This window comes from Sphingopyxis sp., from assembly GCF_050725615.1.
Taxonomy (GTDB): domain Bacteria; phylum Pseudomonadota; class Alphaproteobacteria; order Sphingomonadales; family Sphingomonadaceae; genus Sphingopyxis.
In genome coordinates, this window is sequence record NZ_JBOHHU010000004.1 from 1 (window position 1) to 57,494 (window position 57,494).

The 57,494-nt window shown below is 65.8% G+C and carries 52 protein-coding genes and 1 tRNA gene (1 of these 53 running past the window's edge); 27 read left to right on the forward strand and 26 right to left on the reverse strand.

Translation table 11 applies throughout. The features are described from left to right. From ACREB7_RS01495 to hflX, 3 genes are all read left to right on the forward strand, one after another. On the forward strand, window positions 1-1,096 hold a 1,096-nt coding region (locus tag ACREB7_RS01495), incomplete at its 5' end, for a sigma-54-dependent transcriptional regulator (RefSeq protein WP_431590540.1). Window positions 1,097-1,217: 121 nt separating this feature from the next. Further along, window positions 1,218-1,709: an RNA chaperone Hfq gene (gene hfq / locus ACREB7_RS01500; RefSeq protein ID WP_431590541.1), complete on the forward strand. Its 492-nt coding sequence runs from the start codon at window positions 1,218-1,220 to the stop codon at window positions 1,707-1,709. Window positions 1,710-1,717: 8 nt separating this feature from the next. After that, the gene (gene hflX / locus ACREB7_RS01505) at window positions 1,718-3,055 is read left to right on the forward strand and encodes a GTPase HflX (protein ID WP_431590542.1); all 1,338 of its coding nucleotides are present in this window, start codon (window positions 1,718-1,720) and stop codon (window positions 3,053-3,055) included. Window positions 3,056-3,152: 97 nt separating this feature from the next. On the opposite strand, the gene mazG is transcribed toward hflX, so the two are convergent. From mazG to ACREB7_RS01560, 11 genes are read right to left on the reverse strand one after another with little or no spacing between them, the layout of a single operon-like run. Then, window positions 3,153-3,950 carry a nucleoside triphosphate pyrophosphohydrolase gene (gene mazG / locus ACREB7_RS01510; RefSeq protein WP_431590543.1) on the reverse strand — a complete coding sequence of 266 codons (798 nt, stop codon included), beginning with the start codon at window positions 3,948-3,950 and terminating at the stop codon, window positions 3,153-3,155. A gap of 59 nt (window positions 3,951-4,009) precedes the next feature. Next, entirely contained in the window at window positions 4,010-4,495 is a 486-nt protein-coding gene (locus ACREB7_RS01515; RefSeq protein WP_431590544.1) for a dual specificity protein phosphatase family protein, read from the reverse strand. Between the two features lie 22 nt (window positions 4,496-4,517). Continuing rightward, entirely contained in the window at window positions 4,518-4,691 is a 174-nt protein-coding gene (locus tag ACREB7_RS01520) for a hypothetical protein (protein ID WP_431590545.1), read from the reverse strand. After that, window positions 4,688-5,452 carry an MBL fold metallo-hydrolase gene (locus ACREB7_RS01525; protein WP_431590546.1) on the reverse strand — a complete coding sequence of 255 codons (765 nt, stop codon included), beginning with the start codon at window positions 5,450-5,452 and terminating at the stop codon, window positions 4,688-4,690. Before ACREB7_RS01525 ends, ACREB7_RS01520 begins: the two co-directional genes overlap by 4 nt. Window positions 5,453-5,479: 27 nt before the next feature. Continuing rightward, window positions 5,480-6,256: a TatD family hydrolase gene (locus ACREB7_RS01530; RefSeq protein ID WP_431590547.1), complete on the reverse strand. Its 777-nt coding sequence runs from the start codon at window positions 6,254-6,256 to the stop codon at window positions 5,480-5,482. Then, a complete protein-coding gene (metG, locus tag ACREB7_RS01535) occupies window positions 6,256-7,839 on the reverse strand; it encodes a methionine--tRNA ligase (protein WP_431590548.1) in 1,584 nt (527 codons plus the stop codon). The genes ACREB7_RS01530 and metG overlap by 1 nt, the downstream gene beginning before the upstream one ends. Before the next feature lie 51 nt (window positions 7,840-7,890). Then, window positions 7,891-8,874: a DNA polymerase III subunit delta' gene (locus tag ACREB7_RS01540; RefSeq protein ID WP_431590549.1), complete on the reverse strand. Its 984-nt coding sequence runs from the start codon at window positions 8,872-8,874 to the stop codon at window positions 7,891-7,893. Then, window positions 8,865-9,488, reverse strand: a complete 624-nt coding sequence (gene tmk / locus ACREB7_RS01545) for a dTMP kinase (RefSeq protein WP_431590550.1) — start codon at window positions 9,486-9,488, stop codon at window positions 8,865-8,867. Before tmk ends, ACREB7_RS01540 begins: the two co-directional genes overlap by 10 nt. Further along, the gene (locus ACREB7_RS01550; protein ID WP_431590551.1) at window positions 9,485-10,711 is read right to left on the reverse strand and encodes a D-alanyl-D-alanine carboxypeptidase family protein; all 1,227 of its coding nucleotides are present in this window, start codon (window positions 10,709-10,711) and stop codon (window positions 9,485-9,487) included. Before ACREB7_RS01550 ends, tmk begins: the two co-directional genes overlap by 4 nt. 27 nt (window positions 10,712-10,738) lie before the next feature. Then, the gene (locus ACREB7_RS01555) at window positions 10,739-11,752 is read right to left on the reverse strand and encodes a septal ring lytic transglycosylase RlpA family protein (RefSeq protein WP_431590552.1); all 1,014 of its coding nucleotides are present in this window, start codon (window positions 11,750-11,752) and stop codon (window positions 10,739-10,741) included. Next, the gene (locus tag ACREB7_RS01560) at window positions 11,736-12,797 is read right to left on the reverse strand and encodes a lytic murein transglycosylase (protein ID WP_431590621.1); all 1,062 of its coding nucleotides are present in this window, start codon (window positions 12,795-12,797) and stop codon (window positions 11,736-11,738) included. Before ACREB7_RS01560 ends, ACREB7_RS01555 begins: the two co-directional genes overlap by 17 nt. A gap of 167 nt (window positions 12,798-12,964) precedes the next feature. Between ACREB7_RS01560 and ACREB7_RS01565 the strand changes: the two genes are divergently transcribed. Next, window positions 12,965-13,054: transfer RNA gene (locus ACREB7_RS01565), tRNA-Ser, on the forward strand. A gap of 81 nt (window positions 13,055-13,135) precedes the next feature. Continuing rightward, on the forward strand, window positions 13,136-14,296 hold the full coding sequence (locus tag ACREB7_RS01570) for a DNA cytosine methyltransferase (protein ID WP_431590553.1): 1,161 nt from the start codon (window positions 13,136-13,138) through the stop codon (window positions 14,294-14,296). Here ACREB7_RS01570 and ACREB7_RS01575 read toward each other — a convergent pair. From ACREB7_RS01575 to gmd, 15 genes are all read right to left on the reverse strand, one after another. After that, entirely contained in the window at window positions 14,283-14,930 is a 648-nt protein-coding gene (locus ACREB7_RS01575) for an Eco29kI family restriction endonuclease (protein ID WP_431590554.1), read from the reverse strand. The genes ACREB7_RS01570 and ACREB7_RS01575 overlap by 14 nt on opposite strands. Before the next feature lie 62 nt (window positions 14,931-14,992). Continuing rightward, entirely contained in the window at window positions 14,993-16,774 is a 1,782-nt protein-coding gene (locus ACREB7_RS01580) for a hypothetical protein (protein ID WP_431590555.1), read from the reverse strand. A 77-nt stretch (window positions 16,775-16,851) separates the two neighbouring features. After that, the gene (gene dmeF / locus ACREB7_RS01585) at window positions 16,852-17,820 is read right to left on the reverse strand and encodes a CDF family Co(II)/Ni(II) efflux transporter DmeF (RefSeq protein ID WP_431590556.1); all 969 of its coding nucleotides are present in this window, start codon (window positions 17,818-17,820) and stop codon (window positions 16,852-16,854) included. Between the two features lie 31 nt (window positions 17,821-17,851). Continuing rightward, window positions 17,852-18,421 carry a TMEM165/GDT1 family protein gene (locus ACREB7_RS01590; protein WP_431590557.1) on the reverse strand — a complete coding sequence of 190 codons (570 nt, stop codon included), beginning with the start codon at window positions 18,419-18,421 and terminating at the stop codon, window positions 17,852-17,854. Window positions 18,422-18,598: 177 nt separating this feature from the next. After that, a complete protein-coding gene (locus ACREB7_RS01595; protein WP_431590558.1) occupies window positions 18,599-18,829 on the reverse strand; it encodes a hypothetical protein in 231 nt (76 codons plus the stop codon). Further along, on the reverse strand, window positions 18,829-23,058 hold the full coding sequence (locus ACREB7_RS01600; RefSeq protein WP_431590559.1) for a translocation/assembly module TamB domain-containing protein: 4,230 nt from the start codon (window positions 23,056-23,058) through the stop codon (window positions 18,829-18,831). Before ACREB7_RS01600 ends, ACREB7_RS01595 begins: the two co-directional genes overlap by 1 nt. Continuing rightward, window positions 23,058-25,445 (reverse strand): BamA/TamA family outer membrane protein, encoded by a 2,388-nt coding sequence (locus ACREB7_RS01605; protein WP_431590560.1) that lies wholly within the window; start codon window positions 25,443-25,445, stop codon window positions 23,058-23,060. Before ACREB7_RS01605 ends, ACREB7_RS01600 begins: the two co-directional genes overlap by 1 nt. Window positions 25,446-25,597: 152 nt before the next feature. After that, window positions 25,598-26,761: a glycosyltransferase gene (locus tag ACREB7_RS01610; protein WP_431590561.1), complete on the reverse strand. Its 1,164-nt coding sequence runs from the start codon at window positions 26,759-26,761 to the stop codon at window positions 25,598-25,600. Beyond that, on the reverse strand, window positions 26,758-27,675 hold the full coding sequence (locus ACREB7_RS01615; RefSeq protein WP_431590562.1) for an NAD-dependent epimerase/dehydratase family protein: 918 nt from the start codon (window positions 27,673-27,675) through the stop codon (window positions 26,758-26,760). The genes ACREB7_RS01610 and ACREB7_RS01615 overlap by 4 nt, the downstream gene beginning before the upstream one ends. Beyond that, a complete protein-coding gene (locus ACREB7_RS01620; protein ID WP_431590563.1) occupies window positions 27,668-28,117 on the reverse strand; it encodes a dTDP-4-dehydrorhamnose 3,5-epimerase family protein in 450 nt (149 codons plus the stop codon). Before ACREB7_RS01620 ends, ACREB7_RS01615 begins: the two co-directional genes overlap by 8 nt. Before the next feature lie 20 nt (window positions 28,118-28,137). After that, a complete protein-coding gene (rfbG, locus tag ACREB7_RS01625; protein WP_431590564.1) occupies window positions 28,138-29,250 on the reverse strand; it encodes a CDP-glucose 4,6-dehydratase in 1,113 nt (370 codons plus the stop codon). 8 nt (window positions 29,251-29,258) lie between these two features. Then, a complete protein-coding gene (rfbF, locus tag ACREB7_RS01630) occupies window positions 29,259-30,044 on the reverse strand; it encodes a glucose-1-phosphate cytidylyltransferase (protein ID WP_431590565.1) in 786 nt (261 codons plus the stop codon). Between the two features lie 121 nt (window positions 30,045-30,165). Further along, on the reverse strand, window positions 30,166-31,629 hold the full coding sequence (locus tag ACREB7_RS01635) for a protein adenylyltransferase SelO (RefSeq protein WP_431590566.1): 1,464 nt from the start codon (window positions 31,627-31,629) through the stop codon (window positions 30,166-30,168). 56 nt (window positions 31,630-31,685) lie between these two features. Then, the gene (gene fcl / locus ACREB7_RS01640; protein WP_431590567.1) at window positions 31,686-32,627 is read right to left on the reverse strand and encodes a GDP-L-fucose synthase; all 942 of its coding nucleotides are present in this window, start codon (window positions 32,625-32,627) and stop codon (window positions 31,686-31,688) included. Continuing rightward, window positions 32,620-33,690, reverse strand: a complete 1,071-nt coding sequence (gene gmd, locus ACREB7_RS01645) for a GDP-mannose 4,6-dehydratase (RefSeq protein ID WP_431590568.1) — start codon at window positions 33,688-33,690, stop codon at window positions 32,620-32,622. Before gmd ends, fcl begins: the two co-directional genes overlap by 8 nt. Window positions 33,691-33,890: 200 nt before the next feature. Here gmd and ACREB7_RS01650 point away from each other — a divergent pair, with 200 nt between their 5' ends. The 22 genes from ACREB7_RS01650 to ACREB7_RS01755 form a co-directional block, all read left to right on the forward strand. After that, a complete protein-coding gene (locus ACREB7_RS01650; RefSeq protein WP_431590569.1) occupies window positions 33,891-34,886 on the forward strand; it encodes an SDR family NAD(P)-dependent oxidoreductase in 996 nt (331 codons plus the stop codon). Window positions 34,887-34,918: 32 nt separating this feature from the next. Then, on the forward strand, window positions 34,919-36,187 hold the full coding sequence (locus tag ACREB7_RS01655) for a nucleotide sugar dehydrogenase (RefSeq protein ID WP_431590570.1): 1,269 nt from the start codon (window positions 34,919-34,921) through the stop codon (window positions 36,185-36,187). A gap of 68 nt (window positions 36,188-36,255) precedes the next feature. Continuing rightward, window positions 36,256-37,662 carry an O-antigen ligase family protein gene (locus ACREB7_RS01660; protein WP_431590571.1) on the forward strand — a complete coding sequence of 469 codons (1,407 nt, stop codon included), beginning with the start codon at window positions 36,256-36,258 and terminating at the stop codon, window positions 37,660-37,662. Window positions 37,663-37,768: 106 nt separating this feature from the next. After that, window positions 37,769-38,479, forward strand: a complete 711-nt coding sequence (locus ACREB7_RS01665; protein ID WP_431590572.1) for a polysaccharide biosynthesis/export family protein — start codon at window positions 37,769-37,771, stop codon at window positions 38,477-38,479. 27 nt (window positions 38,480-38,506) lie between these two features. After that, window positions 38,507-40,729 (forward strand): GumC family protein, encoded by a 2,223-nt coding sequence (locus ACREB7_RS01670; protein ID WP_431590573.1) that lies wholly within the window; start codon window positions 38,507-38,509, stop codon window positions 40,727-40,729. A gap of 91 nt (window positions 40,730-40,820) precedes the next feature. After that, complete coding sequence (locus ACREB7_RS01675) at window positions 40,821-41,978, forward strand: hypothetical protein (RefSeq protein WP_431590574.1); 1,158 nt, start codon at window positions 40,821-40,823, stop codon at window positions 41,976-41,978. Between the two features lie 31 nt (window positions 41,979-42,009). Continuing rightward, complete coding sequence (locus tag ACREB7_RS01680) at window positions 42,010-42,870, forward strand: FkbM family methyltransferase (RefSeq protein WP_431590575.1); 861 nt, start codon at window positions 42,010-42,012, stop codon at window positions 42,868-42,870. A 29-nt stretch (window positions 42,871-42,899) separates the two neighbouring features. After that, window positions 42,900-43,859, forward strand: coding sequence for a UDP-glucuronic acid decarboxylase family protein (locus tag ACREB7_RS01685; protein ID WP_431590576.1), 960 nt, complete (start codon window positions 42,900-42,902; stop codon window positions 43,857-43,859). 35 nt (window positions 43,860-43,894) lie between these two features. Continuing rightward, on the forward strand, window positions 43,895-45,019 hold the full coding sequence (locus ACREB7_RS01690) for a glycosyltransferase (RefSeq protein WP_431590577.1): 1,125 nt from the start codon (window positions 43,895-43,897) through the stop codon (window positions 45,017-45,019). After that, window positions 45,016-46,068: a CgeB family protein gene (locus ACREB7_RS01695; protein WP_431590578.1), complete on the forward strand. Its 1,053-nt coding sequence runs from the start codon at window positions 45,016-45,018 to the stop codon at window positions 46,066-46,068. Before ACREB7_RS01690 ends, ACREB7_RS01695 begins: the two co-directional genes overlap by 4 nt. Continuing rightward, entirely contained in the window at window positions 46,065-47,159 is a 1,095-nt protein-coding gene (locus ACREB7_RS01700) for a glycosyltransferase family 4 protein (protein WP_431590579.1), read from the forward strand. The genes ACREB7_RS01695 and ACREB7_RS01700 overlap by 4 nt, the downstream gene beginning before the upstream one ends. A 4-nt stretch (window positions 47,160-47,163) precedes the next feature. Then, a complete protein-coding gene (locus ACREB7_RS01705) occupies window positions 47,164-48,162 on the forward strand; it encodes a GDP-mannose 4,6-dehydratase (protein WP_431590580.1) in 999 nt (332 codons plus the stop codon). A gap of 8 nt (window positions 48,163-48,170) precedes the next feature. Continuing rightward, window positions 48,171-49,574, forward strand: coding sequence for a hypothetical protein (locus tag ACREB7_RS01710; RefSeq protein WP_431590581.1), 1,404 nt, complete (start codon window positions 48,171-48,173; stop codon window positions 49,572-49,574). After that, complete coding sequence (locus ACREB7_RS01715) at window positions 49,571-50,665, forward strand: glycosyltransferase (RefSeq protein WP_431590582.1); 1,095 nt, start codon at window positions 49,571-49,573, stop codon at window positions 50,663-50,665. The genes ACREB7_RS01710 and ACREB7_RS01715 overlap by 4 nt, the downstream gene beginning before the upstream one ends. A gap of 14 nt (window positions 50,666-50,679) precedes the next feature. Further along, window positions 50,680-51,453 (forward strand): glycosyltransferase family 2 protein, encoded by a 774-nt coding sequence (locus tag ACREB7_RS01720; RefSeq protein ID WP_431590583.1) that lies wholly within the window; start codon window positions 50,680-50,682, stop codon window positions 51,451-51,453. A 26-nt stretch (window positions 51,454-51,479) separates the two neighbouring features. Next, window positions 51,480-52,415 carry an NAD-dependent epimerase/dehydratase family protein gene (locus ACREB7_RS01725; protein ID WP_431590584.1) on the forward strand — a complete coding sequence of 312 codons (936 nt, stop codon included), beginning with the start codon at window positions 51,480-51,482 and terminating at the stop codon, window positions 52,413-52,415. Beyond that, window positions 52,412-53,398 carry a hypothetical protein gene (locus tag ACREB7_RS01730; RefSeq protein ID WP_431590585.1) on the forward strand — a complete coding sequence of 329 codons (987 nt, stop codon included), beginning with the start codon at window positions 52,412-52,414 and terminating at the stop codon, window positions 53,396-53,398. The genes ACREB7_RS01725 and ACREB7_RS01730 overlap by 4 nt, the downstream gene beginning before the upstream one ends. Window positions 53,399-53,477: 79 nt before the next feature. Beyond that, window positions 53,478-54,539 carry a Gfo/Idh/MocA family protein gene (locus tag ACREB7_RS01735; protein WP_431590586.1) on the forward strand — a complete coding sequence of 354 codons (1,062 nt, stop codon included), beginning with the start codon at window positions 53,478-53,480 and terminating at the stop codon, window positions 54,537-54,539. Next, window positions 54,539-55,102 (forward strand): DapH/DapD/GlmU-related protein, encoded by a 564-nt coding sequence (locus ACREB7_RS01740; protein WP_431590587.1) that lies wholly within the window; start codon window positions 54,539-54,541, stop codon window positions 55,100-55,102. Before ACREB7_RS01735 ends, ACREB7_RS01740 begins: the two co-directional genes overlap by 1 nt. Continuing rightward, window positions 55,099-56,214 carry a DegT/DnrJ/EryC1/StrS family aminotransferase gene (locus tag ACREB7_RS01745; protein ID WP_431590588.1) on the forward strand — a complete coding sequence of 372 codons (1,116 nt, stop codon included), beginning with the start codon at window positions 55,099-55,101 and terminating at the stop codon, window positions 56,212-56,214. The genes ACREB7_RS01740 and ACREB7_RS01745 overlap by 4 nt, the downstream gene beginning before the upstream one ends. An 11-nt stretch (window positions 56,215-56,225) precedes the next feature. After that, a complete protein-coding gene (locus ACREB7_RS01750; RefSeq protein ID WP_431590589.1) occupies window positions 56,226-56,918 on the forward strand; it encodes an acyltransferase in 693 nt (230 codons plus the stop codon). Continuing rightward, on the forward strand, window positions 56,915-57,494 hold the 5' portion of the coding sequence (locus ACREB7_RS01755) for an acyltransferase (RefSeq protein WP_431590590.1). Its footprint extends 11 nt past the window's final position; only the first 580 of its 591 coding nucleotides appear in the window; the start codon lies at window positions 56,915-56,917; its stop codon lies beyond the right edge, outside the window. Before ACREB7_RS01750 ends, ACREB7_RS01755 begins: the two co-directional genes overlap by 4 nt.

A 57,494-nucleotide genomic window follows, 5' to 3' on the forward strand; every position in this document is an offset into this window, starting at 1 on the left:
CCGCCGCGGCGCCTTTGACTTCATTGAAAAGCCGTTCGAAGCGGAACGCTTGCTCCATCTCGTCGCCCGCGCGACCGAGAGCGAGCGGTTGAAATTCGAATATGAACGGTTGCGCGAGCGCGCTGGCCCCGCCGATGAACTCACCGGCTCCAGCGCCGCGATCAACAATGTCCGTGCGACGCTGAAACGCGTCGCCGGTACCGGCAGCCGCGTGCTGATTACAGGCGCGGCGGGTGTCGGCAAGGAGGTCGCCGCGCGGGTTCTTCACGGCTGGAGTGGTCGCCACACCGCGCCATTCCGGGTCATTTCGTCGGCGCGCATGGAGCCCGAGACCGTCGAGGCCGAATTGTTCGGGTCCGAAGGTGAAGACGGCGCGATCCGCGTCGGCCTGCTCGAACAAGCGCATGGGGGGACAGTATTCCTCGACGAAGTCGCCGACATGCCGCTGACGACGCAAGGCAAGATCCTCCGCGTCCTGACCGATCAGAGCTTCACCCGTGTCGGCGGACGGACGATGATCCGCGTCGATGTCCGGATCATTTCGGGGTCGGCGCGCGACTTGATGACGGAAATTGCCGAGGGGCGTTTCCGCGAAGATCTTTATTATCGCCTCAATGTCGTGCCGGTGCATATCCCGTCGCTGCGCGAACGCCGCGACGACATCGCGTCGTTGTGCGAACATTTCGTCGGCCGCTACGCCGCCGATCGCCGCGCGCCGCCGCCCGAAATCAGCGCCGAAGCGATGGCGGCGCTCCAGGCGCACGACTGGCCCGGCAACGTCCGCGAACTGCGCAATGTCGTCGAACGCGTCATGATCCTCGCACCGAGCGATCGGTTGGGGCGGATCGATGCCGACATGCTGCCTGCCGAACTCGTACGCGGCGGCACCGATATCCTGCCCAATGCTGAGTCGATCACCGCGATTCCGCTCAAGGAAGCGCGCGAGAATTTTGAGCGCGAGTATCTGCGGATTCAGATCAACCGCTTCTCGGGCAATATCTCGCGCACCGCGACATTCATCGGTATGGAGCGGTCGGCGCTGCACCGGAAGCTGAAGCTTTTGGGTTTGACCGACAATTCGGACGGCGACGCCTGACCTCGGACGGCTTTGCGCTAGACCTGTGCGCCGCTTTGCCGCATATTGGACACGCCACAACGACAATCGCGGCCCATCAAGGGCCGAATAGCGGTTTGACCGCCAAGAACAGGAGGCCAATGTGTCCGATAAAAACCAGAATCTCCAGGATCTCTTCCTCAACGCCCTTCGTCGCAGCAAGACACCGGTGACGATGTTCCTCGTCAAGGGCGTCAAGCTTCAGGGGATCATCACCTGGTTCGACAATTTCTCGCTGCTTCTGCGCCGTGATGGCCAGTCGCAGCTCGTCTACAAGCACGCGATTTCGACCGTCATGCCCTCGCATGATTTCGACCTGTCGCTGCTCGGCGACGGTATCCGCGACGCGCCCGCCAGCAAGGGCAAGGCGCTGCAGGACGTGTTCCTCAACGCGGTGCGTAAATCCGACGAATCGGTGACGATGTTCCTCGTCAACGGCGTGATGCTGCAGGGCGACATCGTGGCGTTCGACCTGTTCTGCATGCTGCTCGAGCGTGAGCGGCAGGTGCAGCTCGTCTACAAGCACGCCATTTCGACGGTGCAGCCGAACGGTCCGATCAATCTGACCGACAGCGAGCCCGAAAGCGACGCCTGATCGACCCGATGTCCGACAATGAAGACGAGGTGACGCGCGGCGCCACGGCGGTGCTGATCGTCCCCGAATGGCATAGCCAGCGCCTGTCGCGCGACCTTGATGCGCGCGCCGAGGAAGCGAAGGGGCTCGCGCTGGCGATCGGGCTGGAGGTCGTGGCGGTGTATCCGCTACGGCTGCGGCAGACGCGCGCGGCGACGTTGATCGGCGTTGGCCAGATTGATGCGATCAAGGCGGAAGTTGGCGAAGGTGCCGCGCAGCTCGTCATTGTCGATGCGGCGCTGACCGCGATCCAGCAGCGGAACCTGGAGACAGCTTTCGGGACCAAGGTCATTGATCGGACGGGATTAATCCTCGAAATCTTTGGCGAGCGCGCCGCGACGGCGGAGGGACGCTTGCAGGTCGAGCTGGCGCATCTCGATTATCAGGCTGGCCGGCTCGTGCGCAGCTGGACCCACCTCGAGCGCCAGCGCGGCGGCTTCGGTTTTCTCGGCGGCCCGGGCGAAACGCAGATCGAGGCCGACCGCCGGATGATCCGCAACCGCATGGCGCGCATCCGCAAACAGCTGGAGGAAGCGCGGCGGACACGGCAGCTCCAGCGGTCGAAGCGCCAGCGCGCACCCTGGCCCGTCGTTGCGCTGGTGGGCTATACTAACGCCGGAAAATCCACATTTTTCAACCGCTTGACGGGAAGTGACGTCATGGCGGAAGATATGTTGTTCGCGACGCTCGACCCGACGATGCGCGAGATAAGGCTGCCCGGCATCGACAAGGCGATATTGTCCGACACGGTTGGTTTCGTGTCCGACCTGCCGACCGAACTGGTCGCGGCGTTCCGCGCGACGCTGGAGGAGGTCACCACCGCCGACCTGATCGTCCATGTCCGCGACATCGTGCATCCCGATAGTGAGGCGCAATATGCCGATGTTGTCGCCATCCTCAATTCGCTGGGGGTGAACGGGCCGCAGGATGGCAGGGAAGGGGCCGAGGAGGCGGGTTCCACCGTCATCCCGCAAGTCGAAATCTGGAACAAGATCGACACCGCCGACCCCGACACGCGCGCGGTGATCGAGGAAATGGCGGCGCGGCGGTCTGACGTCGCGATCATCTCGGCGGTCAGCGGCGAGGGCGTCGAGGCGGCGCGCGAACTGATGGCGGCACAACTGACCGCGCAGCACGAATTGCAGCGGATTTTCCTGGGCTATGAACAGGGCGAGGCGGCGGCGTGGCTTCACGCGCGCGGCGAGGTGCTGGGCGACGAGCCGCAGGATGACGGGCATGTCCTCACGGTACGGCTCGATCCCGCCGACATGGCTCGGTTCGAGCGGTTGTTTCCGGGCAAGGGCTGACTAAGACTTTCGCAAGTCCACAACCGTAGCCTGAGCTTGTCGAAGGGCGCCTGTCAGAGAAACGCCCTTCGACAAGCTCAGGGCTTCGGTGTTTGTTTCAGCCGCGCTCGGACGCCTTGACCACCTGCCAATGGGCTTCCTGCGCGTCGAGCGACAAGCCGGCGAGGCTGCCGCCCGCATTGGTTTCCATGGCGGCAAAGCGCCGCGCGAATTTCATATTGGCGTCGCGCAGCGCGGCTTCGGGATCGACACCGAGCTTGCGGGCGTAGTTCGCGACCGCGAAGAGCAGGTCACCGATTTCTTCATGGCGGTGCGCTTCGTCAGTCGCGGCGGCCACTTCTGCCAGCTCCTCGGCGATCTTGTCGAGCGGGCCGTCGACATCGGGCCAGTCGAACCCGACACGCGCCGCGCGCGACTGAAGCTTTTCCGCGCGCAGCAGCGCGGGCAGCGACAGCGCGACGCCATCAAGCGCGCCCTTGGGGCCGTCGGCGGCGCGCTCGTTCGCCTTGATCTGCTCCCATTGCAGCCGCACCTCGGGCGTCGTGACGTCGCGAGGCTTGTCCGGGCCGAAGATGTGCGGATGGCGACGCTCCATCTTGTCGGAGATCGCGGTCGCGACGTCGCCGAAGGTGAAGAGCCCGTCGTCGGCCGCGATCTGGCTGTGGAAGACGACCTGGAGCAACAGGTCGCCGAGTTCGTCGCAGATCGCGGCGGGGTTGCCGCCGGCGATCGCATCGGCGACCTCATAGGCTTCCTCGATCGTATAGGGTGCGATCGTGGAAAAGTCCTGGGCGAGATCCCATTCGCAGCCGCCATCGGGGTCGCGCAATCGGGCCATGACGCCAAGCAGGCGGTCGATGGGGGATGCGGGGGAATGGGCGGCGTCATGGGACATGCATATATCCGATAATATATATTATGTTAAATTCGATGCGAAACAGGTGGCGGGGGCGATCAGCCCCCTCGGTCGTCGAGCGCCACAATCCAGCCGCGCTGTTCGTTGGTGTCCGGCACGGGCACGCCCCGCGCATCGGCAATAGCGGACAGCGCGGGCTCGGCAGATTGTCCGGCATGAATCATGATTGCGGCCGCGAGCACCGAGGACCGCCCGATGCCGGCGCGGCAATGAATGGCGATGCTCTTTCCGCTCTCCGCAAGCTTGCCAACGAATTGCAGAAATGCTGACCGGTCATTCGGTAAGCCCCGGTCCGGAATCGGCCAGGACCGAAATTCGATGTCGTTGCGTTCGCACAGCATTGGTTCGCGGGTCAGATCCAGCTCTTCGATTTCATCGCGTTCGAGCAGACTGACGACGATCTCGACGCCCGACCGGCGCCAGTGCGCGATCTCGTCTTCCAGCCAATCACCCGAACGCGGTCGTGCCATGATGGCCAACCGAAGGTCGCCGGGCGACCGGATCCAATAGATGTTCGATAGCATCAGACCGGACGCCACGCCGCCGTCACGTCACCGCCTGCCAGGTCCGGATCACCAGAAATACGAGTCCGATGATCGCGGCCCAGGCCAGCGCCATCTTGACCCAGTCCTTCATCGGCAGCCGGCGTGCGATCAGCGAGCTGCCGACGAGTACCAGCGCGCCGATGGCCCACGCCGCAGTGATGCCCATGTCGCTCACAATTGCACCTCCAGCCCGTCGTAGCCGGGTTCGACGCCCGGCGGCAGTTCGTCAGCAAGGTCGTCGTAATCCATCGTATTGTCCATATGCGTGATGATCGCACGCGGATTGCCGACCTTTTCGAGCGCGGCCAGCGACATCGCCAGATGCGGATGAGTTGGGTGCGGATAGCGGCGCAACGCGTCGATCACGAACAGGTCGACGCCCTGGAAGAAATCGACCATTTCGTCCGTAAATTTAGAAAAATCAGTGGCATATCCGACCTTGTGGACACCGTCGCTGAAGATGAGCCCGCTGGCCTTGATCGGGCCGTGCGGCATTTCGATCGCCGACACCTCAAGCGGTCCGATCGATTGATGATCGAGCAGGTCGATCGGATCGACCAAGGCCGGATAGCCGGCATTTCCCGCAAAAGCATAGGTGAAGCGCCATTTGAGCGTGTCGAGAACATGGTCGCGGGCATAAGCGGGCACCTGCGAGCCGCGCAGGTGCATGATCTGACGCAGATCGTCGAGCCCGTGGCAATGATCGGCATGTTCGTGGGTCCAGATGATGCCGTCGACAGCGCCCACTTCGGCCGCCAGCAGTTGCAGCCGCATGTCGGGGCTGGTGTCGACCAGCAGCCGGAAACCGCCGAGCGAGACGAGGATCGAGGCGCGGCTGCGCAGGTTGCGCGGATTGTCGGGATCGCACTGCCCCCAATCATTGCCGATCCGCGGCACCCCCGACGAGGTGCCGCAGCCAAGAATGCGAACTTTCATAGTGCGGCCTTCATGCCAGACGTGACGTCATGGCGCCGCCTTGTCGAACAATTGGTAGAAATTGGCCGCCGTTGCGGCGCCGAGCACGTCCCTGTCCTCGTCGCGCAGGGCGGCGAGGAAGGTCAAGGTGTCGGCGACGAACGCCGGTTCGCCGGTCTTGCCGCGATGCGGGACGGGGGCGAGGAAGGGGGAATCGGTCTCGATCAGCAGCCGGTCCTGCGGCAACCATTTCGCCGTCGCCTGAAGCTCGGCGGCGTTCTTGAAGGTCACGATGCCCGAGATCGAGATATAGAGGCCGAGGTCGAGCGCGGCCCGCGCGAAGTCGTCGCTGGCGGTGAAGCAGTGGATCACGCCCGGGAAGACCGCCCTGCCCATCTCCTCGCCCAGCAGCGCGAGCGTATCGGCCTCGGCATCGCGGGTGTGGACGATGACCGGCAGGCCGGTTTGCTGTGACGCATGGATATGGCGGCGGAAGCTGTCCTGTTGCCGTTGCCGGTCGCTCTTGTCGTAATAATAATCGAGCCCGGTTTCACCGATGCCGATGACGCGCGGATGCGCGGCGCGCTCGACGAGCTTCGCGGTGTCGACGTCGGGATGATGGTCGGCGTCATGGGGGTGAATGCCGACGCTGGCCCAGACGTCCTCATTGGCCTCGGCGGCGGCGAGAACATCGTCCCACTCGCTTTCGCGCGTCGCGATATTGAGCATCGCGGTGACGCCGCGGTCGCGTGCGCGCGCCAGCACCTCGTCCTGCTGTTCGGCAAGCCCCGTGTAATTGAGGTGGCAGTGCGAATCGACGAGCATTACGCCTCCCCTTCCCCTTCTCCCTCGGGCAGTTCGAGGCGGGGGAAGATCGGGACGGGCTGGCCGACGGTGAAACCGCTCGCGACCAGTTTTGCAAGCCATTCGCCGTCCTCCAGCGCGGCAAAATCGCGCGCATCAGCGGCTATTCCCATCTGGTCGAGCAGATTGTCGGCGGCCGTCGGCACGACCGGACGGATCGCGATCGACAGCGTGCGTACCGCCCGGAACAGCGTCATCAGCACGGCTTTCATCCGCTCGGGATCGGTCTTGCGCAGCGCCCAGGGCGCCTGGGTGTCGACATATTGGTTGCAGGCGAACACCGCGCGCAGCCAGTCCTCGATGCCGACCGAGAAAGCGAGTTGGTCGAATTCTGCCGGCAGGCGATCAGTGGCCATGGCGTGGAGATCGGCGAGCAGGTCGATATCGCCCGGCGCCGGTGCATAATCGGCCGATAGTTCGCCGCCCAAATTCTTGAAAATCATCGACAAGCTGCGCTGCGCGAGATTGCCGAAGCTGTTCGCCAGATCGGCATTGGCGGCGCGTACGATCGCTTCGGCCGAATAGGTGCCGTCCTGCCCGAAGCTGACTTCGCGCAGCAGATAATAGCGCAGCGGGTCGACCCCGAAGCTGTCGGCGAGGGCCATCGGGTCGACGACATTGCCGAGCGACTTCGACATCTTCTCACCGCGGTTGAGCAGGAAGCCGTGCCCGAATACCTGTTTGGGCAAAGGCAGGTTCGCGCTCATCAGGAAGGCCGGCCAGTAAACCGTATGAAAACGAACGATATCCTTGCCGATCATATGGATGTCGGCGGGCCAGAATTTCCCCCATTCGCCGTCCGTATCGGGGAAGCCGAGCGCCGACATATAGGTGGTGAGCGCGTCGACCCAGACATACATGACATGCCCCGGCGAGCCCGGCACCGGCACGCCCCAGTCGAAGCTGGTGCGCGAGACGCTGAGATCCTTGAGCCCGCCCTCGACGAAGCGCAGCACCTCGTTGCGGCGGCTTTCGGGGCGGATGAAGTCGGGGTTCTCGGTGTAGAGCGCGAGCAATTTGTCTTGATAGTTCGACAGGCGGAAGAACCAGCTTTCCTCGACGGTCCATTCGACGGCGGTGCCCTGCGGCGAGAGCTTGCTCTCCCCTTCCCCCTGCACCAGTTCGCTTTCGTCGTAGAACGCCTCGTCGCGGACCGAGTACCAACCTTCGTAGCGATCGAGATAGAGGTCGCCATTGGCTTCCATCGCGCGCCACAGCGCCTGCGACGCCGCGTGGTGCGCGGGGTCCGACGTGCGCATGAAATGATCGAAACTGATATTCAGCTTGGCATACATCTCACGGAAATATGCCGACATTTCGTCGGCGAGTTCGATCGTCGGGCGGCCTTGGTCGCGCGCCGTCTGAAACATCTTCAGCCCATGTTCGTCGGTGCCGGTGGTCAATCGCACGTCGCGGCCGCGCGCGCGCTGGAAGCGCGCCATCACGTCGGTGGCGATCGCCTCATAGGCATGGCCGATATGCGGACGGCCATTGGGGTAGCTGATCGCGGTGGTGATGTAGAATGGGGTCTTGGTTTCGGACATGGCCGCGCCTTAGCGGGTGCGGGGCGGAAGGGGAAGTGGCCCCTTCCCTCCCTAGCGGGTGGAAACGCCGCGCGGCGCCAGCTCGGCGAGGCAATTGCCGATCTCGAACCCCACCATCGCGCCGTCGTAGGATCCGCGTATGGCGTCGCGCATCGTCCGTTGCACGCGGTCCCACTGTGCCAGCACCGGCGCAATGTCGGCGACCGGGCGATCGCGCGCGATGCGGGCGAGCAGGCCGGGGACGATGTCGATGACGAGTTCGAGCCGGGCGCGGTTCGCGGTGCCGCCGACCTCGCGCGCCAGCGCCTCGCGCAGGCGGTTGCCGGGGTCGCCGGTGGCGGCGATCGCAAGCAGCTTCTTTTCCATCGCGGCGACGTCGCTGTCGATCAGCGCCAGCGCCTTGCCCGGAACGCCGCCCGATGCGGCGACGGTCGCCCGCACCTCCGCCATTTCGGTCATCGGGCGCAGTTCGTGCAGCCATGCCGCCATGACGTCATGCTCAACGGGTTGAAAACGCAGTGTTCTGCATCGGGACCGGATGGTCGGGAGCAGGCGGCCCGGCGAGTGGCTGACGAGGATGAAGACGGTCTTGGCGGGCGGTTCCTCGAGCGTCTTGAGCAGCGCGTTGGCGGCGTCGGTTTCCAGATCGTCGATCGCGTCGACGATGATGACGCGCCAGTCGCCGAGCGACAGCGAGAAATGGAGGCGGCGGATCATACCGCGCACCTGATCGATCGTGATGTTGCGCGCGAGGTCCTTGCTCTTGTCCTTGAGCTGGCGCGTGAGGTGGAGGATCTCGGGATGGTTGCCGGCGGCGACGAGGCGATCGGCGGCGCTGTCGCCGACATCGTCGAGCGACGGGGCGCTGGCCTCGCCGCCCTGGCCGTGGGTGACGAGGAAGCGCGCGGCGCGCGCGGCGAAGGCGGCCTTGCCCATACCCTGCGGCCCCGCGAGCAGCCAGGCGTGATGGAGCCGCCCGGCGGCCCAGGCTTCGAGGAAGGCCTCCTCCGGGCTCTGGTGGCCGATCAGAGCCATGGTGCGAGCTCGGCGAGGATCGACGACGTCACGGCGTCGGGCGCGCCGCCGGCGTCGATGATGCGCCAGCGATCGGGCTCGGCGGTGGCGATGGCGGCGAAGCGCGCGGCGAGGCGCGCCTGATAATCGGCGGGCTTGCTGCCCATGCGGTCGGCGCCGGCGGCGTCGCGGGCGGACAGGCGTTGGGCCGCCTCCTCCGCACCGACGGTGAGCAGGAAGCTACGGTCGGGGAGCAGGCCTTCGGAGCCGATGCGGTGGAGGGTGAGGATATCGGCGTCGGTGAGCCCGCCGCCGCCGCCCTGATAGGCGCGCGAGCTGTCGACGAAGCGGTCGCACAGCACCCACGCGCCGCGATCGAGCGCGGGACGGATCAGCCGCGCGACATGGTCGGCGCGCGCGGCGGCGAAGAGCAGGGCTTCGCTGCGCGCGTTCCAGCGGTCGTCGCTGCCCTCCATCAGCAAGGTGCGGATCGCCTCGGCGCCGGGGCTGCCGCCGGGTTCGCGCGTCGTGACGACGTCGATGCCGCGCGCGGCCAGCGTGGCGGCGAGCGCGCGGAGCTGGGTCGACTTGCCGGCCCCCTCGCCGCCCTCGAGCGTGATGAAGCGACCGCTCACAGCCCGGTGAGCCGGTAGAAGCCGGTGCGCGCGCGATCGGTCCAGCCGCCGGTTGCGACGTCGCTGGCGGCGAGCAGCGGGGTGGTTTGCGGCGGCAGGCCGTCGGGGGCGACGACGAGTTCGGCGACGCGCGTGCCGCGCGCAATCGGCGCGGGCACGGGGCTGAGGCCGCGCAAGGTAGCGCGATAGCCGCCCGTATAGCCGCGCGGGACGGTCATGCGGACGGGAATGGCAGCCTCGGCCTCCAGCGTGGGACGGGCCCCCTGCCCGACGTCGAGTTTGCCGACTTTCGCGCCGGCGGGGACGATCTCGCGGCCTTCCCAGGCGTCGAAGCCCCAGCTCATCAGCCGTTCGGCCTCGTCGCGGCGCGCTTTCTCGCTGCTCATGCCCGCGACGACCATGATCAGGCGGCGGCCGTCGCGCTTGGCCGAGCCGAGGAAGCAATAGCCCGCCTCGGCGGTGTGGCCGGTCTTGAGCCCGTCGGCGCCGACAAAACGGCCGAGAATCGGGTTGCGGTTGGGCTGGACGATCGGCTTGCCGTCGGGCGACGTACCGTGCTGGAGCTTCGGGATCGCAAAATAGCGCGTGTAGCCAGCGGGGTGGTCGCGGATTAGCCGGTCGGCGAGCGTGATCAGATCGGCGGCCGAGACCTTGGTGACGCCGCCGTCGGGCCAGCCGTTGGGGGTCCCGAAACGACTCGACGCCATGCCAATTTGTGTCGCTACCTCATTCATTCTTTTGACGAAAGCCTCTTCGCTTCCGTCGATGCCGACCGCGAGGACGGCGGCGGCGTCATTGCCCGAAACGGTGATCAGCCCCTTGAGCAATTCGTCGACGCTGACTTTCTCGCGTGGGCGGAGGAACATCGTCGATCCGCCGCTGCTGCCGTTCCATTTCTTCCAGGTCGCCTCGTCGACGGTGAAGATCGTGTCGCGCGACAGCTTGCCGCTCTTGATCAGGTCGAGCACGACATAGGCGGTCATCACCTTGGCCATCGAGGCGGGGGCGAAGCGCTTGTCGGCGCCGCGCGAAAAGAGGATCGCGCCCGAATCGAGATCCTTGAGCATCACGATCGGCGCCTCGGTGACATAGAGCGGGCGGCTGACCAGCGCCGTTGCCTTTTTGGGGGCTGCCTTCTGGGCCGGCGGGTTGGCGGCGGGCGCGGTGCCGGGGACGAGCAGCAGCGCGAGCGCCGCGATCGCGGCCCCCCCGGCGCTGGTCATGCGGAGCGTGCGACCCGTCATGGGCGGTCAGCGGTCGCGCTGAACCTGTGCGTCGCGGAATCCCTTGGCCTTGGCCTTGGCGACGGCGGACGCCGCCTCGGCCTCGCTGGCATAGGGACCCATGCGCACGCGCCACAGATTGCCCGCCTTGGTCACCATGCCGCCGACCGATTTGGCGGCGGCGTTGGCGCGGCTCTGGCTGCTGAAGGCGGCGACCTGCACCGCATAGCTGCCGGTCGCGGCGGAGGCGGGCTTGGCGGCGGGCGGCGGGGCTGCGGGTTTAGCGGCCGCAGGCTTGGGAGCGGGCTTGGTCGCGGCGGGCTTCGGGGCCTTGGCGCCGGGCCCTTCGACGATGAAGCGGTCGCCGCCCGGCGCGGGGGCCGAAGGCGTGGGCTTGCTCGCGGTCGCGGCGGCCATGCCGGCGGGCACCGGCTTGCCCTCCAGCTTCTTGCGCAACAGGACGAGCAAGGTTCCGGGGGTGTCGAGCCGCGTCGCCACCGCGCCGCCGCTGCGTAGCTGGGCGCGTTCGGCCATCGGCGGACTGGTGCGGCGCACGCGGACGGCGGCGACCCCGCCATTGAGGCCAAGCTGCTGCGCGGCGCCGCGCGACAGGTCGATCAGCCGGTCGTTGACCATGGGGCCGCGATCGTTGACGCGCACGACGATGGTGCGCCCGGTGTCGAGCGCGGTGACCTCGACATAGCTGGGCAGCGGCAGCGTCTTGTGCGCGGCGCTGATCGCGTCGGGATTGAAGGGTTCGCCGATCGCGGTGGGCGACCCGGCAAGTTCCTCGCCATACCAGCTCGCATAGCCGACATCGTCATAATCATTGACGTCGGCGGGGGTGTAGGTCGTGCCCGCGACGGTGAAGGGATCGCCGAGCTTGGGCGGGCCGTCGACGACGGCGGTGCCGCCGGGCGCGGGCGTCGGTCCGGCCGCTACCCGGCCGCCATCGCGCTTGCCATCGACACTTCCACAACCGGCGAGGAGCAACGCCGCCCCTGCCGCCATCAGGCCCCCGCCCCTAACGATCGATTTCATCCGCCAGCAACCCCACAGACAGTGCGTAAAAATTGGAACAATTGTAATCGAGTATCGCACGATAGTTGCCGGTGAGCAAATAGGCGGTGCGGCCCGGGCCGTCGGGTTCCAGCAAGGTCGCCTGGACGCGGCCGTCGGGCCAGCGCCCGCCCGCGATCTGGAAACCGTCGGCGCGCCATTCGGCGACCGAGCGCCAGCGGCTGTGGCGCGCGAAAACCCGCGGGCAGCGGGTCGGGGCAAGCTTGCTGGCGACGCGGTTGCGGTCGAAGCCCGCCGGTACGCTGACCGCCACACCCCAAGGCTGGCCGGCGCGCCAGCCGGCGTTACGGAGGTACGCGCCGATCGATTCGATCGCGTCGGCCTCGCTCGACCAGATGTTGATCTTGCCGTCGCCGTCGCCATCCTCGGCGACGCGCAGATACACCGAGGGCAGGAATTGCGGATAGCCGAAGGCGCCGGCCCAGCTGCCCTTCAGCACCTGACGCGGCACGCCGCGTTCGACCATTTCCATCGTCGCGAGCAATTCGGGTTCGAACAGGCTGCGGCGGCGCCCCTCATAGGCGAGCGTCGCCAGCGCCTCGGGCAAGTCGAAATTGCCGGTGACCTGGCCGTAGGCGGTTTCATGGCCGTAGATGGCGATCATAATGCTGGTTGGGACGCCAGTGCGCGCCTCGATGCGCGACAGCAGGGGCAACAGCCGGTCGTGGACGCGGCGCCCGCCGCCGATGCGCGCGGCGTCGACATGCTTGGCCTTGTACGGCGCAAAGGCCGGGATCGGTGTGTCGTTGCTGGGCGGCGCGCCGAGATTGTCGCGGTCGAGTGCGACGACGCGCGGATTATAGCGCAGCCCGGCAGTGACGCGGTCGAAGGTCGCGCGCGACACGCCGCGCGCCTGCGCCTTGGGCCACAGCGACTGGACATAGGTGTCGAAGCCGGGATCGCCGCTCTGGGCATGGAGCGGGGTCGAGGCCGCCATCGACCAGGCCGAGGCGACCACCGCCGCAAAACCGAGCAAGCGAGTGATAACAGAAGATTTCGTGCGCATCATAACCACCCCATAGGCATGATCTGGCACGGATGCACGCCCGCTGAACAGTGGGGGTGGAGACGAGCCGAGTCATAAGCGCGGCGGGCCGTGTCGCCCTCCCCTGTCCGGCGCCCGAACAAGGTTTCGCTTGCCGCGCGCGGGCGCCGCGTTATGGCGCGGGGCGAGGACAGGTGGCCGAGTGGTTTAAGGCAGCGGTCTTGAAAACCGCCGTGGGTGCAAGCTCACCGTGGGTTCGAATCCCACCCTGTCCGCCAGTACTTTCAACGGACTTGGCTAATATCAAATGCCGGGTAAGATTGAGAACGATTGGTGAACGTGATTCGGGGAGTCGTCTGATGAAGTCGGTGGAGCTGTTCGTTGGAGCGGGCGGTCTTGGCATCGGTGTCAGTCAAGCGGGTTTTGAGCCGGTCGCCGTCGTCGATTGGGATCGTTGGGCGTGCGACACCATTCGCGAAAACAGTGAGCGTGGGCTTTCGCCGCTCGACAAGTGGCCGTTGACTGAGGGTGACGTCAGCCTTTTTGATTTTGGGACGTTGGCCGGACCGATCGATCTTGTGACCGGTGGGCCCCCGTGCCAGCCCTTTTCCCTAGGTGGGCAGCATCGCGCATTTCTGGACAAGCGGGATATGTTTCCTCAAGCCATCCGAGCGGTGCGGGAATTGAGGCCGCGCGCCTTCGTCTTCGAGAATGTAAAAGGTCTTACACGCTCAACATTCGCGAATTATCTTGAGTATATTCGTCTCCAACTGCGCCATCCGGACCTGACGGCGCGCCATGAAGAGCCGTGGCTGTGCCATTTGGCTCGTCTCGAGGATTACGAAACGGCAGGTCGGCACGATGGACTACATTATAATGTGGTGATGCGCGTCCTGAATGCTGCGGACTATGGCGTACCGCAAAAGCGCGAGCGTGTGTTTATCGTTGGCTTTCGCGCCGATCTCGGGGTCGAATGGCATTTCCCCACTCCAACGCATTCGCAAGATGCATTGCTATGGTGGCAGTATAGGACCGATCTCTATTGGGACTTGCACCGCGTGGCAAAGAAGGACCGCCCGGCCCCTAGTCGTGGATCTGCGCGCGCAGCTCTTATGCGACAATTTCCAATGACGGAACCTTGGCAGACCGTGCGCGATGCGATCTCTGACCTGCCAGACCCGGAATTGATGCCCGGTGATTTTTGCGGTCATCATGGCCACAAGTTTCAGCCCGGTGCCCGGTCCTATCCTGGTCACACGGGCAGTCCGATGGACGAGCCAGCGAAGACACTTAAGGCTGGAGTGCATGGCGTGCCGGGGGGAGAAAACATGCTCCGTCGCGCGGACGGTTCGGTCCGTTATTTCTCTGTTCGAGAAAGCGCCCGCTTGCAGACTTTCCCCGACGAGATGGTTTTCCATGGCTCATGGACTGAAGCCATGCGGCAATTGGGCAACGCTGTTCCGTGCAAATTAGGTGCCCAAGTTGCGGCTCAGGTTAGAGATTGCCTTATACAAGTTTGATAATGCGCTCTTGCATGCCCCGAATGATGGGATCGGGCGACGGTTGATGAAGTTCGGACACGCGCTGTGCGATCAGGTCGGCAGCCTGCTTTGCGGTCTCATCCGATCCTGCTGGTCGACCTTTGCGTCCGGGGTGCAGAGAGTCCCAAAGGGACCCCTTCCCTGCCATCCGTGGACCGCCGGTTACGTTGCTGCCGAGGCCCATGCCATTCCAAGGCGGACGGAACGCCATGATTAGAACTGATTCTGCGAGGTTAATATACGCGGGCTTCAGGACCAAATAGCGAACCTTGAAGTCGTCGACATTGATGTCGGAAGCTTGGCTCACCGAATCGTAGTGTTTTTTAATCCGCTTATACAGCTCTTGCCCGGTGCTTGGACGCGGACTGAAGCCTTGGCTTTTATTTTCTCTGGCGGCGCGCCCAACGTAGACCGGATACGTGCAACGCCCCGCATCCAGTGCCACCAATGGTGCGTATGCTGGATGTTCGCCGGTATAATATAGTGCGTAGACACCCGGGCCGTTGAACCGTTCAGGCGGTGGGAAAGGCGCCAGTGGCTGTTCCAGTAGCTGAACTGCAAGAGTAACGCCTACATTCTCGACAGCTAGCGGATCGAATTCAGAATCGGTCATGGGCGTTCTATGACACAGTTGGACCTTCGACGTCATCCTTTGAACGGCTAATCGTCAGGCCCCTACAACCGCCGCATCTTCAGCCAGCTTGCGTCGCCGATCCACGTCCGCTTGAGCGCCGCGTCCCCTGCCGCAGCTTCCGCCTTGTTGCCGAGCTTCGTCTCGGTCATCTTCAGCCCATAGAGTGCCCAGCCGTCGTTGGGCGCTTCGAACAGCGCCTTGCGGAAGGCGGCGCGGGCGTCTTCGTAGCGGCGCGCCGAATAGAGCGAGGCGCCGCGCGATTGGGCGACGGGGAAATACCAGATTGGCGGCTCGTTATAGGGGATGGTCGCCTCGATCTTTTCGGCCGCTTCGAACAAAGCGACCGCCTTCATCGGCTCGCCGCGCCAATGCGCTGCCCTCCCCTCTGCTACCAGCGTCGCGAGGCGGATGACGTCGGGGGCCGGGAAACCCAAGCCGACCATGGCGGTGACGGCGGGCGAGGTTTCGAGTTCGCGCATCGCGGCAATTTCGACAGCGAACGCCTTGTTATTGCGGAGTTCTGCATAAGCGATGGCGCGGGCATAATGGCGCATCGCCTCGACATAGGCGAGGTCGGACGATTGCTGCGTGCCGGCCAATATCTCTGCCGGTTCGGCATATTGGGCGAGCGCGAAGGACGGCGCGGCGTGGATCGCCTGCACCCAGGGCAGGTCGCGGGCGGTTTTGGTGTCGAGGATGGCGCGGAGGCGTTTGGTTTCGGCCATCACGCTGTCCATGTCGCCGACCATCTGCGCCGAGGTCAGCAGGAAATGGACATTGTGCGGATAATAGCCGTAGCGATAGAGCGCGTCGTCGCCGACCAGCGCCAGATATTGCTCGTCGGCGCGCGCGGCGAGCAGGTTCGCCTTCATCGAGTCGGCATAGCGCCCGGTGCGGTAATAGATATGCGACGGCATATGGACGAGGTGACCGAGGATCGCGGGCGCCTGCCCCACCAGCCGGTCGGCCGCCGCCTCGGCCTTGGCGGGCTGCGCGGCCTCCATCAGGTGGATATAGAGATGCGACGCCTGCGGATGCGCAGGGTTTCGCGCGATGACCGTTTCGACGAGGCCGATGGCCTGTGACAGGCGGGGGGTGAGCGGGGTCTTTTCGGGGGTCCAGTAATTCCACGGACTGGTGTTCATCACCGCCTCGGCGGCGAGGATCGTGATGTCGTCGTTCGCGGGGAAACGCGCGGCGGCGGCGAGCATCGCATCGGCATAAGCGAGGTCGAGCGCGGCGCGGTCGCTGCCCGGGGCGGCGGAATAGCGCAGCAATTGCGCCTCGATCAGCGCGCGTTCTTCGGGCGCCAGCGTGGGGAGCGCGGCCTTGGCCTGTTCGAGCGCGGCGAGCGCGGCGCGGTTGCCCGCATCGTCCATACCGGCGTTGATATTGGGGCCGTTGGCGAGCGCCTCGCCCCACCAGCACATCACGCAGCCCGGATCGAGCCGCCGCGCCTCGCGGAACGAGCGGATCGCGCCGGCATGGTTGAAGCCATAAGCGAGCAACAGGCCCTGGTCGAAATAGCGGCGCGCGTCGCCGCCAAGCTGGCCCGCCGGGACCTGCGTGCGCGGAATGGCGGCGAGGAGCGGCATCGGCGTGGCGCCGCCGGTGGGGGTGTCGGCGATATAGCGGCGCGCCATCGCGAGGCGGCGGTCGCGCGTCGCCGCAGCGCGATCCGGGCGGCAGGCCTGTCGGCCCGCGCGGGTGGGATCGAGCGCGGCGAGGGTTTCGGCGGAGAAGGCCGATACCGGACGTTCGGCAGCGCCGGAGATGGTGACCGCCATCGCGGCGGTCGTGGCTAAAGTGACAAGCTTGAACATCGGCGCGGCCCCCCGTGCTCGTCGTGCATGGGCGCGGAGGCTATACCCGCGCCGGGCCGATGTCCATGCAGGGCTTTCTAGCGGGCCTCGACCGTGAGGTGCGCGATTTCGGGGATGGCTTTCAGCCGCTGGCGGATCGTTTCGCAGTCGCCGCCCTCGACCGAGACGATCGCGGCGTGTGCGGCGGGGCCGACGCGCCAGACGTGGAGGTCAGCGAGGCGGAGGTCGGGATGCGCCGCCAGCGTCTCGCGGATCCTGGCCTCGAGCGCGGGCTCGCTGCTGTCGAGCAGGACCGCGGCGGTGTCGCGGATCAGCGTCCAGGCCCAGACCGCAATGACGACCGACCCGACGATGCCGATCACCGGGTCGAGCCACACCCAGCCGAGATAGCGCCCGCCGAGCAAGGCCGCGATCGCCATCACCGACGTCAAGGCGTCGGCGAGGACATGGACATAGGCCGAGCGCATATTGTTATCGCTGTGGCGCGCGGGCCTCGCGTGGTCATGGTGGTGATCGTCGTGATCGTGATCGTGATCGTGGTCGTGCGCGTGGTGGTGGCCGTGGCTATGGCCCGGGCCATGGCTGTGCCCGCCGCCGAGCAGCACGGCGCAGACGATGTTCACGACCAGGCCGACCGCGGCCACGACCGTGGCGTCCATGAAATCGACCGGGCGCGGATCGATCAGCCGCTGCGCCGATTCAAACGCGATGCCGAGCGCGACGACGCCGAGGATCAACGCCGAGGCGAAGCCCGCGAGATCGCCGACCTTGCCGGTGCCGAAGCTGTAGCGCGGGTTGCGGGCGTGCTTGCGCGCATAGGCATAGGCGATGGCGGCGATGCCGAGCGCGCCCGCGTGGGTGGCCATATGGAAACCGTCGGCGAGCAGCGCCATCGAGTTGAAGGCGAATCCCGCGACGATCTCCGCCACCATCATCACCGCCGTGATCGCGACGACCCACAGGGTGCGGCGGCCATTTTCGTCATGGCCCGCGCCGAGGAAGACATGATCGTGGGTCAGGTCGTTGATCTGACTATCGAAAGACATAAGCCGCGATCCTTCTTGTCCGCCCGCCATCCTATAGCCAGCCTGCGGTCTGCGCCAAGACCCAGATGCCGATGACGAGGAACAGGCCCGCAGCGACCCGTCGCACCGTATCGAGATTGACGCGCTTGAGCAGGGCGTGGCCGAGGAAGATAGCGGGAACATTGGCGATCATCATGCCGATGGTGGTGCCCGTCGTGACGAGCAGGACGCTGTGATATTGGGCACCGAGCGCGATCGTCGCGACCTGGGTCTTGTCGCCCATCTCGACGAGGAAGAAGGCGATCAGCGTGGTCAGGAAAGCGCCGAAGCGCGGCTTGGGGGCTTCGTCGTCGTCGAACTTGTCGGGGACGAGGGTCCAGGCGGCCATGGCAATGAAGCTCGCGCCGATCGCATAGCGGAAGACCGGGCTGTCGAGGAACGAAGCTGCGGACGCGCCGAGCAGCGCGGCGAGCGCATGGTTGGCAAGGGTGGCGAAGAGGATGCCGAGGATGATCGGCACCGGCTTGTTGAAGCGCGTCGCGAGCAGGATTGCGAGCAATTGCGTCTTGTCGCCGATCTCGGCGAGCGCGACGACGGCGGTCGAGGTGAAGAGAGCTTCCATAAAAGGACTCCGGGGCCGGGCGGCGTTGCGATTCCAACGGACATCGAAACCCGCCGCCCGGCCCGGACGTGGGGTCGATGCCATTGGTCTCGCCCAAGCGGTATTCCCGCTTCCACCGCACCACGGCCTCTCGACCGAGTATGTTGACACGATGGCCCGTCCCGAACGGACGGCTGGCTACTCCCCAGATGACTTGGGCGCGGTAGCGGGCGGAGCGCCGGGAGGCAAGGCCTTTGGCGTCCCCTCCCCCGCCTCGCGTGCGGCCTTGTCGGCGGCGGCGATGTCGGCGTCCATCGCCTTGGCGCGCGCCCCGATTTCCTTTTCCGCCTTGTCGAAGCGATCCTCGAACTTCGGCTCTTCCTTGCAAGCGGCGAGGAGCAAGGGCAGGAGGATGAGCGCGGCGCGCATCAATAATCCTTGCGGTAACGGATGCTGAAATTGGTCTGGCCCGACCCGCCCGCCTGGCTGAGGATCGAGAGCGCCGGGGTCAGGCTGATCTCGAGCTGGGTCGCGGTATAGCCGCGGCCGTCGGTGATGACCTCGAGATAGATGTCGTTGGTGATATGCTGGCCGGCGGCGAGCGCGGTGCCCCGTCCTTGCGTGTCGTCGGGGCCGAGGACGCGCAGCCGGTCGATACCCGTCGCCGACTGCAGCGCGCCGAGCGGGCTCAGGCCGCCGCTGCCGCGCAGGCTGTTGAGCGAGGCGGCGAGTTGCACCGCCTGCAGCGGTGACAGCGCGGTGATCGAATCGCCGAACAGGATGCGCGACACGATCTCGTCCTGCGGCAGGCCGGGGACGCTGGAGAAGGCGATTTGCGGATTCTGTGCGCGGCCCGAGACATTGACGGTGACCGTCACATTCTCGATCGTGTCGCTCGCGATCAGGCGGATCGACGGATCATAGGCGTCGCCGGTCGGGAAGGTCACCCGCCCTTCCTGCAATTCGAACGACCGGCCCGCGAAGCCCAGGGTGCCGCGCACGAGCTCGATCTCGCCAGTGACGCGCGGCGCCTGCGTCGTGCCTTTCAGCGTCACATCGGCCATCCATTCGGATTCGAGCCCCATGCCGTTGACATAGATCTCGTCGCCCGCCCGCAGGTGGATATCGAGACGGATGAGGTCGAACAGGCTGGTTCCGACGGCGGCGAGGCCGTCGCCGCTGATCCGCGCGCGGCCCGCCGGCGGCTTGCGGCGGATGCCGGTGAGCACGGGGACGCTGGCAGCGCCCTGGCGGACGATCTTGTAGCGCGTTTCGGGGAGCCGCAGATCGCCCGAGAGCAGCGCGGTCTGCCCCGCGACCTTTTCGAGCGTCAGATTGCCGGTAGCGCGGGCCGAGAGGTCGTCGCTGCGCGCGAGGCGGGCATTGTCGAGCACCGCATCGATCTTCATCGGATAGCCGCTCGCGGCGGCGAGGCTGACATAGCCCGACGCCTTGACCGTGCCGTCGCCGGCGGTCGCGGTGAGCTGTTCGATCTCGATCCGGTCGCCCGAGAAGCGGCCGTTCACCACCATGTTGGTCAGGCGCGTGCCATAGGTGATATTCTCATAGGACAGCGCATTGCCGCGAATGACGCCGTCGAGGCAGGGCGCCGACAGGCGGCAGCTGAAATCGGCGGCGACGGCGATCGGCCCAGCCAGCCGCTGGTCGCCCGAACCGACGAAGGAGAAGAGCGTGTCGGCGGGGCCGTTGTAACGGATGCCGCCCGACAGCGGCGCGGCCTGCAGGCGGGTCGTCCAGTCGCCGCTGCCCGGTGGCAGCGGGCGGAGCGAGGCCTGGAGGCGCCCGATGACGCTGCCGCGCTTGCGCATCACCGCGCTCGCCGCGCCGCCGTCGGCGAGCAATTTGCCGGCGAAATTGACGTCGACCGGCTGGCTGACCGTCGCGGCGGTGGTGCGCGTGAAGCCGGTGATCGTGAGGCGGGCATCGGCGCGCGGGAAACTGGTGCTGCTCGCCTGTTCGAAATCGACGCTGCCGGTCGCGCGGCCGCCAAGGCCCATGTCGGGATAGACGGCATTGAGCAGCGACAGGTTGACGCGGTCGAGGCGGCTCTGGAGCATGATGCCTTCGCCAAAGCGCCCGGCGAGCCGCGCGCTGCTGCCGCGTCCGAAATCGACATTGGTCGGGAGCAGTTCGTAATCATCCTTGCCGGGAATGATGCGCGCCGGACTGGTGGTCCGGAAATTGATCCCCGTCGCGCGGCCCTGCACCGATGCGTGCCAGAGGTTCGGCGCGAGATCGGCGTTGGCGGCGACGCGGAAGGGCACGCCGCTTGTGCCCTCGACCAGCGCCTGCGCCTTGCCCGCGCCATTCTGATAATCGATCTTCACCCGGCCGACCGCGACATCGACGTTGCGGATGCGTGTCTGCGCGATCTGAATGTCGGCGATGACGCGCGGACGATCGTAGAGGACGACGTCGGCATCGACGATCGCCGAGCCGATCGCCAATTGGGCGGGACCGGGCAGCACGACATTGTTGGCGCGCACGTTGATCGCCGCGGCCTGATATTTGCCGGCGGCGCTCAGCCGGACGAGGCCGCCAAGCCCCTGCCCCGAGGCGTCGAGCTGGCCGACGAAAGGCCCGGCGGCGCTCTGGACGAGGCGGCCCTTGAAACCGATGCCCGACAGGTCGCCGCGCTCGACGTCGATGGTCAGCGGCCCCTTGGCGGTGAGCAATACGACATCGGCGGCGAGCGGACCATAATCGGTGTCGCCGGTCGCCGCGAGGCGGTAGCCGCCGGTCGCGCCGGTGATCCGCGCGACGAGATTCTGGAGGCCGATGCCGAGCCCCGGGCGGTCGGCGGTGAGCGTCGCGCGCGGATCGGTGATCGTGCCCGCGAGTTGCAGCCCGAGCGGGCCGTACTCGGTCGAGGAGGCGCGCGCGGTCAGCTGGATCTGGCCATTGGGGTTATAAGTCCCCTGCCCGCTGGTAACGCGCATGAGCGGCGCGTTGAGACGGAGATTGGCGAAGCGGATGATGCCGTCGGTGCCATATCGTACGTCGCCCGACGCCACGGCATTGCCGCCGAGCACATTGCGCACGCCGGAATTGAATAATTGGGTCGAGCGCGCGCGGACGCGGCCGACGATTTCGAACCCGCCATTGGGCGCGGTCTTCAAATCGGCGTCGGTGTCGATGTCGAAGATGCCGACGCTTTCGATGCGATAATCGTCGATCCGCCCGTCGATCGCGCCGGTGTAGAAGCCGCGATTGAGGTCGGCGATCAGGATCGCCTTGGCGTCGATGCGGCTCGATTTCAGGCGCATATTGTCGCTGAGCAGGCGGCCGTCCTTGTACGCGAGGTCGCCGTCGAGGCGGACGTTCACCAGCGTGCCGCCGGCGACGACATCGAGCCCGCGAATGCGCGTCGCGCGGCCCGCGACGGGGATGAATATCTGGTCGGGATCGACGCGGGCCTTCCCTGACAGGGTCAGCGCCTCGATCACGATATCGTTGACCGCAAGGCTGATGGCGTTCGCCTGATAGTCGACCGTGGGCAGGGCAAAGGCGCCGTCGAGCCGGGCCTGCGCGCGCAGCCCGCTGCCGCGCACATAAGGTGCGATGGCGCCGGGCTTGAGCAGGACGAAAGCGACCTGCAGCCCGTCATAGCGGCTGGCGCCGAGGTCGATGCCGCCGCTCAGCCCGACGCGTGCGGCGTCGGACGACAGGCGGCCATCGAGGTCGACCTTGCGTTCGTTCAGCCGTGCGGTGAGGTCGATCGCGGTTTCGGTGCCGAGCATATCGGCAACGGGGCCGGCGGCGAGCAGGCGCGACGGCTGCGCGGTGCCCTTGACCGCGAAAATGCCGTCGCGCGCGGCGAGGCCGAGGCGCGCGAGCGGCTGGGCGCCGAGATTGCCGGTGAGCGTACCGGTCCAGGCTTTCCAGTCGCCCTTGCCCGACAGCTTGGCTGTCAGCGGTTCCTTGAAGCCGCCCATCGCGGCGAGGACGCCGCCCCGCGGGGCGTTGATATCCATGTCGATCGCGAGGCGGTTGGATTCGGGCACCGCGTCGAGGATGAGCGCGAGCTTGTCGCCCTTGGCATCGCTACCGATGGTCTCGGCATTGGCGGAGATCTGTGCACGGCGGTCGGCGATCGCGACCTTGCCCGTCAGGTGCGCTTCCTGTCGCTGGCCGGCAACGGGGGCCTCGAAGACGAAGCGGTCGACCTGCAATCTGGCGACGTCGATATCGATGTCGGGCAGCAGCGGCTCGCCGGTGTCCGGAACGGGTTTGAACCCCGGAATCCGCCCCATCGTGACCGTCTGTGCCGTCGCCGACCGGATATCGATATGGTTCGAAAAATAGGCGAAGGGCCGCCAGTCGACCTTGACCTCGGGCGAGCGCAGGAACACCCCCTTGGTATCCGACAGCGTCAGGTCGCGGATCGACATCGCGCCGAACAGCGACCCGTCGAGGCGGCCGATGCCGATCTTCATCCCGTTTTCGAATTCATATTTTTCGATCTGGGTGACGACGAACCGGCGACCCGCATCGCTGTTGAGCCCGATGAGAAAGAGCCCGATCAGCGCGATCAGGCCGCCGATCGTGATGCCGACGCCGCGGGCGATGCGGCGCAGCCAGGGCGCTTTGGCCTTTGGCGGTGGCGGACTATCGTCGAAGGCGGCGTCGTCCGCCATCAGAAAGCCTGTCCGATCGAGACATAGACGCTGACCCGCGCTTCACCCGGCTGGCGGTTGATCGGGGTCGCGACGTCAAGGCGCATCGGGCCGAAATTGGTGTAGAAACGCCCGCCGATGCCCGCGCCATAGCGCAGGTTCGAAAAGTCCGGCGTCGATCCCCGATAGACCTGCCCCGCATCGACGAAGCCGACGATGCCATAGTGGCCGAAGCGATAGCGCGCCTCGACCGCCGCCTCGTTGACACTGCGGCCGCCGATCGGGTCGTTATTGGGGTCCATGGGGCCGAGCTGCTGGTAACCGAAGCCGCGCACCGACCCGCCGCCACCGGCATAGAAGCGCCGCGACGGCGCCAGATTGTCGCGCGAAGCTCCGAGGATCGAACCGACGCGAACGCGCCCGGCGAGCACGATGCTGTCGGTCACCGGATAATAGCCGCTGACGTCGACGCGCGCGCGTGCATAGGGTGAAAAATGGCCGCTCAGCGAGCCCTCGGGCTGGAGCAGGCCGGTGATGCGGAAGCCCTTGGTCGGGTTGAGCAGGCTGTCGCTGCGGTCGATGCCGAGCTGGCCGGTCAGACCCGCGATATAATAGACGCTGCGGGTGCGGGTGGCGAGGAGGAAGCTGTAGTCATCCTCGCTCGTGGCGATCAGGTCGAGGCCATAGGAATAGGTGATCTTCTTTTGCCAGATCGGGGTGGATTCGCGGCTGACGCGAAAGCCGACGCGGCCGGTGATCGCCTCGAAGGCGTCGTAATTGCTGTGCGACGCTTCGGCGGCTAGCTCGAAGGTGCGGTCGCGGCGCCCGGCGTTCGAGCGGCGGAAGGTGACGCCCAGCGCCTGTTCCTGCGTGCCCGCGAGACCACGGACGATCAGCGCGCCTTCGGGTGGGAAGAGGTTGCGGTGGGTCCAGCTGCCTTCGACGCGGATGCCCTGGCCGGTGCCATAGCCCGCGCTGGCCGCCAGGGTGCGCGGCGGGCCGGCTTCCTGCGTCACCAGCATCGTCACATATTCGGTGTCGTCGCCTGCGCTCTCGCCGGTCTTTTGCGGTTCGACCGAGACGGTCGCGAACAGGCCGGTGGCGACGAGCGCCTGGCGCAGGTCGTCGGCCCTGCGGCTGTCGTAGAGATCGCCGCGCTTGAAGCGGGCGAGCAGTTCCACATGCTCGACGTCGAAGGCGAGTTTGCCGCCGGTCTCGAACCCGCCGAAACGGGCGCGGGGACCGATGTCGACCGGCAGGGTGTAGACCCCGTCGCCGGTCGCGCCGTCGAGCAAGATGTCGCGCTGGCCGACGGTGGCGAAGGGATAGCCCTCCTCGGGCAGCTTCAATGCAATGGCCGCTTCGGCGCCCTGGACGCGCTGCGCGACGATGGGTTCGCCGATAAGGAGCGGGAAATTATCCTTGATGAGCGTCGGCGGCACCGTGGGGGCGGCGTTGATGACGATGTCCGACAGGGTGTAGCGCTGGCCGGGCACGACATCGATGATCGCGATCAGCGGGCGGCGCTGGCGCGGCGTTTCGGGCGGGGCTTCGCCGCCGGCCGTTGCGGGCGTCGCTGCGCCCTGGCCACGGCCGCCGCCCTGCCCGCCACCCTGACCGTCGCCGCCGCGGTCGAGGCGGGTATCGACCTGCGCATCATAATAGCCCTCGGAGGCGAGGATGCGGCGCATCAGGTCGGCATCGGCGGTCAGCCGCGCGCGGACCATCGCGGCGTTGGCGGCCTCGCCGTCGCCATCGTAGAGCGCCGACAGGTCGCCGAACAGGTCGGCGAGATCGGCGTCGGTGCCGTCGTCGGCGGGTGCGAGCCCGTTGACCTGGACGGTGTAGGCGATCTTGACATTGTCGTCGGCGGATTCGGGTTCGGCGAATTCGACCGGTTCGACGTTGAACCGGTCGAGCGGCGGCAAGGGCGCGGCGAGTTCGGCGTCGGTGATCGGCGCGTCGCCGATCGCCTCGACCGCGTCGGCGTCGGCGAGCGCGGGGGTCGGCGCCGGTTCGGAACCCGGCACGACCTGCCCTTCCGATGCGGCCTTGGCCGCCTGGCGGCGTTCAAATTCGGCAATGGATTCGAGCGGGACGTCGAGTTCGGGGTCGTCCTCCGCAGAAATCTTCGGGATCGCGCGGTCGAATTCGTCATCCTCGATGATCGGTTCGACCTTGGGAAATTGCGCGTCGGGCGGTGGCGGGGTGGGTTTCGCCATCCCGGTATCGGGCGCGGTTTCAGGGTTCGCCGTTTCGGTCACCGGCGGTGGTTGTACAGCGTCCTGCGCGTGTGCGGTCGCCGCAGCGAGGCAGAGCAACGAGGCCGACAGCGCGAACGCGGGGCGCAGCGGGGCGACCGCCGCGGGCCAGCGGATCGATTCACGAAGGTTTTCAGAATCTTGCATCTGCTACCCGCTACCAAATGCGCTTCTGTCCGCTGGCGTCCAGCGGCGCAACCAGATTCTGGCGGATTTGCGACGACTTGCGGTGCGATACGGAAGCCCGCCGCTCTCGCAACCTGGCGATAGGTCCGGGGTCCCCGTCCGCCGGCGGCCGATCAACAGTCCCGGCGCAGCAGATCGGCCATGATTTCGGCCTGACGGTTCACCGACAGCCTGGCGAGCGCATAGGCTCGCGCCGCTTCATCGGCATATTGGCCCTTGTCGAGCAGGTCGCCGAGCAGCGTCGCCAGACCCTCGACATCGCCTTCGTCGAACAAATGCCCCTGCCCGCCCATCACTTCGGGGATCGCGCCCGACCGGCTGCCGACCATGGTGCGGCCGCACGCCATCACTTCCTGGATGACGCGGCCATATTGCTCCTTCCACTTGGGGGTGCTGAGCGACGGCAGCACGACGATATCGGCGGCGTTCATATAGCGCGCCATGTCCTCATGCTTCGATTCGAAGAAGATGACGCGGTCCGACAGGCCGAGGCGTTCGATCTGCGCCTGGAGCTGCGCGGTATAGCCCGAGGCGCCGATGAAATCGTCGATGAGGAATTGCCAGGGGCGGTCGCGGATGCGGTCGAGCGCGTCGATCAGGATGTGGATGCCCTTTTCGGGGGTCTGGCGCCCGAAATAGGCAATCACCGGCCGGGTGAGGCCGAGTTCGGCACGAACGACCGCACGCTCGGCTTCGGGGAGCGGCTGGAACAGGCGCGGGTCGAAACCGAGCGGGACCTGCGTCGCGGTGAGACCCATTTTTTCGATCAGCGCAGTGCCGTCCTGGCTGAGCGTCAGCACGCGGTCGACCTTGCGGCGCGCCGAGCGGCGAAGCCATGTCTTGACCAGCGCCGAGGCGATGCCGGCGGGGTTGCGCGTTTCGGCCGCCTTTTTGAGGTCGCTGCCGAGGCTTTGCGGCATATTCTCGGCGGTGAGCGACCAGAGCTTCGCGTTCGGCGCGACCTGTTTGGCCTGGCGCACCATCATGCTCGCGGGGTCGCTGTCGCAATAGATGTGGGTCGGCTGGAAAGCGTCGACCACGGCCTGAACCCCCTGCAGCGTGTGCGTCCGCTGGTTGGTGCCGGTCAGGTCGAGCAACGTCAGGTCGTAATTTTCGGGCGGGAAGTCGGGGGTGTCGCGCCATTGGCCGCCGACGAAATGGCGGCGTGGGACGACGAGGTGAACGGGGATGCCGAGCGCGCCGATCTCGCGGAACAGCGCGCGGTTCACCGGCTCGTGGCACGAGAGCGAAATGGCGAGGAGGCGCGGACCGGTCACGCGGCGAAGGCGGCGATGGTACGGCGGGCTTCGTCGGCGATGCTCGCCGAAGGCGTCCAGCCGAGCGCGGCGAGGCGCGATATGTCGACCGTGAACGGGCTGCGGAAGGCGTCGGTGCCGTCGCCATAGGTGATCGTCACGGGCTGCGGCGCGGCTGCGGCGATGCTCTCGGCGAGCGCCTGCATCGTGATCGCCTGCCCCGCGCCGAGGTTGAAGATGGTGTTCCAGCCATTTTCGGCGCGGAGCAGCCGGTCGACCGCCGCGATCGCGTCGCCGAACGGCAAGATATCACGATAGCTCTGTCCATCGTTGCGCAGGCTCATCGTACCGCTTTCGGCGACCTGGCGGCAGAGGTCGAGGAAGATCAGCCCCGCCTGTTCGCCCAGATCCCTGTGCGCGGGCGCGCCGACCATGTTGGTCGGGCGGAGGATCGCGATGCGGTCGGCGACGTCGCTGGCGGTGAGTTCGCTCTCGATCGCGAGATGCGTCCGGCCATAGGGATGGCCCGGCGCCTTGGGCATGTCCTCGTTGTAGGTCGCGGCGACAGCGCCACCATAGACATGGAAGGTCGAGAAATGGATCAGGCGCGCCGCCCTGCCCTCGCGCAGTGCGGCGAGGCACGCGCTGGCGGTGCTGCGGCCCTGCGCCAGCGCGGCGTCGGCGTCCTTGCCCGCCGCCTGCGCGCCCGGCATCGCGAGATTGACGATCGCGTCATAATCGCCACCCGGCAATACCGCGTCGGTGCCGCTGTCGTAGCGAAAGGAGGCGATGCCGCGTTCCGCAAGCCATGCGGCGCGCGCGGGCGTGTCCGAGCGCACGGTAACCGCGACGTCCCAGTCATCGGCCAGCGCCTCGGCCAGCCGCGCCCCGAAATATCCGCTGCCGCCGACGAGCAGCAGCCGGCCATCAGCCATGGCGGACGTCCCAGTTGTAAGGGATCTTGTCGGTGAACGGGTCCATGCGGTCGATCTCGTCGGCCGAATGGACGTGGGTGGTGCAGTTCGCGACGATGGCCGGATATTGGCCATAGCCCTTGAAGCCGTTCCACACGAAGGGCGGCACGGTGACGAGGCAATAATTGTCCTCGCCCATGAAGATTTCCTGGAGTTCGCCGCGCGTCGGCGAGCCTTCGCGGTCGTCGTAGAGGACAAATTTGATGCGGCCGTGGACGACGGCATAGTTCAGCGTCATTTCGCTGTGGATGTGCCAGGCCTTGATCGCGCCGGGCTGCACGCACGAGAAATAAATCTCGCCGAACCGGTCGAAATGCGGCGCGTCGCTGCGCAGCATGTGCATGATCTTGCCGCGTTCGTCCGGAATCTGGCGCAGCGGTGTAATCAGGACGCCGTCGATCATCTTATTCCCCTTGGGTTGGTTCAGGCCGCCCAGGCGAGCGATTTCGCTCGCGCCTCGGCAACGAAGGTTTCGATATCGTGACGCGTCCGGTCGAGTGCGGGAGCCTGGTCGGCGACCACCGCCTTGTACCAGCCCGCAGTCAGCGCGACGCCGCCCGCGAAGTCGAGCGTCGGGGCCCAGCCGAGCTTGTGATAGGCCTTGTCGATCGACAGGCCGAGCAGCCCGGCTTCGTGGACCGCACCCGCTTCGGCCGCATTGACCCAGGTGCCGGGCCAGTGCTTGAGGAATTCGGTGACCAGCCGTTCGACCGAGCCATTGGCCTCGACCCACGGGCCGAAGTTGAACGCCTCGGTCACGTCGGTCGGCGATTTCACCCGCGCCGTGGTTGCGGCGCCGCCGAGCAGCGCACCGAGCCAGAGATAGCCGCTCAGCGATTCCAGTACATGCTGCCAGGGCCGCGTCGCGTGCGGATTACGCAGGCGGATCGCTTCACCCTTGGCAAGGCTGCGCACGCAGTCGGGGACGATGCGGTCGAGCGACCAGTCGCCGCCGCCGATGACATTGCCGGCGCGCACCGTCGCCATCTTCACCGGGCTGTCGGGCCCCGAGAAGAAACTGCGGCGATAGCTGTGCGCTACGATTTCGGCGGCGCCCTTCGATGCGCTGTAGGTGTCGTGGCCGCCCATCGGATCATCTTCGCGATAGCCCGACAGGACTTCGCGATTCTCGTAGCATTTGTCCGAGGTGACGCAGACGACCGCCGCCGGATGGCCGGCACGGCGCAGCGCATCGAGCAGGTTGACGGTGCCCATGACGTTGGTCGCCATCGTTTCGACCGGATGATCGTAGGAGTAACGGACAAGCGACTGCGCCGCGAGGTGGAAGACATAGTCGGGCTTGTGCGCCGTCACGACGTCATAAAGCGCGTCGGCATCGCGCACGTCGCCCAGGATATGCGTCATCCGGTCGGCGAGGCCGAGGCTGTCGAAATGCGACGGGCCGTCGTCGACCTTGTGCGAGAAGCCGACGACCCTGGCGCCCAGCATCAGCAGCCATTCGGCCATCCACGAACCCTTGAAGCCCGTATGGCCGGTCAAGAGGACGGTCTTGCAGCGATAGGCGTCGCCGAACATGCTGCCGCTTACCATTTCTTCCAGGGCGCACGCCCTTCGGCCCACAGTTCGTTGAGCAGCGAATATTCGCGCGGCGTGTCCATCGGCTGCCAGAAGCCATTATGTTCGTACATCATCAACTCGCGATCGGCGGCGAGGCGTTCCATCGGTTCGCGTTCGAGGATGAGATCCTCGCGATCGTCGAGATAATCGTCGACGAAATTGCGGTTGAAGACGAAGAAACCGCCGTTGATATGGCCGCCCGACACCTGCGGCTTTTCGTTGAAGCTGGCGACGACGCCGCCTTCGGTGCCGAGTTCGCCGAAGCGACCCGGGGGATAGACGCCGGTCAGCGTCGCGGTCTTGCCATGGCCCTTGTGGAAATCGACCAGCGCCGAAATATCGACGTCGCCGACGCCGTCGCCATAGGTGGCGCAGAAATGATCGACGCCGTCGAGATAGCGCGCGCCGCGACGGATACGCGCGCCGGTCATCGCATCCTCGCCGGTTTCGGCGAGCGTGACCTTCCAGTCCTCGGTCTGGTGCTTGTGGAACTGCAACCGGTCCTCGCCGCGCTTCGACAGGTCGACGGTGACGTCGGACGACTGGTTGGCGTAGTTGAGGAAGAAATCGCGGATGATGTCGCCCTTATAGCCCAGCAGCAGGACGAAATCGGTGATGCCGTGCGCGGCATAGATTTTCATAATGTGCCAGACGATGGGTTTGTCGCCGATCGGCACCATCGGCTTGGGCAGGGTTTCGGAGACTTCGCGGAGGCGGGTCCCGCGACCGCCGCAGAGAATCAGGGCTTTCATAGGGGCAAGCTCGTTCCGTTCTGAGGATCAGGATGCGGCGGAATCAATTGGGTTATCAAGCGCCCGCTCGGTAGCCGCAAAGCCAGGGCGCTGCAACGCGCGTCGCGCCTCGATGGCCATTTCATGTGCCGCAGAAAGTCACATAAGGGGCCGTTTCGCGGGGGCCCGGCTGGGCGTAATCTGCTCGGTCGGCGCGCTCGGCATAAGGCGTCCGGACGACATCAAGCAGTGTCAGGAAAGGCGCGAGATCGCCCTGCTCGGCGGCCGCCAGCGCTTCCTCGACCTTGTGGTTGCGCGGGATATAGAGCGGGTTGACCGCGTCCATCGCCGCCGCCCGCTCAACGGGGTTGATCGGCTCGCGTTCGAGTTGCGCCCACCATTGGGCGATCCACGGCGCCATGGCGTCGGGCGCCGGCAGCAACGCTTCGATGGCGGTGGCATCGCCGCGCAGCAATGTCGCGAGCGCCCGGAAAAACAGGGTGAAGTCGGGCCCGTTCTGTTCGAGCGCGTCGAACAATCCGTCGATCAGCCCGGCATCGCTCGAGTGCGGCGCGCCGAGGCCCAGTTTCTGTCGCATCGTGGCCAGCCAGATGGTCCGGAACTGCTCGACGACGTCGGCGACCAGCTTTTTCGCGACCTCGACATCGTCGGGGTTCACCGCGTGGATCGCCGGGAGCAGCGCTTCGGCAAAGCGCGCCATGTTCCAGTTCATAATCGCGGGCTGATTGCCATAGGCATAGCGGCCGTTGGCGTCGATCGAACTATAGACGCTGTTGACGGCAAACCGGTCCATGAAGGCGCAGGGACCATAGTCGATCGTTTCGCCGCTGACCGCGACATTGTCGGTGTTCATCACGCCGTGGACGAAGCCCAGCCCCATCCATTTCGCGACCAGTACGCACTGGCGTTCGATCACCGCTGCCAGCAGGGCAAGATGCGGATTGGCGGCGCTGGCGAGGTCGGGAAAATGGCGGCGGATCGTATAGTCGGACAGCTGGACGACATGTTCGGCGCCGAGGTGAGCGGCGAAAAACTGGAAGGTGCCGACGCGGATATGGCTCGACGCGATCCGGGTGAGCACCGCGCCGGGATGGGCGCGTTCGCGCTGGACGCGGTCGCCGGTCGCCACCGCCGCGAGCGCGCGGGTGGTCGGCACCTGCATCGCCGCCATCGCTTCGGACACCAGAAATTCGCGCAGGACGGGGCCGATCGCCGCCTTGCCGTCGCCGTTTCGCGAGAAAGGCGTCGGACCGGAGCCTTTCAACTGCACGTCGAAACGCTTGCCATCGGGTGCGACGATTTCGCCGAGCAACAGGGCGCGGCCGTCGCCGAGTTGCGACGAGAAATGGCCAAACTGATGTCCGGCATAAGCGAAAGCGAGCGGATTGGCGCCGCCCGGCAAGGCCTGGCCCGAAAAAAGCCGCGCGAGCGTGTCGTCGTCGACATCGGCGGTCGCCAGCCCGAGCGTTCCAGCGAGCGTCTGGTTGAAGACGAGCAGCTTTGGCGCCGAAGGCGGCGCGGCCTCGGCCGGCGCGTAAAAACCCTCCATCTCGCGGTGGAAGCTGTTGTCGAAGGCGATATCCATGGCTCTGTTCCTCGCCCTTCTCTCTCGAACCTCGCCCGCCCGATTGCAAGCGCGCGTCAGGCGTGGTGCGCCAGGAACCAGTCGTAGGTCGCCGCAATGCCGTCGCGCAGGTCGACGGTCGGCGACCAGCCCATCGCGGCGAGCCTGGCGTTCGACATCAGCTTGCGCGGCGTGCCGTCGGGTTTTGTCGTGTCCAGCTCGATCTCGACATCAGCGCCGACCACCTCGGCGATGAGGCGCGCGAGGTCGATGATCGCGATGTCGGCGCCCGACCCGACATTGACATGGCCGGCGTCGGAGTAGGTCTTCATCAGGAAGACGCAGGCGTCGGCGCAATCGTCGACATGCAGGAATTCGCGCATCGGGGTGCCGCTGCCCCACAGCGTCATCCTTTTCGCGCCGCTCACCTTCGCTTCATGCGCCTTGCGGAGCAGCGCGGGCAGGACATGGCTCGACGCGAGGTCGAAATTGTCGCCGGGACCGTAGAGATTGGTCGGCATCGCCGAAATATAGTCGCGCCCATATTGGCGGCGATAGCTTTGCGCGAGCTTGATGCCCGCGATCTTGGCGATCGCATACCATTCGTTCGTCGCTTCGAGCGGCCCCGTAAGCAATGCCTCTTCGACGATCGGCTGCTCGGCATATTTGGGGTAGATGCACGACGAGCCGAGGAAACAGAGCTTGGCGACATCGGCGCGGTGCGCGGCATCGACGATATTGGTTTCGATGACGAGGTTCTGGTAGAGGAAATCGGCCGGAAAGCTGTCGTTGGCGAGGATGCCGCCGACTTTCGCCGCCGCCAGGAACACCGCGTCGGGTTTTTCCCGCGCGACCCATTGGCGCACCGCCGCCTGATCGAGCAGGTCGAGCGTGTCGCGCCCGGCGGTCAGGATTTCGCAATCCTCGCTCGCGAGCCGTCGCACCAGCGCGCTCCCCACCATGCCGCGGTGGCCCGCGACCCAGACGCGCTTGCCCGCGAGCGAAAAATCGTCAGCCATGTGCCGGGTTCGTGCCGGCCTTGGCTTCAGCGAGGTCGGCGGCGACCATTTCGCGGCACAGCTCGCGCACCGATGTTTCGTGACGCCAGCCGAGCTTCTGATGCGCCTTCGACGGGTCGCCGATCAGCAATTCGACTTCGGTCGGGCGGAAATAGCGCGGATCGACCTCGACCAGGCAGGTGCCGGTTTTGGTGCAATAGCCCTTTTCATCGACGCCTTCGCCCTTCCATTCGAGCGCGATGCCGACATCCTCGAACGCCCATTCGACGAAATCGCGCACCGGGGTCGTCTCGCCGGTCGCGAGGACATAGTCGTCGGGTTCGTCCTGCTGCATCATCAGCCACATGCCGCGCACATATTCGCGGGCATGGCCCCAGTCGCGCTTGGCGTCGAGGTTGCCGAGATAGAGCTTGTCCTGCTGGCCGAGGCTGATCGCGGCGGCGGCGCGGGTGATCTTGCGCGTGACGAAGGTCTCGCCGCGCAGCGGGCTTTCATGGTTGAACAATATGCCGTTCGAAGCATGCATGCCATAGGCTTCGCGGTAATTGACCACGATCCAATAGGCATAGAGCTTGGCCGCCGCATAAGGGCTGCGCGGATAGAAAGGCGTGGTTTCGCGCTGCGGCACTTCCTGGACGAGGCCGTAGAGTTCCGAGGTCGATGCCTGATAGAAGCGGCAGGTCTTTTCCATGCCGAGGATACGCATCGCCTCGAGCAACCGCAGCGTGCCGATTGCGTCGCTGTTCGCGGTATATTCGGGGGTCTCGAAACTCACCTGCACATGGCTTTGCGCCGCGAGGTTGTAGATTTCGGTCGGCTTGGTTTCCTGGACGATGCGGATCAGGTTGGTGCTGTCGGTCAGGTCGCCATAATGGAGGTGGAAGCGCGAATTTTCGACGTGCGGATCCTGATAGATATCCTCGATGCGGCTGGTGTTGAACGAGGAGGACCGGCGCTTGAGGCCGTGCACGATATAGCCCTTTTCGAGCAGCAGCCGTGCGAGATAGGCGCCGTCCTGTCCGGTAATTCCGGTAACAAGAGCGATTTTTTCCTGTTCAGCCAAGGGGTTGTTCCTCGTGTCGGGGAGAGTGTCGGGGCCAACATGGCCCGGGGGTTCGGGCGGTGCTTCCCTTTCCGCGCCTTGCCCGCGAAGTCAACCGGGCTGTTCGTCCTCGCGCCAAACTTCGCCCTTGTTGCCAAAGGCTCACATGTCTATCGCGGCGCTGCTGCGGCGCCGCGAGCCGCATGAGCAGGAGATGATCAGTGACCGTGCTCGTTACCGGCGCCGCCGGATTTATCGGTTTTCATCTTTCGCGGCGGTTGATGGGACAAGGTCAGCCGGTCATCGGCATCGATATCGTCAATGATTATTACGACCCGGCGCTGAAGCGCGCGCGGCTGGCCCGGCTGGCCGAGGAGTTTGGCGATCTGTTCACCTTTCGCCAGGTCGATTTCGCCGATGCCGATGCGCTCGACGCGGCGCTGGCCGGGCTGAAATTCGACGATATCGCGCATCTGGGGGCGCAGGCGGGGGTCCGTTACTCGATCGATAACCCGCGCGCCTATGTCCAGGCGAACCTCGTCGGCCACCTCAACCTGCTCGAAGTGGCGCGGACGCGCGGCGTGCCGATGGTCTATGCCTCCTCCTCGTCGGTCTATGGCGGCAACAAGGTGATGCCGTTCCGCGTCGAGGATCGCGTCGACCATCCGATGTCGCTCTATGCCGCGACCAAGAAGGCCGACGAGCTGATGAGCGAGACCTACGCCCATCTCTATCGCATTCCGCTGACCGGCCTGCGCTTCTTCACCGTCTATGGGCCGTGGGGCCGTCCCGACATGGCGATGTGGATTTTCACCAAGGCGATCTTCGAGGGGACGCCGATCCAGGTGTTCAACGCCGGGGCGATGCGCCGCGACTTCACCTATATCGACGATATCGTCTCGGGTGTCGCGGCGTGCATCGCCAATCCGCCGCCCGACGACGGTGCCTTGAAAGCCGGCGGCAGCGTCGCGCCGCACCGGCTCTATAATATCGGCAACAACCGGTCCGAAGAGCTGACGCGGATGATTTCGCTGATCGAGGAAGCCTGCGGGCGCGAAGCGATCAAGCAGATGGCCCCGTTGCAGCCGGGCGACGTTCCCGAAACCTATGCCGACATCAGCGCGATCTCGGGCGATCTCGGCTATGAACCGACGACCCCGATCGATGTCGGCATCCCCAATTTTGTCGCCTGGTATCGCGACTATCACGGCCTCTGACGCCTGCCCCTCTCCCAAGGAACAGAATAGAAATGAAGATCGTCGTCGTCGGGCTGGGCTATGTCGGATTGCCGCTCGCGGTCCAGCTGGCGAAGCATTTCGAGTGCCTCGGCCTCGACAGCAATGCCGCGCGCATCGCCGAACTCAAGGCCGGGCATGACCGCACCGGCGAAGTCGATGCGGCGGCGCTGGCGGCGTGCGGCCTGATTTTGACGAGCGATGCGCAAGATTGTCGCGGCGCCGATCTCTATATCGTCACCGTGCCGACCCCGATCGACGCCGACAACCGCCCCGACCTGTCGCCGGTGCGCAGCGCGACGCGTACCGTCGCGGCGCTGCTCGACCCCGCCAAGACGCCGACCATCGTCTATGAAAGCACGGTCTATCCCGGCGTGACCGAGGATATTTGCGGGCCGATGATCGAGCAATTGTCGGGGCTGACGCGCGGCGCCGACTTTTTCCTCGGCTATTCGCCCGAACGCATCAATCCGGGCGACCGCGAGCATACGGTCGACAAGATCGTCAAGGTGCTGGCGGGCGAGAATGACGAGATCACCGAATTGCTCGCAACCGTCTATGGCAAGGTGACCAGCGGCGGGGTGTTCCGCGCGAAATCGATCCGCGCCGCCGAGGCCGCGAAGGTCATCGAAAACGCCCAGCGCGACATCAACATCGCCTTCATCAACGAAGTGACCAAGATTTTCTCGGCGCTCGACATTTCGGTGTGGGACGTGCTCGACGCGGCGCGCACGAAGTGGAATTTCCTGCCCTTCGAACCCGGCCTCGTCGGCGGCCACTGCATCGGGGTCGACCCCTATTATCTCAGCCACCGCGCGCAGGAACTCGGCATCGATCCGCAGGTCGTGCTGTCGGGCCGCGCGATCAATGACGGCATGGCGCAGTGGATGGCGGACGGCGTGCACAAGGCGCTGGGCAAGGACGGCGCCGACATTCTGATCCTTGGCCTGACCTTCAAGGAAAATGTCCCCGACCTGCGCAACAGCAAGGTCATCGACCTGGTGCAGGCGCTGCGGGCGCATGGCCACCGCGTGGCGGTGCACGATCCGCACGCCGACCCCGCCGAGGCACAGCATGAATATGGCCTCGACCTCGCCCCATTGCCGACGGCAGCGGATTATGACTGTGTGATCGGCGCCGTCCGGCACGACCCGATCAAGGCGCTCGGCGCCGCGCAGTTGGCGGCCATGCTGCGCCCCGATGGCCTCGTCGCCGACCTGAAGCGCATGTGGGCGCCGCTCGCCGGCGATGGCGCGGCATCGGTTCGTTACTGGTCGATTTGACCATCCGGGGGTGGCGTTTGCGGGATTATCTGCCTAAGGCCCGGGCGATGAAAATAATGGAAGTCTGAATGTCGCGTTCCCGGGAGTCCCTTTTTGATCGCTGGTTTCTGGCGATTTTCCTGATGGCCATCTTGTTGTTCGGCGGTTCGGCGCGGGTCGACAGCGTCGGGCTGGTGATCGTGCGCACCCTCGCGATCGCGGCGATCGCGATTGCCTTGCCCTATTGGTGGCAGGAGCGCGAACGCGATCGTTTGCAGCGTTGCCGTCCGTTGCTGCTCCTGCTCGGCGCGGCGGCGGCGTGGATGGTCATCCAGCTCATTCCCCTGCCCGCAGGCCTGTGGTCGATGCTTCCCGGACATGGCGAACTGGCGACGCGGATGACCGCCGCCGGGATCGAAATCGGCTGGCGTCCGCTGGCCTTGTCGCCGGGCCGCGCGATTCATTCGCTGCTCGACCTGCTCGTGCCGCTGGCCGTGGTGCTGCTTGTCGGCCGCACGTCGGACCAGGACCTGCGCCAGTTGCCGCTCCGCCTGCTCGCCTTCCTGGCGGTTGCGGCGGTCTTCGGCGTGCTGCAATTGCTCGGCGGCGAAGGTGCGCCCTATTTCCACCGCATCACCAATGTCGGTGCTGCCGTCGGCTTTTTCGCCAACCGCAATCATCATGCGGTGTTCCTCGCGCTCTATTGGCCGCTGCTCCTGTGGTTCATCCATGGCCGCAACGATCGCGCCGGCAGCCATGCCGCCACCTTGCTCGGCGTCCTCGGCGGCGTCGCGGTGATGCTGGCGATCATGGCGACGGGATCGCGCGCGGGACTGGCGATCGGCGGCGTCAGCTTTCTTGCGACGAGCGTGCTGCTCTATCGGATGCGCGCGGCGTCGGTCGGAACCGATTCGGCGGCCAATATCGTCCGTCTGACGTTGATCGCCTCGATCGTCGCGACCATCGGCGGCGCGGTCGCGATGCTGATATTCGGCGACAGCTTCATGGACCGGCTCGACCAGAGCGAGGTGGTCGCGGACCTGCGCATCGCCGTTTTGCCGACGCTGAACGGCATGATCTGGCACTATGCGCCCTTCGGCGGCGGTTTCGGCAGTTTCGAGGCGGCCTACAAGATCGCCGAACCGGTCAATCTGCTGTCGCTGCAATATCTGAACCACGCCCATAATGACTATCTCGAACTGCTGATCGACGGCGGTCTTCCGGCGCTCGCCCTGCTCGTCGGATGGGCGTTCATCATATGGCGCGCGGCCAAAAGCGGCTGGAACCATGAGCAGGCGGCCCCGACCGATCGGGTCGGAATCGGCGCGTCGATCATGCTCCTCGTCATCCTCGCGGCGGCAAGTCTGGTCGATTATCCGCTGCGCACCCCCGCCTTGGCAGCGATGGCGACGCTCGCGACGGTCCTCCTCTATCGTCGCCCCGATATTCCGAGCGCCCGCCGAAAGGGCCAGCGGACCTCGGCCGGGTTCCGGTAGAGCGCCCTTCGGGTGCGGCACAGGTTTGATTTTGCGGTTTCCTTTGCCGGGCGGGCGGGCTAGTCCCTCGCAAGCGGCAGGCAGATAAAAAAGGGAATATGTTTCGGTGAACTTTCGTTTGGCTATCGCTAGCCTGACCGCCGCCTGCCTGTTGGCCGGCTGTGGCAGTCGCCCGCAACTCACGAGCACACCGACGCTTCAGGTCACGGACGGCAATGCGCTGCCCGCGCCGACCGGCACCGACCTGGTCGGTGAGACGCGTCCCTATCTGATCGGTCCGTTCGATCGGCTCAGCGTCGATGTCTATGGTGTTCCCGACCTCAGCAAGCAGGTCCAGACCGATGCCGCCGGCCGGATCCAGTTGCCGCTGGTCGGCGAGATTCAGGCGTCGAACCAGACGACCGCGCAACTTGCCGAAGCGATCGAGCAACGGCTGACCCGCTTCGTCCGCCGTCCCGACGTCAGCGTCAATGTAACCGAATCGGTCAGCCAGGTGCTCACCGTCGATGGCCAGGTGATGCAGCCGGGCCTCTATCCGGTGGTCGGCAAGATGTCGCTGATGCGCGCCGTCGCGCTCGCCAAGGGCACGACCGAATTTGCCAAGCTCGACGATGTGGTGATCTTCCGCACCGTCGGCGGCCAGCGCATGGCGGCGCTCTATAATCTGAAAGCGATCCGGACCGGCGTGTATGACGATCCCGAAGTCTTCGCCAACGACGTTGTCGTCGTCGGCGATTCGCCGGGCCGCCGCCTGTTCAAGGATATTCTGGCGACGACGCCGTTGCTGGTGTCCCCCATCGTCGCGCTCATCAATTAAGACCTGCAGGAAGTTCGAACTCGTTCCATGACCGACGCTATCCCCAAGACGCCGATCCTGGCCGTTCCGGCAAACCAGACCGGCGACGCCGATTCCGGGCGACAAGCCGGCGGTTTCGCGACCGCGATGCCGTGGATCCTGCAATATTGGCGCGTCGCGCTGCGCTGGAAATGGGTGATCATCGGCACGATCATCGGCTGCCTGGTCGCCGGCGCGGTCTATACGATGCTCGCCGAGCGTATCTATACCGCGACCGCGCGGATCGAGATTTCGCGCACCGAATCCAAAGTGCTCAACATGAACGGAGTCGAGCCCGAGCGCGGTGGCCGCGTCGAGCAGGAATTCTATCAGACGCAGTATAACCTGCTGCGCGCCCGTTCGCAGGCCGAACGCGTCGCCAAGAGCCTGAACCTCGCGCGCGACCCGGTCTATCTGGCCGCCTTCGGCGGCAAGGCGCCGCCGTCGTCGCTCCGCGTGATGTCGAAGGCCGAGCTGGATATGGCGACGCGCAGCGTCGCGTCGCGGCTGAGCAGCGCCGTCCAGGTCAAGCCGGTCGTCGGGTCGGCGCTGGTCGATATTTCTGTATCGACCCCGAACCCCGAGCTGTCGGCCAAGATCGCCAACAGCTGGGCCGAGAATTTTATCGCCGGCAATCTCGAGCGCCGGTATGATTCGGCGTCCTATGCCCGCCGCTTCCTCGAGGATCAGCTCCAGGCGACCAAGGCCAAGATGGAAGAGGCCGAGCGCGAGATGATGACCTATGCCGAACGGCAAGGCATCCTCACCATCGCGCAGTCGGACAGCAGCGATCCCAAGGCGCCCAGCGTCGAACGCTCGATCATGGCGACCGATCTCGTCGCGCTGAACGATGCGTTGAACAAGGCGACCATCGAACGGATCGCGGCCGAAGGCGCGCTGAAGGCGGCGACCGGACAGTCGGCGGCCCTCGCCGGCGGCAGCCCCAGCGTCGCGAACCTGCGCCAGCGCAAGACCGACCTGCAGGCCGAATATGCCAAGCTGATGGTGATCTTCCAGCCCGACTATCCGCCGGCGCAGGCGCTCGATCGCCAGATCAAGGAAGTCGACCGCGCGATCGCCGCGGAGCAGGGTCAGGTCGGCGGATCGAACGTCGCGACCGCCCGCGCCGCCTATACGGCCGCTGCCGCGCGCGAGGAAGAATTGCGCGCACGGGTCGGCGGCACCCGCACCAACCTGGTCGATGAACGTCGCCGGAGCGTCCAGTACGGCATCCTCCAGCGCGAGGTCGATACCAACCGCGAACTCTATGACGGCCTGCTCCAGCGCTACAAGGAAGTCGGTATCGCCGGCGGCGTCGGCACCAACAATGTCGCGATCGTCGATCGCGCGCTGCGTCCCGGCGGACCGTCGAGCCCGCGCCTGCTCAACAACATGTTCACATCGTTGCTGATCGGCCTCGCGCTCGCCGCTTTGCTGACGATCGTTCTGGCGCAGATCGACACCACGGTCCGCGACCCGGCCGAGGCGCAGGACGTCACCGACCTGCCCTTGCTCGGGGTCATTCCCGATACCGACAACGAGCGGGCGATCGAGGAAGTGCGCGATCGCAAATCGTCGCAGTCCGAAGCCTATCTGTCGGTCCAGACCGCGCTGCGCTTCTCGACCACCACGGGTGTGCCGAAGTCGCTGATGTGCACCTCGACGCGCAAGGGCGAGGGCAAGTCGACCTCGTCCTATGCGCTGGCGCTGTCGCTGCATCGCATCGGCCGCACCGTGATCGTCGTCGATTGCGATCTTCGCTCGCCGTCGGTGCATCGCCTGGCCGGCGTCGCCAACGGCGCGGGAACCAGCAACTTCCTGTCGGGGAACAACGATATTCTCTCGATGGTGCACCATGACGAGTCGGACAGCCTGCCCTTCATCACGGCGGGGCCGATGCCGCCGAACGCCGCCGAACTGCTGTCGAGCGACCGGATCGCGGACCTGATCGAAGCGCTCGGCAAACATTATCAGCACGTCGTGATCGACGCGCCGCCGGTCCTCGGTCTCGCCGACTCGCCGCTGCTCGCGAGCAAGGTCGAAGGTGTCGTCTATTGCGTCGAGGCCGAAGGCGCGCGCACGAACGCGATCCGCTATTCGCTCGCACGCCTGCGCAGCGCGGGGGCGACCCTGCTCGGCGTGGTGCTGACCAAGTTCGACGAAAAACGCGCCTATTACGGCTACGGATATGAATATGGTTATGGCTATGCCGACGCGCAGCCGGGCGAGTAGGACCGCAACCGGAGGCAGGACGATCGGTAAAACGGCGGCGCGAGCGACATCGCGCCTGCCGAGCCGGGGCTTCCTGATCTATGGCGCCGCGATGTTCGGGCTGTGGCTGTTGGTGACCCTGTTCACCGCATCCTCGGTCATGGCCGTCTATAGCCCCGCGCGGGCGCTGGTGCTCAATCCGTTCAATGCCAGCGCCAAGGCGCAGATCGCGAACGACTTGGTCTATGCCACCGGCGACGCGCGCCAGACTGGCGCGGCGGCGCAGCTGAGCCGCGCGGCGCTGGGCGGCAACCCGACGCTGGCGAACGCCTATCGCATGATCGGCCTCGACAATGCGCGCCGCGGCAAGTCCGTGAAGCCCGCGATCATGGCGGCGACCTATCTGACGCGCCGCGACTATGTCGCCAATCTCTGGCTGATCGAGGATGCGGTGAAGCGCGGGCGCATGGATCAGGCGATGACCGACGTCGACGCCTCGCTGCGGACGTCGCTGCGCGGCCAGGCGCTGCTGTTCCCGATCCTGGCCAAGGCCGTTGCGGAGCCGGAGATGAAGCCTGAGTTCGTGCGCCTGTTCCGCGCCAATCCCGACTGGCTGCCCAATTTCCTGAGCTATTATGTCGGCACCAAGCAAAAGGCCGCGCCGCTGGCCGATATCATCCTGCCGATCCGCAAAAACCTGCCGCCAAGCTTTGGTCAGCTGGACCAGACGTTGATCGGGATGATGGTGAACCAGCAAGATTTCGACGCCGCGCGTGGCTATGCGCGCGCGATCGATCCCAAGGCCGATGGCGACCGCAAGCTGATGCACAACGCCCGTTTCGAGGAAGAGGGACCGTTTCCGCCGATCGACTGGCACCTGATCCGCGAATCCTCTTATGGGTCCGACATCGAAAAGGGCGCAAAGGGCAACAAGCTGATTGTCGTGTCGGACCAGGAGCGCCCGAACATGGTCGCCCGCCAGCTCGTCCAGTTGGGCCCGGGCACCTATCGCCTCAGCGCGCGCGGGCGGCTCGTCACGCACAATGACGACGCGTCGGCAATCTGGCAGGTCGCATGCGCCGAAAAAAGCGGCACCGGGGTCCTCGCGAGCATCAAATTCGCCCGCGGCGCGGTGCCGTCGCCGGCCGACTTCACGATCGCGAGCGGGGGGTGCCGGAATTATTGGGTCAGCCTGACCGCCGCCGCCGGTTTCGGCAGCGCGTCGTTGCAGGCGGAATTCCAGCAAGTCGAACTGCAGCCGGTCCGCTGATGGCGGTCGGGGCACCCGCGCGCGGCGCAGCATGACCGGTTTTTCGCCGACGCGGCTCGTCCGTTATGCGATGGCGCATCCGATCGGTGAGCGCCAGCGGCTGCGCACCCTTGCCCGCATCGCGCGCTGGCAATTGCGCGCCCGGCTGATCGGCGGACCGCGTGTCCACCCCTGGGTCGGCGGTAGCCAGCTGGTGGTCGAACGCGGGATGACCGGCGCGACCGGCAATGTCTATTTCGGCCTGCATGAATTCGCCGACATGGGCTTTGTGCTCCATATGCTGCGGGGCGGCGACCTCTTCGTCGATATCGGCGCCAATATCGGCAGCTTCACCATTCTCGCCGCCAAGGTGGCGGGCGCCGAGGTGATCGCGTTCGAACCCGACACCCACACCGTCGCGACGCTCGCGCGCAATATCGCCGCCAATGCGGTCGAGGGCCGGGTCGCGGTCCACACCAGCGCGCTCGGAGACCGCGAACAGGATTTGTGGTTCACCAGCGGCATGGACACGATCAACCATGTCGCCGACGCCGACACGCCGGGTGCGGTGCGCGTCCATGGGACGACGCTCGACACCGTCCTCGCCGGGCGCGTCCCGCTGCTGATCAAGATCGACGTCGAGGGGCATGAACCCGCCGTCGTCGCCGGCGCGCAAAAGACGCTGGCATCGCCCGACCTCAAGGCGGTCGAGGTCGAGACGGTGACGCAGGACATCGCCGACATGCTCGCGGGCCATGGCTTTGCCCAGCGGCACTATGATCCTTTCACGCGGCGGCTGTCGCAGACGCCGGTTCACGCCGCGAACAACAGCCTGTATGTCCGCGACGAATCATTTCTGGTGCAGCGGCTGCAGACCGCACCATCGGTCGACGTCTATGGGATCGCCGTCTAGGCGTCCCGTCGCTATTTGGGGAACTACGCATGGCAAGGACCGGCTACGGCCGCAAACGGGTATTGGTGACCGGCGGCGCGGGCTTCCTCGGCTCGCACTTGATCGACCGCTTGCTCGATCAGGGCAATGAAGTGCTGTGCGTCGATAATCTGTTCACCGGCGACAAGCGCAACCTCGACCATCTGGTCGGCAATCCGCGCTTTGAATTCATGCGGCATGACGTGTGCCTGCCCTTGTTCGTCGAGGTGGACGAGATCTACAACCTCGCCTGCCCCGCCTCCCCCATTCATTACCAGCACGATCCGGTGCAGACGACGAAGACGAGCGTCCATGGCGCGATCAACATGCTGGGGCTGGCGAAACGGCTCAAATGCCCGATCTTCCAGGCGTCGACGAGCGAGGTCTATGGCGACCCCAGCGTCCATCCGCAGACCGAGGATTATTGGGGCAACGTCAACCCGATCGGCATCCGCAGCTGTTACGACGAGGGCAAGCGCTGCGCCGAGACTTTGTTCTTCGACTATCACCGCCAGCACGGGCTGGAAATCAAGGTCGCGCGCATTTTCAACACCTATGGCCCGCGCATGCATCCGTCGGATGGACGGGTGGTGTCGAACTTCGTCATCCAGGCGCTGAAGGGCGAGGATATCACGCTGTTCGGCGACGGCCAGCAGACGCGCAGCTTCTGCTACGTCGACGACCTGATCGAAGGCTTTCTGCGCCTGATGGCCAGCCCCGCCGACGTGACCGGGCCGATCAACATCGGCAACCCGGTCGAATTCACGATCCGCGAGCTGGCCGAAGAGGTCATCAAGCAGACCGGATCGACATCGAAACTGACCTTCTTGCCGCTGCCGCAGGATGACCCCAAACAGCGCCAGCCGAACATCGACCAGGCGCGCGCCAAGCTCGACTGGGAACCGCGGGTGCCGCTCGCCGAAGGTCTCGACCGCACGATCGCCTATTTCCGCGAGCTGATCGAGGCCTGAGCCATGGCCGGGAGCGATCCGGCGGCGAGACGCGCATGAAGATCCTCTATGTCCAATATGCGAACCCCGGCGCCTATCCGGCGGCGATGCGCGCTGCCCGGCTGTGGCGCGGCATGGGGCATGAGGTGCGTTTCCTCGGGCTCGACCTGGGCGGCGCCGACGATCTGGCGGTTCCCGCCGATTTGGCGGATGCCTGCGACTGGGTCCGACACGGCCGCCTCGCGCGATTGGCGTTCCCGGCTCGCTTGGTCCGGATCATCGCCGCTTGGCGGCCCGACTGGCTCTATGTCGCCGATGCGATGACGGTCATCGCCGCCGGCCCTGCCCTGCGGCTGCATCGCGGCGGCATCGTCTATCACGAACATGACTCGCCGCAATCGGGGGTGTCGGCGCAGATGGATCGCCAGGTCACGGCGCGCAACGCGCTGGCGCGGCGGGCCGAGGCGGTCGTGCTGCCCAATAGCGGGCGCGCGGCGCAACTGGTCGACGAAGCGGGCGGCGCCGTCGCACCGATCATTGCCTGGAACACCCCGGCGCGGCGCGAAGTGGGGACCGCGCGGACAGGGGCTCCGGCGGGGCCGCTGCGGATCGTCTATGCTGGATCGATCAACGCCGACCGGGTGCCGATGACGCTGATCGAGGCCCTCGCCGCCGTGCCCGAGGCCGAACTGACGCTGATCGGCTATGAGACCGTCTCGTCGCGCGGATATATAGCGGCGCTGCGCGACGCGGCCACCGCTGCGGGTGGCGCGGAGCGGTTGATCGTCCGTCCCGCGATGCCGCACGACGCGCTGGTCGCGGCGCTCGGCGACTATGACGCCACCTTTGCCGCGCTTCCCGTTCAGTCGGGCAACATCAACCATCGCCACATGGTCGGCGCGTCGAACAAGAGCTTCGATGCGATGGGCCAGGGGCTGGCGCTGATCGTCGGCCCGGGGGCGGATTGGCACGCGACCTTCGTCGAGCCCGGCTATGCACTCGCCTGCGATCCAGCCGACGCGGCGTCGATCGCCGCCGCCTTTCGCCACCTCGCGACCGATCGCGCGGCGACACGGGCCATGGGCGAAGCGGCGCGCCAGCGGATCGCCGGCGAATGGGCCTATGACGAGTTATTCGCGCCGGTGATCGCGCGCATGACGACCAACGAGGAGAAGGCATGACCGGTCCGGGCATCCTGATGTCGGCATCGGACGACCCGATGCGGCTCGAATCGGCCTATTTCCGCTATATGCGCGAAGCGGGCGCCGATGTGCGCGGCTGGACCACGGCGAGCCGGCCGACGATGGCGGCGCCGACCCTTGCCGCGCGGATCGCCCGCCGCCTGTTCCCCGGACGGCGGCAGGCCGAACTCGGCCGCGACCTGATCGCGCATGTCGAGGCGGAATCGCCCGAAGTGCTGTTCCTGTTCAAGGGCATGGATATCCGCCCCGCGACGCTGCGCGCGATCCGCGACTGCGGCGTTCGTCTGGTCAATTATAATGCCGACCATCCGCTCGAATATTTCAGCCGCGGCAGCGGCAACGCGAATGTCCGCGACGCGATCCCGTTCTATGATCTCTACGTCACCTACAGCGACAATATCGCGCGCCAGCTCCGCACCGCCCATCCCGACCTCGCGGTGGGCGTCGTGCCGTTCGGCCATGAGGTCGACGAGGCGCGCTTTCAGCGCATTTCGGGCGAAGACGAGGTCGTGCGCGCCTGTTTCCTCGGCAACCCCGACGCCCAGCGCGTCGCCGCGATCCGCGCCCTTGCCGACGCGGGCATCGCGGTCGACGTCTATGGCTTCGACTGGCCGAAATTCCTCGCGCCCGGTCCGCTGGTGACCGTCCATGGCCCGCTGCACGGTGACGCGATGATGGCGGCGCTGCGCCGTTACCGCCTGCAACTCAACGTCTTTCGTCCGCACAACGCCGATTCGCACAATATGCGCAGCTTCGAGGTCCCGGCCTGCGGCGGCATCATGCTCGCCGAGGACAGCAGCGAGCACCGCCGCTTTTTCGAGGCCGGCAAGGAAGCCTTTTATTTTGGCGATCCCGCGACGATGGTCGAAGGTGCGCGCCACCTGATGGCGCTGAGTGCCGGCGAAGCCGAGGCGATCCGCACCGCCGCTCGCGCGCGCACCGTCGCGAGCGGTTATCACTATGCCGACCGCGCGCGGACGATGTGGGACCTGATCACGGCGCTACCGGCGAAAAAGGATATTCGGTGAACATCGCCTTCCTCACCCCCGGCGCCTTCGGGCTCAAGAACGGCAATGGCGGTATCGGCCTCTATAATCGCGATATCGTCGATGGACTCGTCGAGGCATTGCCCGATGCTGAAGTGACGCTGCTCCAGCGGTTGCTTGATCCCGCGCCGCACAACCTGCCGCCGCGCACGCGCGTGGTCGCGAGTGCGGCGGGCGGCAAGGCGCGGTTCGCTCTCGCCATCGTGCGCGAGATGCTGGTGTCGCGCTACGACATCGTCATCTGCGCCCATATCAATTTCCTGAGCTTCGCGCGGCTCCTCGCGCGGCGGAACAACTGCCCGCTGGTGCTGATCGTCTATGGCATCGACGTCTGGGACCCGCTGCCCGGGCATATCCCGAACCTCAAAACCTGTGACGCAATCTGGTCGATCAGTCAGATCACCACCGACCGGATGAACGCCTGGGCGGGCCTGCCCGGGTCGGCCTATGTCCAGCTTCCCAATGCGATCCGGCTCGAACGCTATGCCATGGGGCCGAAGCCCGCCGATCTGGTCGAGAAATGGGGCCTGACGGGCAAGCGCGTCATTATGACTCTCGCCCGCCTGCCCGGCCGCGACCGGCACAAGGGGGTCGACGAGATGCTGGAGATCCTGCCCGGCCTGCTCGCCAAACACCCCGACCTGCATTATGTCGTCGCCGGCGACGGCCCCGACCGCGCCCGGCTCGAGGCCAAGGCGCGTGAACTCGGTGTCGAGGACAACAGCACATTCATGGGATTCGTCCCCGAAGATCGCAAAGCCGACATCTTCCGCCTCGGCGACGTCTTTGCCCTCCCCGGTCGCGGCGAAGGCTTCGGCTTCGTGTTTCTCGAGGCGGCGGCGTGCGGCATTCCCTGCGTCGGCAGCAAGGTCGACGGCAGCCGCGAGGCGCTGCGCGACGGGATGCTCGGCGACCTGATCGATCCCGACCATCTCGATGAAATCGCCGATGCGGTTTCGCGTGCGCTTGCAAAGCCCAAGGAAATACCGGAAGGACTGGACTACTTCAGCTGGCCGCATTTCGTCGCGCGCCTGAAAGCCGCGGTCGAGGCCGCGATGGCAAGGCCAAGGTAGAAGCGTGAGCAAATCAGCCCTTATCTGCGGAATCAGCGGCCAGGACGGCAGTTTGCTGGCCCGGCACCTGCTGTCGCTCGGCTATCGGGTCGCGGGCACGTCGCGCGATGGCGACATGATGCGCGCGACCAACCTCGACCGGCTGGGCATCCGCGACCGGGTCAGCATCCATTCGATGGCGACCGCCGATTTCCGTTCGATCATCCAGACGCTCGACCGTCTCGACATCGACGAAATCTATAATCTGTCGGGCCAGAGTTCGGTCGGCCTGTCGTTCGACCAGCCGGTCGAAACGATGGACAGCATCGCCGGCGCGACGCTGACGCTGCTCGAAGCGATCCGCTTTCTCGGCAAGCCGGTGCGGTTCTACAATGCCGGGTCAAGCGAATGTTTCGGAGATATCGGCGACGCACCGGCGAATGAAGATACGCCGTTCAAGCCGCGCAGCCCCTATGCAGTGGCCAAGGCGACCGCGCACTGGACGGTGGCCAATTATCGCGAAGCCTATGGCCTGTTCGCCTGTACCGGCATCTTGTTCAACCATGAATCGCCGCTGCGTCCGGCGCGCTTCGTCACCCAGAAGATCGCGCGCGCCGCTTATGCCATCGCGCAGGGTGATCAGCGGCGGCTGGCGCTGGGCAACCTCGACATCTGGCGCGACTGGGGCTGGGCGAGCGAATATGTCGAGGCGATGCACCTGATGATGCAGCAGGACGAGCCCGGCGACTATATCGTATCGACCGGCGTATCGATTTCGCTGCGCGACTTCGTCGCCGCCGCCTTTGCGGCTGTCGATCTCGACTGGCAGGATCATGTCGACGTCGACGAGAGCCTGTTTCGTCCGACCGACCTGCGCTTCAGCGGCGCCGTCGCCGGCAAGGCGCGTGACCGGCTGGGCTGGCAGGCAAAGGTGTGCGGCGCAGAGGTTGCCGGTCGGTTGGTCGCAGCCTGCGGCGATAATGGCAGCGCCGCGCTCGACGCCGCGCGCGTCGCAGGGCAATAGGGTCGGCGATGCTGTTCGAAACCGCCGAATCGACGATCTTGTTCTGGCTCATAGTCGGCGCCGCGACGATGTTCGGCGTGCTGGTGCACACGATCCGCTCGCCAAAAGGTACGCTGGGTTTCCCGATGGCGATGATGTTCGCGCTGGCGATCATGCATGTCGCCGCCGGCGTGCATCTCGTTCCCGGCTTTTTCCACCAATATGACCCGTTTTTGAACTCGATCGGCTACACGCGCGATTCGGTTGCCAAGGGGCTGCAGGTCTCGACGATCGGCTTCGTGATGATGGCCGCCGGCATCTGGCTGATGTCCTATATGGGGGCCAGCTACCGCATCGATTTCGACCGCAGCCGCATCCCGGCGACCTTCCTTCGCCTGTCGCAGCAGATCATGCTGTGGATCGGTCTCACCTTCTTTTTCGGCATCACCTTCTTTCCGGCGGTGGCGGAAATCCCGACGATCGGCGCGGTCATCGTCAGCGGCAAGAATCTGCTTGTCGTCGCGCTGTGCCTCGCGGTGCTGCGACGCACCTGGCTGAACGAAGGTCTGCGGATGTGGCAGATCGCCGCGATCACGATCGCCATTCCGATCGCCAATCTGCTCGGCAATGCGATCCTCGCCGACGCGGTTGCGGCGGTCATCATCATCGGCTGTTTCTGGCTGACGATCGCCGGACGGCGCTTTGGTATCGGCCGCATCATGGTCGCCATCGTCCTCGCGGGCTATGTCTTCCTCTATCTCTCGACCAATTATCTCCTCGTTCGGGGACAGTTCCGCGAGGTGGTGTGGGAGCCGTCGTCGACGCTCTCCGAACGGGTCGACGGGCTGGTCAACGCGATTGGTCAGTTCGGCCCCTTGTCGAGCAGTGACGAGAAACAGCTCTATGTTCTCGACTCGCGCCTCGACCAGTCGCTGTTCACCGGCATGGCGGTGGAGAAGCTCGATGCGCAGCCCGACACCTATGAAAATGGCGCGACGCTGCTGGCCGGCTTTTTTGCTTTCGTCCCGCGGGCGATCTGGACGACCAAACCGGTGCGCGGCGGTTCGGCGTTCCTGTCCCAACATACGGGGTATCAGGCTAGCGGTGAGACGACATACGGCATCGGCCCCTTCTTCGAAGGCTATGTGAACTTCGGCATTTTCGGGGTGATCTTCTATTCGTTCCTGCTCGGACTGTTTGTCCGTTATCTCGACATGCGTGCCTTCCGCGCGCTGGCCGAGGGGCGAATGGCTGAGGCGATTCCGTTGACCTCCGGCCTCGTCGCGCTGATCCAGCCGCTCGCCAATGCGTCCAGCCTTTTCTCGACCTTCTACGCCTCGCTGGTCGTCGGCTTCATCATCGTCAAATTCATGGAACGCTATCTGGATATCCGGGTGTTTGCCGAGGAACAGCGCCGATTGCGGAAGGCATGACGCGGCTCCTGCTGACCAACCCCAGTTTCCAGCTCGAACATGGCGGCCCGGCTTATTCGGTCGGGCGTCTCGCCGGGGCGCTGGGTGCGCTTGGGCATGACGTCACCGTCTGGGCCGCCGACGGCAGCGCCGAACGGGTGCGCACGATGGACCCGAGCGGACAGGTGAAGGTCGCGGTCGGCGCCATCGCCGATGTCCTTCGCGCGCAAAGCTGGGACATCGTCCATGACAACGGCCTGTGGCTGCCCTATGGCGCGCAGATCGCCCGCCATTGCCGCGCCCGCGATATCCCGCGCCTGATCAGCGTCAGGGGCATGATGCAACCCTGGGCATGGCAGCATCGCCGCTGGAAAAAGCGGCTCGCCTGGGCGCTCTACCAGAAACGCGGGGTCGAAAGTGCGGCGCGGCTGCACGCGACCGCCGCTGACGAAGTCGCCCGCATCCGCGACCGCTATCCCGACCGCCAGCCGCTGCTGATCGCCAATGGCATCGATATTCCCGACCAGGTGGCGCGGACACCCCGCCCCGACGGTGCGGTGCGGACCGCGCTGTTTCTGGGACGGCTGCACCCGGTCAAGGGGTTGACGATGCTGGTCGACGCCTGGGCGCAGATACGCCCGGCGGGCTGGCGGCTGCAATTGGTGGGTCCTGACGAAGAGGGGTTCCGCGCCCAGTTGGAAGCGCAGATCGCCGGCGCGGGACTTTCGGAGAGCATTGCGATCGCCGGCGCGGTCAGCGGCGACGCCAAGCGCGCTTATTATGACGCGGCATCGCTATTCCTGCTGCCCAGCTTCACCGAGAATTTCGGTATTTCGGCGGCCGAGGCGCTCGCGCACGGCGTCCCGGTCATCACGACCACCGGCACGCCCTGGCAAGTGCTTGAGACCGAAGGCTGCGGCTGGTGGGTCGCGCCCGAGACGGCGGCGATCGCGGCGGCGCTGGCCGACGCGACGGGGCGGCCCGACAGCCTGTTGGTGACCATGGGTGCGACAGGCCGGGCATGGGTTGCCGATCAACTGCATTGGCCCGCCATTGCCAAGCAGTTTGCCGATGCCTATGCCGACGCCATTGCCAGTCCGGCGCCGGCTTAATCAGGGAATATTCGGTGGTTGTACCGAGTGCGCGTTTTTCGATCGTCACTGTCTGCTTCAACCCCGGCGAAATCATCGACGCATGCCTGCGCTCGGTTGCCGACCAGGGCTATCCGCATATCGAACATATCGTCATCGACGGCGCCTCGCCCGACGGGACGGCCGACCGGATCGCGGCGCTCGACTGGTTCAAGGGCAAGCTCGTGTCGGAGCCCGACAAGGGTATTTACGATGCGATGAACAAGGGCGCGGCGCTCGCGACCGGCGACTATCTCGGTTTCCTGAACGCCGATGACTGGCTGGCCGACCCCGACGCGATCGTCCGGCTCGCCGAAGCGGCCGCCAGGCATCCCGGCGCCGACGCGGTGCAGGGCGACGTCGTCATCGTCGATCCCGCCAGGCCGGGACGGCAACGCTATTATTCGGGCGGCGGCAATTGGCGCCGGCGCCTCCGCTGGGGACAGATGCCGCCGCATCCGGGATTCTATATGCGCACCGCGCTGTTCCGCGAGATGGGCGGCTTTGCGACCGATTACCGGATCGCCGCCGATTATGACCTGATGCTGCGCTTCTTTTGCACCGCAGCGCGCACATCGGTGCCTGTCCCTGCCCCTGTCGTCACCATGGCGACCGGCGGGGTGTCGAACCAGGGACTGCAGAGCCGCAAGATCATCAACCGCGAGATCGGCGTCGCTTGCAAGCGCAACGGGGTGAAGACCAATTCGCTGATGATCTGGTCGAAATATCTGACCAAGATCTTCCAATATCTGCCGCGCCGCGCCGCGTGATGGGGGAAGCGCCGACCCCCTACGCCATGACCCTGGTGACCGGCGCCAACGGCTTTGTCGGGGGCGAGATCGTGCGGCAGTTGCGCGATCGGGGTGTGCCGGTGCGCCTGGCGGTGCGTCGCGCGGCGGGTGCGGACGAGGTCGGCGTCGGCGATATCGGCCCCGACACCGATTGGAGCGCGGCCCTTGTCGGTGTCGGACGGGTGATCCATTGCGCCGCCCGTGTCCATCAGATGGACGACCGGGCCGCCGACCCGCTCGAGGCGTTTCGCGGCGTCAATCGCGACGGCACCGCAGCACTGGCAAGGCAGGCTGCGGCGGCGGGCGCGAAGCGGCTGGTCTTCCTGAGCTCGATCAAGGTCCATGGCGAAACGACGAAGGATCGCGGCCCCTTTACCGCCGATGATGTGCCCGATCCGCAAGACCCCTATGGCCAGTCGAAATGGGAGGCCGAGCAGGCGCTTCGCGTCATCGCCGCCGAAACCGGCATCGAGATCGTCGTCATCCGCCCGCCGCTCGTCTACGGTCCGGGCGTTCGCGCGAATTTCGCCCGCATGATGTCATGGGTGGCGCGCGGGCGTCCCCTGCCCCTTGGCCTGTGTCGCAACCAGCGTAGCCTGGTGTCGGTGACCAACCTTGCTTCGCTCGCGATCGCGGCCAGCAGGCACCCTGCGGCGGCGGGGGCAACCCTGCTCGCGAGCGATGGCGAGACGGTAAGCGTTCGTGACCTGCTCGCGCGGATCGGCACCGCATTGGGCCGTCCCGCCCGGCTGTTTCCTGTGCCGCCCGCGCTGCTCCGGCTCGCGGGAAGCCTCACCGGCCAGCGGGCCGCGATTGATCGTCTGTGCGATCCGCTCGTCATCGACGGCGCGCCGACCCGGCAATTGCTGGGCTGGAACCCGCCGCTGACGATGGCCGAGGCGCTGGCACAAATGGCTCCGGCGCCGGAGCCCGCCGCATGACCGGCGTCGCATTCGCACTCGCGGGCATCTGTTTGATCGCGACGTTGATGCTGCTCAGCCTTTATGTCGGCTGGGCGAAACAGCGAATGGTCGACACGCCGAACGAACGCAGCGCGCATGTCGTCGCCACGCCGACCGGCGGCGGTATCATTTTCCTGTCGGTGTGGGTGGTGATGATCGCCGCAGCGGCGCTTGTCATACCCTATCAGGCCACCGCGGCCCTGGCGCTGGGGCCGGCGGCGGCGGCGCTGATGTGGCTTGGCTGGCTCGACGACCGCACGCCGCTGCCGACATCGCTGCGGTTCGCGGTCCAGTTTGGCTGCGCGGGGCTGTTCCTGTTGCTCTGGCCCTGGCCCGAACTGCCACCGGGCTGGTTTGCGCCGCTGTTCGTCGTGGCGCTGCTCTATCTGGTCTATTCGGCCAATATCACCAATTTCATGGACGGCATCGACGGCATCGTGGCGCTCCAGATGCTGGCTTTCGTCGCCGGCGCGTTGCTGATCCTGCCGCCCACGATCCTGAGCCTGTCGATCCTGCTGCTGGGCGCTGCGCTACTGGCCTTCTTCCTGTTCAACCGCCCGCCCGCCAAGCTGTTCATGGGCGACAGCGGCAGTGCGCCGCTCGGGCTTTTGGCCGCCGCGATCACGCTTGCGGTCGCGGCGTCGAACTGGCGCTTCGGGCTTGCGCTGCTGCTCTTGCAGGGCGTGTTCCTCTGCGACAGCGCCGTGACGCTGCTCCGCCGCGCGCTGCGCCGCCAGAATGTCACGCAGGCGCATAGCGAACATGCCTATCAGCACGCCAAACGGCGCTGGGGCCACGCGCGCGTCAGCTATGCGCTGTTCGCGGTGACCTTGCTGGTCCAGATCCCCGTCGCTTATGCCGTGGCGTGGCTCCACCTGCCCTTTTGGGTGTCGGCGATCGACTTCGCGTTGCTCGCGATCGTCGCCCTCCTCTTCCGCGCCGGGACGCCCCGCACCGATTGATCTTTGCCCGAAGCTTGTCCATAGACCTCCCGCCATCGGCCCGCGCCGCTGGGTGACCGAACAGGAAATTATAGACTCTATGAGCGTTGTAATTCAGCCGATTGCGGGCCGCCGCCAACGCTATGCGCTGGTCGGGTGCGGGCGGATTTCGGCCAATCATTTCGCCGCGCTCGAAGCGCATGGCAACAGCGTCGAAATCGTCGACGTTTGCGACATCGATCCCGCCGCGCTGGCGAAGGCTACGGAGCGTACAGGCGCGCGCGGCCATGCCTCGCTGACCGAGATGCTCAAGACGACCGACGCCGACGCCGTGATCGTCACGACGCCGAGCGGGCTGCACCCGGCGCAGGTGATCGAGATCGCCGAATCCGGACGCCACGTCATTTCCGAAAAGCCGATGGCGACGCGCTGGCGCGATGGCCTGCGCATGGTGGAGGCCTGCGACAAGGCAGGCGTCCAGCTGTTCATCGTCAAGCAGAACCGCCGCAACGCGACGCTGCAACTGCTCAAACGCGCCGTCGAGAGCGGCCGTTTCGGGCGCATCTATATGGTCGCGGTCAATGTGTTCTGGACGCGGCCGCAGGATTATTACGACAGCGCCGCCTGGCGCGGCACCTGGGAGTTCGACGGCGGCGCGCTGATGAACCAGGCCAGCCATTATGTCGACCTGCTCGACTGGCTGGGCGGCCCGATCGAAAGCCTGCACGCCTATACCGCGACGCTGGCGCGCAATATCGAGGTCGAGGATACGGCGGTGATCAATGTCCGCTGGCGTTCGGGCGCTCTCGGCTCGATGAACGTCACGATGCTGACCTACCCCAAGAATCTCGAAGGTTCGATCACGATCCTCGGTGAAAAGGGCAGCGTGAAGGTCGGCGGCGTCGCCTTGAACAAGATCGAGAATTGGGACTTCGACACCCCGCATGCCGATGACGACCAGGTTGCTTCGGCTTCCTACGACACCGGCTCGGTCTATGGCTTCGGCCACCAGCTCTATTATGACAATGTCATCGGAACGCTGGCGGGCGACTGCGACGCCGCAACCGACGGCCGCGAAGGGCTGCGCAGCCTTGAAGTGTTGATCGCCTCCTACCTCTCGGCGCGCGACGGCAAGCGCGTGTCGCTGCCGCTGGACTATTGATGGCGGCGAAGGTTCACGACACCGCCATCGTCGATGCCGGCGCCGAAATCGGCGACGGCACCGCGATCTGGCACTGGGTGCATGTGTGCGGCACCGCGCGGATCGGCAGCGGCTGTTCGCTCGGCCAGAATGTCTATGTCGGCAACGACGTCACCATCGGCAACAATGTCCGCATCCAGAACGGCGTCTCGGTCTATGACGCGGTGACGCTGGAGGACGATGTTTTCTGCGGCCCCGCGATGGTCTTCACCAATGTCTATAATCCGCGCTCGGCGGTGCCGCGCAAGGACGAGTATCGCGAGACGATCGTGCGCAAGGGCGCGACGCTCGGCGCGAACTGCACCATCGTGTGCGGGGTGACGATCGGCGCCTATGGCTTCGTCGGCGCAGGATCGGTGATCAACCGCGATGTGAAGCCCTATGCGCTGATGGTCGGTGTCCCCGCGCGGCAGATCGGCTGGATGTGCGAATGCGGCGTGCGGCTCGAAGGCGCGGGCGATGTGACCTGCGGCGCGTGCAGCCGCGACTATCAGATAACAGACGAGGAATGTTCTCCCCGATGAGCGACGTGATCGAATTCAACGACCTGAAGGCCCAATATCGCGCGGTGAAGACCTCGGTCGACGCCCGCATCCAGACGGTACTCGACCATGGCCAATATATCATGGGCCCCGAGGTCGCCGAGCTCGAAGAGAAGCTGGTCGCCTATACTGGCGCGAAGCATTGCATCGGCGTCGCCTCGGGGACCGAGGCGCTGTTGATCGCGCTGATGGCGCTCGACATCGGCCCCGGCGACGAGGTGATCACGACCTCGGCGACCTTCGTCGCCACCGTCGAAGTCGTCGCGCTGGTCGGCGCGACTCCGGTGTTCGTCGATATCGACCCCGCGACCTCGACGATCGATCCGCAGGCGGTGAAGGCGGCGATTTCGGACAAGACCCGCGCCATCATCCCCGTCTCGCTCTATGGCCAATGCGCCGACATGGACGCGATCAACGCGATCGCCGAGCCGCTGGACATCGCGGTGATCGAGGACGGCGCGCAGAGCTTTGGCTCGACCTATAAGGGCCGCCGCAGCGGCAGCACCAGCGCGATCGGCTGCACCAGCTTCTTCCCCGCCAAGCCGCTCGGCTGTTATGGTGACGGCGGCGCGATCTTCTGCGATGATGATGCGCTTGCGCAGGCGTGCCGCGAAATCCGCATCCATGGCCAGTCGCGGCGTTTCCACCACACGCGCGTCGGGGTCGGCGGGCGGCTCGACACGATCCAGGCGGCGGTGCTGCTCGCCAAGCTCGAAATCTTCGACGAAGAGATCGCGCGGCGGCAGGCGCTCGGTGCGCGCTATCTGGCGGCTTTTGCAGGGCACAACGCGCTCGAACTGCCGATGATCGCCGACGACCGCACCAGCGTCTGGGGCTATTTCGCGCTGAAATCGCCGAACCGCGCCGCGATCCTTGACGCGCTCAAGGCTGCCGGCGTGCCGAGCGGGGTGCATTATCCCGAGCCGATGCACGTCCAGCCGGCGTATAGGGACAAGTGCCGCGTCGCGGGCGGCATGGCCGAGACCGACCGCTGGTCAAGCCAGGTATTCAGCCTGCCGATGCACGCTTACCTCACCGACGAAGCGCAGGACCGCATCATCGCCGCGGTGCTGGCGGGGGCCGGCGCGGCCTGATTGCCCCTGGCATGAGCCGCCTCCTCAACATGCAGATGAGCTGGCCCGCGACGGCGGTCGACCGGCTGCGCCGGCTGTTCGAGGCACGCTATCACCGGTTCACCGGCAAGCGCTTCTTCGTCGATACCGCGCAGACGCAGGTCGATATTCATTTTCGCATGTGGTTCTGGCAGCGCGTCATGCGCCGCAATGCCGATGCCTATTGGCCGGTACATCCAACGACGCGCGTGCGCGGCGGGCGCTTCGTGGTGATCGGTCCGGAAACGTCGCCCGGCTGGAGCGTCGGTTGCGACATCGACGGACGCGGCGGCATCTATATCGGCGATTACACCCAGATCGCCCCGACGGTGCGGATGCGCTCGGTCGCCGAGGGGCAGGAGCCGACCGATGCTCCCGAGGATTTTTCGATCTTCATCGGCAAATACAGCCTGCTGACGATGAACGTCACGGTCGAGGCCGGCGTAAAGCTCGGCGATTTCACGATCGTCGGCGCGAACAGCGTCGTCACCGACAGCTTTCCCGACGGCCATTGCGTCATCGCGGGCAATCCGGCGCGGTTGATCAAGCGGCTCGATCCTGCGGCGTGCGAGCATTGGCAGCGCGCGGCGCCCTATGTCGGCTATACGCCGCTGTCCGAGATCGCGAAGCTGCGCGGCGCCGCAATCGACGCAGGGCTTTTCGACCGCATCTGGGGCGCTGCATGAACCGCTCGGTTCCCTGGCGCGTTCGCTTCGCGCAGCATCTGGTCGGCATCAACGGCGCGGCCTATTGGCCGATGCATCCCGACAGCCAGCTCGCCTACCCCAACCGCGTGTTGCTCGGCCGCGACAGCTGGCCGGGGATCGAGCCACGCTGCTATGTCAGCGCCAACATGGGGCTCGTTGTCGGCAATGGGGTACGGATCGGCCGCGAAGTCGGGCTGATCACCGGCGACCACGACCCGACGCGCCTGACCAGCTATCTCGAGGTCGCGCCCCAAGTCATCGGCGATCATTGCATTATCGAAGACGGCTGCACCATCCTGCCCGGGGTCGAACTTGCCGATTTCTGCATCGTGACGCGCGGCAGCGTGGTGACCAAATCCTGCCTCGAACCGCGCTCGATCCTGTCGGGCAATCCGGCCCGGGTGGTCGGAACGCACGACCGCCCTACCCCGTCGATCGCGGCGGATGCGAAGCACGGCTATATCCCGGCGGTCCGTTTCGACGATTTTGCGCGCCGCAACCTGCGCCACCAATATCTCGGTCGCTTTGGCGACGCCTTTACGCTGTCGTCGCCGG

Excerpts from the sequence above, each read along its gene's own strand:
- hflX (WP_431590542.1), top strand. The coding sequence starts at position 1,718 with ATGTCCGACAATGAAGACGAGGTGACGCGCGGCGCCACGGCGGTGCTG.
- mazG (WP_431590543.1), bottom strand. The coding sequence starts at position 3,950 with ATGTCCCATGACGCCGCCCATTCCCCCGCATCCCCCATCGACCGCCTG.
- ACREB7_RS01515 (WP_431590544.1), bottom strand. The coding sequence starts at position 4,495 with ATGCTATCGAACATCTATTGGATCCGGTCGCCCGGCGACCTTCGGTTG.
- ACREB7_RS01525 (WP_431590546.1), bottom strand. The coding sequence starts at position 5,452 with ATGAAAGTTCGCATTCTTGGCTGCGGCACCTCGTCGGGGGTGCCGCGG.
- ACREB7_RS01530 (WP_431590547.1), bottom strand. The coding sequence starts at position 6,256 with ATGCTCGTCGATTCGCACTGCCACCTCAATTACACGGGGCTTGCCGAA.
- metG (WP_431590548.1), bottom strand. The coding sequence starts at position 7,839 with ATGTCCGAAACCAAGACCCCATTCTACATCACCACCGCGATCAGCTAC.
- ACREB7_RS01540 (WP_431590549.1), bottom strand. The coding sequence starts at position 8,874 with ATGGCTCTGATCGGCCACCAGAGCCCGGAGGAGGCCTTCCTCGAAGCC.
- ACREB7_RS01550 (WP_431590551.1), bottom strand. The coding sequence starts at position 10,711 with ATGACCAGCGCCGGGGGGGCCGCGATCGCGGCGCTCGCGCTGCTGCTC.
- ACREB7_RS01555 (WP_431590552.1), bottom strand. The coding sequence starts at position 11,752 with ATGAAATCGATCGTTAGGGGCGGGGGCCTGATGGCGGCAGGGGCGGCG.
- ACREB7_RS01560 (WP_431590621.1), bottom strand. The coding sequence starts at position 12,797 with ATGCGCACGAAATCTTCTGTTATCACTCGCTTGCTCGGTTTTGCGGCG.
- ACREB7_RS01570 (WP_431590553.1), top strand. The coding sequence starts at position 13,136 with ATGAAGTCGGTGGAGCTGTTCGTTGGAGCGGGCGGTCTTGGCATCGGT.
- ACREB7_RS01575 (WP_431590554.1), bottom strand. The coding sequence starts at position 14,930 with ATGACCGATTCTGAATTCGATCCGCTAGCTGTCGAGAATGTAGGCGTT.
- ACREB7_RS01580 (WP_431590555.1), bottom strand. The coding sequence starts at position 16,774 with ATGTTCAAGCTTGTCACTTTAGCCACGACCGCCGCGATGGCGGTCACC.
- dmeF (WP_431590556.1), bottom strand. The coding sequence starts at position 17,820 with ATGTCTTTCGATAGTCAGATCAACGACCTGACCCACGATCATGTCTTC.
- ACREB7_RS01590 (WP_431590557.1), bottom strand. The coding sequence starts at position 18,421 with ATGGAAGCTCTCTTCACCTCGACCGCCGTCGTCGCGCTCGCCGAGATC.
- ACREB7_RS01595 (WP_431590558.1), bottom strand. The coding sequence starts at position 18,829 with ATGCGCGCCGCGCTCATCCTCCTGCCCTTGCTCCTCGCCGCTTGCAAG.
- ACREB7_RS01600 (WP_431590559.1), bottom strand. The coding sequence starts at position 23,058 with ATGGCGGACGACGCCGCCTTCGACGATAGTCCGCCACCGCCAAAGGCC.
- ACREB7_RS01605 (WP_431590560.1), bottom strand. The coding sequence starts at position 25,445 with ATGCAAGATTCTGAAAACCTTCGTGAATCGATCCGCTGGCCCGCGGCG.
- ACREB7_RS01615 (WP_431590562.1), bottom strand. The coding sequence starts at position 27,675 with ATGGCTGATGGCCGGCTGCTGCTCGTCGGCGGCAGCGGATATTTCGGG.
- ACREB7_RS01620 (WP_431590563.1), bottom strand. The coding sequence starts at position 28,117 with ATGATCGACGGCGTCCTGATTACACCGCTGCGCCAGATTCCGGACGAA.
- rfbG (WP_431590564.1), bottom strand. The coding sequence starts at position 29,250 with ATGTTCGGCGACGCCTATCGCTGCAAGACCGTCCTCTTGACCGGCCAT.
- rfbF (WP_431590565.1), bottom strand. The coding sequence starts at position 30,044 with ATGAAAGCCCTGATTCTCTGCGGCGGTCGCGGGACCCGCCTCCGCGAA.
- ACREB7_RS01635 (WP_431590566.1), bottom strand. The coding sequence starts at position 31,629 with ATGGATATCGCCTTCGACAACAGCTTCCACCGCGAGATGGAGGGTTTT.
- fcl (WP_431590567.1), bottom strand. The coding sequence starts at position 32,627 with ATGGCTGACGATTTTTCGCTCGCGGGCAAGCGCGTCTGGGTCGCGGGC.
- ACREB7_RS01655 (WP_431590570.1), top strand. The coding sequence starts at position 34,919 with ATGAAGATCGTCGTCGTCGGGCTGGGCTATGTCGGATTGCCGCTCGCG.
- ACREB7_RS01660 (WP_431590571.1), top strand. The coding sequence starts at position 36,256 with ATGTCGCGTTCCCGGGAGTCCCTTTTTGATCGCTGGTTTCTGGCGATT.
- ACREB7_RS01670 (WP_431590573.1), top strand. The coding sequence starts at position 38,507 with ATGACCGACGCTATCCCCAAGACGCCGATCCTGGCCGTTCCGGCAAAC.
- ACREB7_RS01675 (WP_431590574.1), top strand. The coding sequence starts at position 40,821 with ATGTTCGGGCTGTGGCTGTTGGTGACCCTGTTCACCGCATCCTCGGTC.
- ACREB7_RS01680 (WP_431590575.1), top strand. The coding sequence starts at position 42,010 with ATGACCGGTTTTTCGCCGACGCGGCTCGTCCGTTATGCGATGGCGCAT.
- ACREB7_RS01685 (WP_431590576.1), top strand. The coding sequence starts at position 42,900 with ATGGCAAGGACCGGCTACGGCCGCAAACGGGTATTGGTGACCGGCGGC.
- ACREB7_RS01690 (WP_431590577.1), top strand. The coding sequence starts at position 43,895 with ATGAAGATCCTCTATGTCCAATATGCGAACCCCGGCGCCTATCCGGCG.
- ACREB7_RS01695 (WP_431590578.1), top strand. The coding sequence starts at position 45,016 with ATGACCGGTCCGGGCATCCTGATGTCGGCATCGGACGACCCGATGCGG.
- ACREB7_RS01710 (WP_431590581.1), top strand. The coding sequence starts at position 48,171 with ATGCTGTTCGAAACCGCCGAATCGACGATCTTGTTCTGGCTCATAGTC.
- ACREB7_RS01715 (WP_431590582.1), top strand. The coding sequence starts at position 49,571 with ATGACGCGGCTCCTGCTGACCAACCCCAGTTTCCAGCTCGAACATGGC.
- ACREB7_RS01725 (WP_431590584.1), top strand. The coding sequence starts at position 51,480 with ATGACCCTGGTGACCGGCGCCAACGGCTTTGTCGGGGGCGAGATCGTG.
- ACREB7_RS01730 (WP_431590585.1), top strand. The coding sequence starts at position 52,412 with ATGACCGGCGTCGCATTCGCACTCGCGGGCATCTGTTTGATCGCGACG.
- ACREB7_RS01735 (WP_431590586.1), top strand. The coding sequence starts at position 53,478 with ATGAGCGTTGTAATTCAGCCGATTGCGGGCCGCCGCCAACGCTATGCG.
- ACREB7_RS01740 (WP_431590587.1), top strand. The coding sequence starts at position 54,539 with ATGGCGGCGAAGGTTCACGACACCGCCATCGTCGATGCCGGCGCCGAA.
- ACREB7_RS01745 (WP_431590588.1), top strand. The coding sequence starts at position 55,099 with ATGAGCGACGTGATCGAATTCAACGACCTGAAGGCCCAATATCGCGCG.
- ACREB7_RS01750 (WP_431590589.1), top strand. The coding sequence starts at position 56,226 with ATGAGCCGCCTCCTCAACATGCAGATGAGCTGGCCCGCGACGGCGGTC.